Annotated in this window: 51 protein-coding genes (1 of these 51 only partly in view); 21 read left to right on the top strand and 30 right to left on the bottom strand. The window is 70.8% G+C overall.

Annotated features, from left to right (window positions below; translation table 11 throughout):
- Positions 1-193 precede the first annotated feature (193 nt).
- Positions 194-610 carry a helix-turn-helix domain-containing protein gene (locus ACPXB1_RS10670; RefSeq protein ID WP_355589521.1) on the top strand — a complete coding sequence of 139 codons (417 nt, stop codon included), beginning with the start codon at positions 194-196 and terminating at the stop codon, positions 608-610.
- 19 nt (positions 611-629) lie between these two features.
- Here ACPXB1_RS10670 and ACPXB1_RS10665 read toward each other — a convergent pair whose 3' ends face one another.
- From ACPXB1_RS10665 to ACPXB1_RS10655, 3 genes are all read right to left on the bottom strand, one after another.
- Entirely contained in the window at positions 630-1547 is a 918-nt protein-coding gene (locus ACPXB1_RS10665) for a hypothetical protein (protein WP_355589523.1), read from the bottom strand.
- A gap of 217 nt (positions 1548-1764) precedes the next feature.
- On the bottom strand, positions 1765-3909 hold the full coding sequence (locus ACPXB1_RS10660; RefSeq protein ID WP_355589525.1) for a RecQ family ATP-dependent DNA helicase: 2145 nt from the start codon (positions 3907-3909) through the stop codon (positions 1765-1767).
- Positions 3910-3965: 56 nt separating this feature from the next.
- Entirely contained in the window at positions 3966-5654 is a 1689-nt protein-coding gene (locus tag ACPXB1_RS10655; protein ID WP_355589527.1) for a BTAD domain-containing putative transcriptional regulator, read from the bottom strand.
- Between the two features lie 143 nt (positions 5655-5797).
- Here ACPXB1_RS10655 and ACPXB1_RS10650 point away from each other — a divergent pair, with 143 nt between their 5' ends.
- Complete coding sequence (locus ACPXB1_RS10650) at positions 5798-6619, top strand: hypothetical protein (protein WP_355589529.1); 822 nt, start codon at positions 5798-5800, stop codon at positions 6617-6619.
- 70 nt (positions 6620-6689) lie between these two features.
- Here ACPXB1_RS10650 and ACPXB1_RS10645 read toward each other — a convergent pair whose 3' ends face one another.
- The 8 genes from ACPXB1_RS10645 to ACPXB1_RS10610 form a co-directional block, all read right to left on the bottom strand.
- Positions 6690-7436, bottom strand: a complete 747-nt coding sequence (locus ACPXB1_RS10645; protein WP_355589531.1) for an SDR family NAD(P)-dependent oxidoreductase — start codon at positions 7434-7436, stop codon at positions 6690-6692.
- A 112-nt stretch (positions 7437-7548) separates the two neighbouring features.
- Entirely contained in the window at positions 7549-8658 is a 1110-nt protein-coding gene (locus tag ACPXB1_RS10640) for a branched-chain amino acid ABC transporter permease (protein WP_355589532.1), read from the bottom strand.
- A complete protein-coding gene (locus ACPXB1_RS10635) occupies positions 8655-9545 on the bottom strand; it encodes a branched-chain amino acid ABC transporter permease (protein ID WP_053654083.1) in 891 nt (296 codons plus the stop codon). The genes ACPXB1_RS10640 and ACPXB1_RS10635 overlap by 4 nt, the downstream gene beginning before the upstream one ends.
- Entirely contained in the window at positions 9545-10318 is a 774-nt protein-coding gene (locus tag ACPXB1_RS10630) for an ABC transporter ATP-binding protein (RefSeq protein ID WP_355589534.1), read from the bottom strand. The genes ACPXB1_RS10635 and ACPXB1_RS10630 overlap by 1 nt, the downstream gene beginning before the upstream one ends.
- Complete coding sequence (locus tag ACPXB1_RS10625) at positions 10315-11058, bottom strand: ABC transporter ATP-binding protein (RefSeq protein ID WP_387156076.1); 744 nt, start codon at positions 11056-11058, stop codon at positions 10315-10317. The genes ACPXB1_RS10630 and ACPXB1_RS10625 overlap by 4 nt, the downstream gene beginning before the upstream one ends.
- A 3-nt stretch (positions 11059-11061) precedes the next feature.
- Positions 11062-12261 carry a substrate-binding domain-containing protein gene (locus ACPXB1_RS10620; RefSeq protein ID WP_355589538.1) on the bottom strand — a complete coding sequence of 400 codons (1200 nt, stop codon included), beginning with the start codon at positions 12259-12261 and terminating at the stop codon, positions 11062-11064.
- A 342-nt stretch (positions 12262-12603) separates the two neighbouring features.
- A complete protein-coding gene (locus tag ACPXB1_RS10615) occupies positions 12604-12864 on the bottom strand; it encodes a hypothetical protein (protein WP_425735136.1) in 261 nt (86 codons plus the stop codon).
- The gene (locus ACPXB1_RS10610; RefSeq protein WP_425735135.1) at positions 12861-13166 is read right to left on the bottom strand and encodes a DivIVA domain-containing protein; all 306 of its coding nucleotides are present in this window, start codon (positions 13164-13166) and stop codon (positions 12861-12863) included. The genes ACPXB1_RS10615 and ACPXB1_RS10610 overlap by 4 nt, the downstream gene beginning before the upstream one ends.
- Positions 13167-13448: 282 nt before the next feature.
- Between ACPXB1_RS10610 and ACPXB1_RS10605 the strand changes: the two genes are divergently transcribed.
- Both ACPXB1_RS10605 and tcmP read left to right on the top strand, forming a co-directional pair.
- On the top strand, positions 13449-13715 hold the full coding sequence (locus tag ACPXB1_RS10605; RefSeq protein WP_425735134.1) for a GntR family transcriptional regulator: 267 nt from the start codon (positions 13449-13451) through the stop codon (positions 13713-13715).
- A gap of 236 nt (positions 13716-13951) precedes the next feature.
- Positions 13952-15103: a three-Cys-motif partner protein TcmP gene (gene tcmP / locus ACPXB1_RS10600; RefSeq protein ID WP_425735133.1), complete on the top strand. Its 1152-nt coding sequence runs from the start codon at positions 13952-13954 to the stop codon at positions 15101-15103.
- A 48-nt stretch (positions 15104-15151) separates the two neighbouring features.
- Here the strand turns inward: tcmP and ACPXB1_RS10595 are convergent, their stop codons facing one another.
- Both ACPXB1_RS10595 and ACPXB1_RS10590 read right to left on the bottom strand, forming a co-directional pair.
- The gene (locus ACPXB1_RS10595; RefSeq protein ID WP_425735132.1) at positions 15152-15907 is read right to left on the bottom strand and encodes a DUF5131 family protein; all 756 of its coding nucleotides are present in this window, start codon (positions 15905-15907) and stop codon (positions 15152-15154) included.
- A gap of 213 nt (positions 15908-16120) precedes the next feature.
- Entirely contained in the window at positions 16121-16249 is a 129-nt protein-coding gene (locus tag ACPXB1_RS10590; RefSeq protein ID WP_425735131.1) for a hypothetical protein, read from the bottom strand.
- A 140-nt stretch (positions 16250-16389) separates the two neighbouring features.
- On the opposite strand from ACPXB1_RS10590, the gene ACPXB1_RS10585 reads away from it, so the two are divergent.
- Positions 16390-17724 (top strand): TrkH family potassium uptake protein, encoded by a 1335-nt coding sequence (locus ACPXB1_RS10585; RefSeq protein ID WP_425735130.1) that lies wholly within the window; start codon positions 16390-16392, stop codon positions 17722-17724.
- A 17-nt stretch (positions 17725-17741) separates the two neighbouring features.
- Positions 17742-18410, top strand: coding sequence for a potassium channel family protein (locus tag ACPXB1_RS10580; protein ID WP_355589542.1), 669 nt, complete (start codon positions 17742-17744; stop codon positions 18408-18410).
- A gap of 59 nt (positions 18411-18469) precedes the next feature.
- Here ACPXB1_RS10580 and ACPXB1_RS10575 read toward each other — a convergent pair whose 3' ends face one another.
- From ACPXB1_RS10575 to ACPXB1_RS10545, 7 genes are all read right to left on the bottom strand, one after another.
- Positions 18470-20095 carry a serine/threonine-protein kinase gene (locus tag ACPXB1_RS10575; protein WP_425735129.1) on the bottom strand — a complete coding sequence of 542 codons (1626 nt, stop codon included), beginning with the start codon at positions 20093-20095 and terminating at the stop codon, positions 18470-18472.
- A gap of 71 nt (positions 20096-20166) precedes the next feature.
- A complete protein-coding gene (locus tag ACPXB1_RS10570; RefSeq protein ID WP_053654095.1) occupies positions 20167-21729 on the bottom strand; it encodes a fused MFS/spermidine synthase in 1563 nt (520 codons plus the stop codon).
- A 36-nt stretch (positions 21730-21765) separates the two neighbouring features.
- A complete protein-coding gene (locus ACPXB1_RS10565) occupies positions 21766-22740 on the bottom strand; it encodes a coiled-coil domain-containing protein (protein ID WP_369814783.1) in 975 nt (324 codons plus the stop codon).
- A gap of 226 nt (positions 22741-22966) precedes the next feature.
- On the bottom strand, positions 22967-23776 hold the full coding sequence (locus ACPXB1_RS10560) for an inositol monophosphatase family protein (protein WP_306273383.1): 810 nt from the start codon (positions 23774-23776) through the stop codon (positions 22967-22969).
- Entirely contained in the window at positions 23769-24221 is a 453-nt protein-coding gene (locus tag ACPXB1_RS10555) for a response regulator (protein ID WP_053654102.1), read from the bottom strand. The genes ACPXB1_RS10560 and ACPXB1_RS10555 overlap by 8 nt, the downstream gene beginning before the upstream one ends.
- Positions 24218-25960, bottom strand: a complete 1743-nt coding sequence (locus ACPXB1_RS10550) for a sensor histidine kinase (RefSeq protein WP_231640002.1) — start codon at positions 25958-25960, stop codon at positions 24218-24220. The genes ACPXB1_RS10555 and ACPXB1_RS10550 overlap by 4 nt, the downstream gene beginning before the upstream one ends.
- Positions 25961-25965: 5 nt before the next feature.
- Positions 25966-27165, bottom strand: a complete 1200-nt coding sequence (locus tag ACPXB1_RS10545; RefSeq protein ID WP_231640003.1) for a PP2C family protein-serine/threonine phosphatase — start codon at positions 27163-27165, stop codon at positions 25966-25968.
- Between the two features lie 277 nt (positions 27166-27442).
- Here ACPXB1_RS10545 and ACPXB1_RS10540 point away from each other — a divergent pair, with 277 nt between their 5' ends.
- Positions 27443-29863 carry a M28 family peptidase gene (locus ACPXB1_RS10540; RefSeq protein ID WP_425735128.1) on the top strand — a complete coding sequence of 807 codons (2421 nt, stop codon included), beginning with the start codon at positions 27443-27445 and terminating at the stop codon, positions 29861-29863.
- 46 nt (positions 29864-29909) lie between these two features.
- On the opposite strand, the gene ACPXB1_RS10535 is transcribed toward ACPXB1_RS10540, so the two are convergent.
- Positions 29910-30851, bottom strand: coding sequence for a threonine/serine dehydratase (locus ACPXB1_RS10535; protein WP_425735127.1), 942 nt, complete (start codon positions 30849-30851; stop codon positions 29910-29912).
- Between the two features lie 39 nt (positions 30852-30890).
- Complete coding sequence (locus ACPXB1_RS10530; RefSeq protein WP_355590353.1) at positions 30891-31910, bottom strand: hypothetical protein; 1020 nt, start codon at positions 31908-31910, stop codon at positions 30891-30893.
- A 157-nt stretch (positions 31911-32067) separates the two neighbouring features.
- Between ACPXB1_RS10530 and ACPXB1_RS10525 the strand changes: the two genes are divergently transcribed.
- Positions 32068-32427 (top strand): hypothetical protein, encoded by a 360-nt coding sequence (locus ACPXB1_RS10525; RefSeq protein ID WP_355589561.1) that lies wholly within the window; start codon positions 32068-32070, stop codon positions 32425-32427.
- Positions 32428-32510: 83 nt separating this feature from the next.
- Here the strand turns inward: ACPXB1_RS10525 and ACPXB1_RS10520 are convergent, their stop codons facing one another.
- The 3 genes from ACPXB1_RS10520 to ACPXB1_RS10510 form a co-directional block, all read right to left on the bottom strand.
- Positions 32511-32765, bottom strand: coding sequence for a Smr/MutS family protein (locus ACPXB1_RS10520; RefSeq protein WP_007465523.1), 255 nt, complete (start codon positions 32763-32765; stop codon positions 32511-32513).
- Between the two features lie 121 nt (positions 32766-32886).
- Entirely contained in the window at positions 32887-33255 is a 369-nt protein-coding gene (locus ACPXB1_RS10515; protein ID WP_355589563.1) for a tetratricopeptide repeat protein, read from the bottom strand.
- A gap of 101 nt (positions 33256-33356) precedes the next feature.
- Positions 33357-34127 carry an ROK family protein gene (locus ACPXB1_RS10510; protein WP_355589565.1) on the bottom strand — a complete coding sequence of 257 codons (771 nt, stop codon included), beginning with the start codon at positions 34125-34127 and terminating at the stop codon, positions 33357-33359.
- A 62-nt stretch (positions 34128-34189) separates the two neighbouring features.
- Here ACPXB1_RS10510 and ACPXB1_RS10505 point away from each other — a divergent pair, with 62 nt between their 5' ends.
- From ACPXB1_RS10505 to ACPXB1_RS10495, 3 genes are all read left to right on the top strand, one after another.
- Positions 34190-35827 (top strand): ABC-F family ATP-binding cassette domain-containing protein, encoded by a 1638-nt coding sequence (locus ACPXB1_RS10505; RefSeq protein ID WP_355589567.1) that lies wholly within the window; start codon positions 34190-34192, stop codon positions 35825-35827.
- Positions 35828-35865: 38 nt separating this feature from the next.
- On the top strand, positions 35866-36186 hold the full coding sequence (locus ACPXB1_RS10500; RefSeq protein WP_053654123.1) for a hypothetical protein: 321 nt from the start codon (positions 35866-35868) through the stop codon (positions 36184-36186).
- 313 nt (positions 36187-36499) lie between these two features.
- Positions 36500-37225, top strand: a complete 726-nt coding sequence (locus tag ACPXB1_RS10495) for a methyltransferase domain-containing protein (RefSeq protein ID WP_425735126.1) — start codon at positions 36500-36502, stop codon at positions 37223-37225.
- A 42-nt stretch (positions 37226-37267) separates the two neighbouring features.
- Here the strand turns inward: ACPXB1_RS10495 and ACPXB1_RS10490 are convergent, their stop codons facing one another.
- Positions 37268-38293 (bottom strand): LacI family DNA-binding transcriptional regulator, encoded by a 1026-nt coding sequence (locus tag ACPXB1_RS10490; RefSeq protein ID WP_425735125.1) that lies wholly within the window; start codon positions 38291-38293, stop codon positions 37268-37270.
- 143 nt (positions 38294-38436) lie between these two features.
- Here ACPXB1_RS10490 and ACPXB1_RS10485 point away from each other — a divergent pair, with 143 nt between their 5' ends.
- The 5 genes from ACPXB1_RS10485 to ACPXB1_RS10465 are packed head-to-tail and all read left to right on the top strand — an operon-like array spanning position 38437 to position 44204.
- Positions 38437-39951 (top strand): alpha-N-arabinofuranosidase, encoded by a 1515-nt coding sequence (locus ACPXB1_RS10485; protein ID WP_425735124.1) that lies wholly within the window; start codon positions 38437-38439, stop codon positions 39949-39951.
- A 59-nt stretch (positions 39952-40010) separates the two neighbouring features.
- Positions 40011-41345: an ABC transporter substrate-binding protein gene (locus tag ACPXB1_RS10480; protein WP_425735123.1), complete on the top strand. Its 1335-nt coding sequence runs from the start codon at positions 40011-40013 to the stop codon at positions 41343-41345.
- A 6-nt stretch (positions 41346-41351) separates the two neighbouring features.
- Positions 41352-42317 (top strand): carbohydrate ABC transporter permease, encoded by a 966-nt coding sequence (locus ACPXB1_RS10475; RefSeq protein WP_355589578.1) that lies wholly within the window; start codon positions 41352-41354, stop codon positions 42315-42317.
- 10 nt (positions 42318-42327) lie between these two features.
- A complete protein-coding gene (locus ACPXB1_RS10470; protein WP_355589579.1) occupies positions 42328-43182 on the top strand; it encodes a carbohydrate ABC transporter permease in 855 nt (284 codons plus the stop codon).
- Positions 43179-44204 carry a glycoside hydrolase family 43 protein gene (locus tag ACPXB1_RS10465; RefSeq protein ID WP_355589581.1) on the top strand — a complete coding sequence of 342 codons (1026 nt, stop codon included), beginning with the start codon at positions 43179-43181 and terminating at the stop codon, positions 44202-44204. Before ACPXB1_RS10470 ends, ACPXB1_RS10465 begins: the two co-directional genes overlap by 4 nt.
- 48 nt (positions 44205-44252) lie before the next feature.
- On the opposite strand, the gene ACPXB1_RS10460 is transcribed toward ACPXB1_RS10465, so the two are convergent.
- Positions 44253-45749 (bottom strand): amino acid permease, encoded by a 1497-nt coding sequence (locus ACPXB1_RS10460; protein ID WP_355589583.1) that lies wholly within the window; start codon positions 45747-45749, stop codon positions 44253-44255.
- Positions 45750-46052: 303 nt separating this feature from the next.
- Between ACPXB1_RS10460 and ACPXB1_RS10455 the strand changes: the two genes are divergently transcribed.
- Together ACPXB1_RS10455 and ACPXB1_RS10450 are read left to right on the top strand one after the other, a co-directional pair.
- Positions 46053-47726, top strand: a complete 1674-nt coding sequence (locus ACPXB1_RS10455) for a glycoside hydrolase family 10 protein (protein WP_425735121.1) — start codon at positions 46053-46055, stop codon at positions 47724-47726.
- Positions 47727-47902: 176 nt separating this feature from the next.
- Complete coding sequence (locus ACPXB1_RS10450; protein ID WP_355589587.1) at positions 47903-48439, top strand: phospholipase; 537 nt, start codon at positions 47903-47905, stop codon at positions 48437-48439.
- A 97-nt stretch (positions 48440-48536) separates the two neighbouring features.
- Here the strand turns inward: ACPXB1_RS10450 and ACPXB1_RS10445 are convergent, their stop codons facing one another.
- Together ACPXB1_RS10445 and ACPXB1_RS10440 are read right to left on the bottom strand one after the other, a co-directional pair.
- Complete coding sequence (locus tag ACPXB1_RS10445; protein WP_425735120.1) at positions 48537-51380, bottom strand: ATP-binding protein; 2844 nt, start codon at positions 51378-51380, stop codon at positions 48537-48539.
- Positions 51381-51531: 151 nt separating this feature from the next.
- Entirely contained in the window at positions 51532-51753 is a 222-nt protein-coding gene (locus tag ACPXB1_RS10440) for an FmdB family zinc ribbon protein (protein WP_355628863.1), read from the bottom strand.
- Positions 51754-51809: 56 nt separating this feature from the next.
- On the opposite strand from ACPXB1_RS10440, the gene ACPXB1_RS10435 reads away from it, so the two are divergent.
- From ACPXB1_RS10435 to ACPXB1_RS10425, 3 genes are all read left to right on the top strand, one after another.
- Positions 51810-53102 carry a lytic murein transglycosylase gene (locus ACPXB1_RS10435; protein WP_425735153.1) on the top strand — a complete coding sequence of 431 codons (1293 nt, stop codon included), beginning with the start codon at positions 51810-51812 and terminating at the stop codon, positions 53100-53102.
- 72 nt (positions 53103-53174) lie between these two features.
- Positions 53175-54191, top strand: coding sequence for a GNAT family N-acetyltransferase (locus tag ACPXB1_RS10430; RefSeq protein WP_425735152.1), 1017 nt, complete (start codon positions 53175-53177; stop codon positions 54189-54191).
- Positions 54192-54283: 92 nt separating this feature from the next.
- Entirely contained in the window at positions 54284-57562 is a 3279-nt protein-coding gene (locus tag ACPXB1_RS10425; protein ID WP_425735119.1) for a lamin tail domain-containing protein, read from the top strand.
- 75 nt (positions 57563-57637) lie between these two features.
- On the opposite strand, the gene ACPXB1_RS10420 is transcribed toward ACPXB1_RS10425, so the two are convergent.
- Positions 57638-57671 carry the 3' portion of a helix-turn-helix domain-containing protein gene (locus tag ACPXB1_RS10420; RefSeq protein ID WP_355589593.1) on the bottom strand. It continues 470 nt past the right edge of the window, so the window shows 34 of its 504 coding nt (coding positions 471-504); the start codon falls outside the window, past its right edge — the gene reads right to left on this strand; the stop codon is at positions 57638-57640.

Genomic DNA, 57671 nt, shown 5'->3' with positions numbered 1-57671 from the left:
ACGCCCTGCCGGGACGGGCACCGAGCTTAGTAGAAGAACGACGATGATCGCTCGGTGGTGGCACAGGTACAGCGGGAGACGGAGTCTCATCGATGGGACGGTTTGTGTGGTCAGTCAGTGGTTTCCGCCTGCGGGCGTACTACTCTCGTGATGCATCGCCCAGTGCCCAGCCGGGAGGGATCAACACACACGGATGGGTTCCGCAGACGTTACACCGCAGATGGCCTTCGCCCGCTTCGTCCGTCGCGCCATCGACGACGCGCGCGACGAGCGCGGCTGGACCGTGACCGATCTTGCCCAACACACGGGCGTGGGTCGCTCCACGGTGTTCCGTTGGCTGGCTGGCGACTGGCAGGATTACCCCGAGCTGGCAAAGGTTCGCGGTTTCTGCGCCGCACTGGACCTGCCGGTGGCAGCCGCGTTCCGGGCACTCGGGCTGCCCGACGCGGGGCCGGCACCCCGCAAGCGCGGCGACGACGGTCCGGTAGAGGCGGACGTCCGCGTCATCCTGGACCGGCTGGCCGATCCCACCGTCCCGGCCGAGGAGAAACACCACATCCGCGACCTCCTCCGCTACCTGGCCCGCCGCCCCATCCGCCGAGCCGGCTGACCCCACCGCGAGGTGTGGGTCAGGGGATCGTCAGCGTGAACTCGGCGGTGTGCACGATCGTGTCGACCTGGAAGTCGAGGTACAGGCGGTAGCGCCCCGGGTCGGGAATGGTCAGCCAGAACTTCACCTGGCCGTCCACCAGTTCCAGTTCCGGGTGCACGTGCAGGTAGCCGAGGTCGCCCTCCCGCAGCGCCACCAGGTGCCCGTACGCGCCGAGGTAGCGCTCCAACGCCGCGACACCGCCCGCGCCTTCGACCCGGAACGTCAACGGCACAGTCGCCCCGGCCTGCGGGCTGCCCTGGTAGCTGACGGTGAACCCGTCCACAGTCGTCGACGTGGCAGGCTTCGGCAGTGGGCGCGGCTGGTAGCCGCCTGGCGCGACGAGGTCCACGCCGACGGTCACGGCCGTCTGGCCGCCGTCGTCGGCCACCGCTGTGAAATCGGCGTACGCCCGCCAGACGCCCGGCTGGGCGAGGGTCAGCGGCACCGACCAGGTGCCGTCGGACGCCATTGTCGGATGCAGGTGCTGGTAGCCGGTGAGGTCGCGGCGGACCACGATGAGGTGCATCGGCTTGTCGTGCACGACCGCGAAGCGGGTGACCGGCCGGCTCTGCGCGTCCCGCACCTGGAAGCGCAACTGCCCCTGCTGGCCGACCGGGAACTCGGTGGCCAGCGGCGCGAACGTGTAGCCGGACGAGCTGACCGACAGGCCGCCGGCTTCGGCGCCCGCCTGCCCGTCGGTGCCCGTCACGGCACCGTGATCGTGGACTCCGGTGCCCGGCGGGTGGGTGTGCCCGTCGGTCGATGACGACACACCGGCGGTGGCGGTGCCGCCGGTCCCTCCGCTGTTGAGACGGCCGAGGCCGAACCCGAGCAGCACGGCGAGCACCAGGCCGCCGACCACAAGCGCAAGCCGGATCGTGCTCCGGTCCGCCACGGAGGAGACCTGGTCAGACACTGCAGGCGTCCAGCACGTGGCCCGTCGCGGCGGCGCCGGCGTCCAGCGGGCGCGCGCAGGGGACGGGGTGCGGATCGGTCATGTCGCCCACGGTACCGTCGCCGCTGGCCAGCCCTGGTCGACGTCGCGACGGCGTGGCGACCGTCGCAATCCGCCCGCGCCGGGAACTTTTCCGCTCCGGGCGGGGAGCGACCGGTCAGCCGGCCACCGCGAGAGCGAGGGGCAGCACGTCCGGTGCGCCGGCCCGGCGCAGAGCGCGGGTCACGATCGTCATCGTCCAGCCCGAGTCGACAAGATCGTCGACGAGCAGCACCGGGCCGTCCAGGCCGGCCAGCGCGTCGGCCAGGTCGGCTGGCACCGTGAAGGCGTCGTGCAGCGCGCGTACCCGCTGGGCGCTGTTGCCGCGCGGCCCACCAGGGCCGCCCGGACCTGTCGACGCGATCTCGCCAAGCAGCGGCAGCCGGCCCACGGCCGCGATCCGCTCGGCAAGCGAGCCCACCAGCCGGGGCCGTCGCCGGGACCCGACCGCGACCACCGCCACCGGCCGGCGGGGCCACGGGTCGTCGCCGTGCGCCCACGCCTTCAGCACCTCCACGACGGCCCCGGCCACGTCGTCGGGCACCGCCGTGTCGACTGCCTCCGGGCCGACCAGCTCGCGCAGCCGGCCACCCCAACCCAGGTCGGAGAGACGCCCCACGGCGCGCCCCGGCAGCGCCTGGTCCGTCGGGGCGATCCGGCCCTTCAGGGGTACGCCCACAGCCTCCAACCCGGTCGGCCAGAGCTTCTTCGGCGCGATCTCCACGCCGGGGCGGCCCAGGAACGCCTGCGCGGCGGTGAGCGCGGCGGTGGACACGTCGGCGGAGAACAGGGGCTCGGCGCACCTGTCGCACCGGCCGCAGTCGGTCGCCCCGGTGTCGTCCAGGCGCTCCCGCAGATATCGCATCCGGCAGTCGGGGGTCGACGCGTACTCCCGCATTGCCTGTTGCTCGACGGTGCGCGCCTCGGCGACGCGGCGCAACCGGCCCTCGTCGTAGACCCAGGGCTCGCCGGTGGCGAGCCAGCCACCGCGCACCCGGCGGACCGCGCCGTCCACGTCGAGGACCTTGAGCATCAGCTCCAACCGGGCGCGGCGCAGGTCGACGAGGGGTTCGAGGGCCTGGGTGGAGAGCGGGCGGTCGGTGTGCAGGGCTGCCAGCACGGCCCGGACCTGCTGCTCGGGCGGGAACGCCAGCGAGGCGAAGTAGCGCCAGATCGCGGCGTCCTCGGTGCCGGGCAGCAGTAGCACCTCGGCGTGTTCGACGGCACGGCCGGCGCGGCCGACCTGCTGGTAGTACGCGATCGGTGAGGGCGGAGCGCCGAGGTGGACGACGAAGCCCAGGTCGGGCTTGTCGAAGCCCATGCCCAGCGCGCTGGTCGCCACCAACGCCTTGATCTTGTTGTCCAGCAGGTCCTGCTCGGCGGCTCGCCGGTCGGCGTCCTCGGCCTGCCCGGTGTAGGAGGCGACCGGGTAGCCCCGGGAGCGCAGGAACTCGGTCGTCTCCCCCGCTGCCGCAACGGTGAGCGTGTAGACGATGCCCGAGCCGGGCAGCTCGTCCAGGTGGTCGGCGAGCCAGGCCAGCCGGTGCGCCGGTGTGGGCAGGTCGAGCACACCGAGGCGCAGCGACTCGCGGTCCAGGGTGCCGCGCAGGACGAGCGCGTCGCCCAACTGCTCGGCCACGTCCTGGGTGACCCGGGCGTTCGCGGTGGCGGTGGTGGCCAGCACCGGGGTGCGCTCCGGCAGCTCGGCGAGGAACGTGCGCAGCCGTCGGTAGTCCGGCCGGAAGTCGTGCCCCCAGTCGGAGACACAGTGCGCCTCGTCGACGACAAGCAGGCCGGTGGTCGCGGCAAGCTTCGGCAGCACGCCGTCGCGGAAATCGGGGTTGTTGAGCCGCTCCGGGCTGATCAGCAGCACGTCCACAGCACCGGCCTGGATCTCGGCGGTGATGGCGTCCCACTCGTCGAGGTTCGCCGAGTTGATCGTGCGAGCCCGGATGCCGGCCCGCGCTGCCGCCTCGACCTGGTTACGCATCAACGCCAGCAGCGGCGACACGATGACGGTCGGGCCGTGCTGGCCGCCCTGCGCGCCACCCTGGTCGCTGTCGCGCAGCAACGCGGTGGCCACGAAGTAGACAGCCGACTTGCCCCAGCCGGTGCGTTGCACGCAGAGCACCCGCCGCCGGTCGACGACAAGCGCCTCGATGGCCCGCCACTGGTCCTCACGCAGCCGGGCGTGCTCACCGGCCAGCCGGCGCAGCACCGCCTCGGCCCGCTCCCGTACCGCCGCCCGCTCTGCTGTCTCCACCCGACATGTCTACCAGCGCCGTGCGTCAGAACCCCGGCCCGCGCGGGAGGTGGCGGTCACGATCCGGGCGCCCGCGCCTCGTCGGCCAGGACGGCTGGAGGGAGGAACAGCAGCAGGTCGCGCAGGGGCTCGGTGGCCGTCGGCGGCAGCAGGCAGCGCGCGGCGAGTTCTTCCATCGAGGTGTACGGGCCGCGTAGCCACCGGTCCACAGCGATCTGCCGGCACTGCTCGGACGTCAGGCCGGGCAGGCCGGTGAGCACCTGCTCCGGGACCGCGTTGACGTCGATCAGACCGCCGTCGTCGAAGGTCCGGGGAAGGTCGGGCCGCCCCACGCGCAGCTCGTCGCGGGCCGCCGGGTGGTGGTAGAGCAGGTAGCGGGCGTGCTCACGACGGATGCGCCGCTCCTCCTGGGCGCGTTGCTTCGCGCTGCCGCCCAGGTTTCCGGTGATCGCCGCCCAGAGCCCTCGGCTGAGCAGGATCACGTGCACCGCTCCGAGGATCCAGGTGACGACGGCCAGCCCGAGGAACGTAACCGCCTCAAGGCCGGGCACCTCGGCGTCCGGGTTCTCGGTGTCGAGCAGTGCCACCTCGACGACGACTATCGCCAGGTAGCCGATGCCGGCGACGGCGAGACGCCAGCTACGCCGCCAGACCGCGTAGGCCAGGATCACCAGCCAGGTCAGACAACCGAAGGAGAACAGGACGAGCACCGTACCGGCGAGGGTGGCGGCCCTGCTCGCCCAGGGCGGCGACTGGGGTCTCGCAGGCCGGCTGTCGGCCACCGGTGGCGGGAGCAGGATCGGCGGCGGGAGCAGGGCCGGCGGCGGATAGCCGACGTCGCTCGGGAACCGACCCGGCGCGCTCGGCGGCTCCCAGGCGCCGGACCTGAGCCCGGCGGTCGGGGACGGCGCCAACGCGGGCAGCTGCCGATCATCCGACGGCTTCGCCGGTGCCGTAAGCGGCTTCGCCGGTGCCGTGAGCGTCGGGTCGGAGCGCAGGATGCGCCTGTGCAGTTCCTGGAGCGCTTCGCCCGGCTCGATGCCGTACTCCTCCCGGAGCAGGCTGCCGAACTCCCGGTAGGCGGCGAGCGCCTCGGCCTGCCGGCCGCTGCGGTGCAGCGCGAGCATGAGCTGGTGCCGCAGCCGTTCCCGGACGGGGAACTCGGCCACCAACTCCCGCAGCTCGCCGATCAGTTCCCGGTGCCGGCCGAGGTCAAGTGTCAGCTCGGCACGGGTCTCCAGCGCCACCGCCCGCAACTCCACAAGCCGCTGCCGGGCGGCATCGAATATCGGCCCGGTGAAACCGACGAACGGCTCCCCCTGCCACAGCTCCAGCGCTGCGGCCAGCTCGCTCAGCGCCTCGGTGGCGCGGCCCTCCGCGTGGCGTTGCCGGGCGCGGTGCACCGTCCGCTCGAAGCGGACAGCGTCCACCCCATCGGGGTCGACCCGCAACAGGTAACCGGCGTCGGTCAGGCTGAGCACCTGCCCCGGCGTACGCGGTGACCGGTCCGGCTCCAGCACCCGGCGCAACCCGGCGACGTGCTTCTGCACCACGTTGGGGCCGTTCGCGGGTGGATCCTCCGGCCAGACCGCCTCGACGATCTGCCCCGTGGGCACCGAACGGCCGACGGAGAGCAGCAGAACGGCAAGCACGGCACGCTGCTTACCGGGGCCGAGATCGATCTCCCGGTCGGCGTACCAGGCCCGCTGAGGCCCGAGGATCTCGAAACGCAGCGTTCCTGACATGCGAGTTTCCGCTCCTGATACCCCCGTGGGGCACCGGACGGCAGTGCCCGGCAGCCGGACGGCAGCATATCGGCAGTCGGACCGCCGCGGCGGCCGGCAGCATCGTCGTCGGCAAGAGCCACGCATCGAGAAAGAGAAGTGTGATGACACAGGCAACGGGCACCGCCGGCACCATCCGACGGACGTTCGGCACGGTCGCCGCTGTGCTGGCCACGGCCAGCCTGCTCGCGGGTTGCGGGTCGAAGGACGAGCCCGCAGCGGCGCCGCAGGACACCCCGGCCGCCAGCCCGAGCGTCAGCCCCAAGGAGGCGCTGATCGACGCCGTACCCGACGGCACCGAAGGGACGTTCCGGTTCAGCGGCAAGGACGCGTCCAGCACGCTCACCGGTTTGATCGACCACGAGTCGAAGGCGTTCGAGCTCCACACCACGCTGCCGCCGGACTCCGACGGTATCGCCGTGAAGATGTCGTTCCTCGTGATCGGGGACGAGACCTGGATGAAGGCGAAGTTCACCGGCCGTCCGGGCCTGCCGAAGCTCCCGAACAAGTGGTTGAAGTTGGACCCCGCGAAGCTGACCGACGCCGCCTCCATCCCCACCTACGACGGCGCGGACCAGGGCAACGCCGGGCCGCTCCTCCAGGCGGCCACCTCCGTGAAGGAGCAGAGCCCCGGACGGTACGTCGGGTTCATCGACGTGAGCGAGGGAGAGGCGGCGAACTCGCTTGAGGACGGCGAGGCGGCGGCGCTCGGCGAGGCCGCCAAGAAGGTGCCGTTCACCGCCGTGGTCGGCGAGGACAAGCACCTGGCCTCGCTGACCCTGAAGATCCCGGCCGCCGGCAAGGCGAAGGCGTACGACTACGTCGTCAAGTACACCGACTACGGCAGCGCGCCGAAGATCGGCGTGCCTACCGGTGCCGCCGCCACCAAGGCACCGGCCCTGGCGTACGAGTTGCTTAACGGCTGAGCCACGACGTAGGGGGCGGCGGTCGCACGGGGGACCGCCGCCCCTTCGTCGTCGGTGCGTTGGCGCGTGCTCAGCGGCCGAGGACCGAGCCCCCGTTGACTCCGAGGACCTGCCCGGTGACGTATCCGGCGGCCGGACTGGCGAGATAGCGCACGGCCTCGGCGACGTCGTCCGGCACTCCGGCACGCCCGACCAGCGTCGCCGCCACCCGCTTCGCGTGCCCCTCGGCGGTCATCCGGTCGCCGAAGAACTCGGTCTCGGCGACGTAGCCGGGGCTCACCACGTTCACCGTGATCTGCTCCGGGCCGAGCTGCGCGGCCAGGTCGTACGCCCAGCCGTGCAGGGCAGCCTTCGCCGCCGAGTACGGCCCACCGCCGCCGCGCTGGGCGGAGATCGAGCTGATCAGGATCACCCGGCCGCCAGGTCGGCGAAGGGCCGGCCGCAGCGCCTCGGTGAGCAGCACGGCGGTGAGCACGTTGGCGTCCAGGTTGGCCCGCCAGTACGCGGCGGTTCCGGCGAGCGTGCCCGTCTCCCCGCTGAGGTACCCGCCGGCGTTGTTGACCACCACGTCGACCGGCCGGTCGCCGACCGCCGCGAGAACCCGGTCGAGGTGCGCCGGGTCGGTCAGGTCAGCGGTAACGGCGATGACGGCGTCGGGACGCCCACATTCGACAGAGATCCGCTCCGCGGTTTCCGTCAACACGTCCGCCCGCCGGCCGACGATCAGAACGTCGTACCCGTCCCGAGCGAGCGTCCCCGCGACGGCGGCGCCGATCCCGGTCCCGCCCCCACTGACAACCGCAAGCCGCCCGCCCATCTCCCCGACCTCCCCGCACACAGAATCCCGTCGATCATGAAGTTACCTGTCTCGAACGACGGCGTGTCGCCCGACAACCTCATGATCGACGGGATTCTGGGGGGTGGGGCGGTTAGCGGCGGGTGGGGGGGCGTAGGGCTCTGGTTAGGTGGGACAGGCGGGGGGCGAGGCTTGTCAGGCCTCCGGGGAAGAAGTAGACGGCCAGGATGAAGACCGTGCCGAGGACGAACAGCGGCTGGCTCAGCGGGTTGCTGAGGAAGGCCGGCAGGTTGTCCACCGCGTCGCTCGTGCCGAAGGCGGTGAGCCGGTGGTCCAGGTACATGTAGAGGACGCCACCGAGCACCGGCCCCCACCGGGTGCCCGGCCCGCCGAGCACCACCATGACCAGCAGCGACAGGGTCAGCTCGGACGACGTGATGTGCGGTGACGCGCCGCCGACGATCAGGACGTAGACCACCCCACCCGCCGATGCCAGCCCGCCGGCCAGGGTGAACGCCACAAGCTTGTAGCGGTACGGGTCCAGCCCGAGCACACCGATCCGCCGCTCGTCGTCGCGGAGGCCGGCGAGCACCCGACCGGTTGGTGAACCGCTCACCCGGTGCACCACGAAGACCACGAGCGTCAGGTACGCCAGCGCCAGCCAGTACAGGTTCACCGTGTTCGTCACCCCCACCAGGCCGGCGGGCAGCCCGGACACGTCCAGCGGCAGCCCTTCCTCGCCGCCGGTGAGCCCACCGAAGTCGCGCGCCACCAGGATCGCCCCGACCTGTGCGAAGGCCAGCGTGACCATGGCGAACGCGATGCCCACGGTACGCAGCGCCACAGCGCCGAGCAGCGCGGCGAGGATCGTGCCGCCGGTGATGGTCAGCAGCGCCGCCTGCCACAGCGGCAGGCCGGCCCGGGTGATGAGGATGTCGGTGCCGTACACGCCTGCCGCGAAGTAGAGCGCGTGCCCGAAGGAGAGCATGCCGGTCCGGCCGAAGAGCAGGTCGTACCCGGCGGCCAGCCCGCCGAAGATCAGGCAGATGGCGAGCAGTTGCAGGGTGCCCGGTGAGTTGAGCGGCCCCTCGAAGATCCCCGGCAGGGAGATCGTCGAGTACGGCAGGATCACCAGCACCGCCAACGCCACGAGCGGCAGGAACGGGCGGACCCCGTGCCACCGCCCCCGCTGCGGAGTCAGCTCGTCGGGCACCTGCGCGGGAGGAGCGTCGATCACCGTCATGCCGTTGCCACCTTTCCGGCGATGCCCTGCGGGCGCAGCAGCAGCACCACGGCCAGCAGCCCGACCACGCAGATGTCGCCGAGCCCGGACGTGCCGTAGTAGTTGACGAACTGCTGCACCAGCCCGACGACGACCGCCGCGTACGCGGAGCCGACCACCGAGCCCATCCCGCCGATCACCACCACGATGAACGCGAAGATCAGCAGCGAGCCGCCCTGACCGGGCGAGACGGTGCCGAAGTAGACGCCGCCCAGCGCTCCGGCGAGCGCGGCTGCCGCCCCACCGATCGCGAAGACCAGCGTGAACGCCTTGCGGACGTCGATGCCGAGCGCTGTCACCATCTCCCGGTTCTCCACGCCGGCCCGGATCACCAGGCCGTACCGGGTCCAGCGCAGGAAGGCAAGGATCGCGCCGAGCACCAGCACCGCCGCGATGATCAGCAGCAGGCCGCCGTTCGGCACCTGCGCGCCGAGGATCCCGGTGACCTGTCGGGTCCAGTCAGGACGCGGGAACGGGCGTGCGTCCGCACCCCAGGTGGCCTGCAACAGCGCCACCCCGGCCAGCGACAGGCCGACCGTGACGAGCACCTGCTCGATGGTGCGGGAGTAGAGCGGACGGATCAGCACCAGCTCGACAAGGATCGCCACGAGCGTGCCGGCGGCCACCCCGAAGGCGACAGCGAGCACGAAGCCCCAGCCGTCGCCGCTGGCGCCCGGCAGGTTGCCCGCCGCCCACCAGGTGCCGTACGCGCCGACCCCGAGGAACAGCCCGTGCGCGAAGTTGAGCACGTCGGCCAGGCCGAAGACCAGGGACAGGCCGGAGGCGACAAGGAAGTACAGCGCCGCCAGGCCGAGCCCGGTCAACGCCAACAGGATCACGGTCCCCATCAGCCTGCGTCCTTCCCGGCCACGGCAGCCCGGTCCGCGCCGGTCGGGCGGTGCGCCTCACCGGTGCCCACGCCGAGCAGCGACTTGGTCAGCGCCGTCTCCAGCAGCAGCTCGCGGGCGTCGCCGGTCCAGGCCACCTTTCCGGCGGCGAGCACCACGGCGTCGCGGGCCAACCGTCGTACCACCGCCAGGTTCTGCTCCACGAGCAGCACCGGCACCGACTCCGCGACCCGTTCCAGGACCTCGGCCACCTCGGTCACCACCTTTGGCGCCAACCCCTTGGTCGGCTCGTCGATCAGCAGCAGCCGGTTGTCGTTGAGCAGCACCCGCCCGATCGAGAGCATCTGCTGCTGCCCGCCCGAGAGCGAACCCGCCCGTTGCCGTCCGCGCCGGTCCAGCTCCGGAAAGAGCGCGAAAACCTTGTCGTACGCGGGAGTAGTGCCGCGCCGCTCGGCGAGCCGCAGGTTCTCGGCGACGGTGAGGCCGGCGAACACGTCCCGGTCCTCGGGCACGTAGCCCAGCCCACCGCGGACCAGCCGGTGGGTGGGGCGGGCCAGCAGGCTCTGCGCGCCCATCCGGATGGCGCCGCGCACCTCGCCCGCGGGCGGGGTGAGGCCGAGGATGGCGCGCAACGTGGTGGTCTTGCCGACGCCGTTGCGGCCGAGCAGGACCGTCACGCCGCTCGGGGCGACAGTGAAGGACACCCCCTGGAGGATGTGCAGCCCGGAGATCCGGACCGACAGGTCCTCCACACTGAGGATCGGTTCGGTCACAGGGACTCCCCCAGGTAGGCCTCTTGCACCGTCGGGTTGGCCATCACCGTCTCCGGGGTGTCGCAGGCCAGCAGCGCGCCGTGGTGCATGACGGCGATCCGGTCGGCCAGTTCCAGGATGACGTCCATGTGGTGCTCGACCATCAGCACCGCCCGATTGCTGTCCCCGGTCAACGACTTGATCACCGCGACCAGTTCGGGTACGTCCTCGGCGCTCACCCCTGCCATCGGCTCGTCCAGCAGCATCACCCGTGGTTCACCGGCGAGCAGCAGGGCGATCTCCAACTTGCGTTTCTCGCCGTGGGCCAGGGTGCCGGCCAGCGCCGTACCCCGGTGGGCGAGGCCGACCCGGTCGAGCGCCGCGTCGGCGGCGGCGGCCACCTCCCGGTCGGCCGCCGCCCGCCGCCACAGTGCCATCGAGCCCCCGCGGTGCGCCTGCACGGCGAGCCGGACGTTCTCCCGCACGCTCAGCGAACCGAAGACCGAGGATGCCTGGAAGGTACGGCCCAGACCGAGGCGGGCCCGCCGGTGCGGCGGGAGCGCCCCGATGTCCTGCCCGTCCAGGGTGATCCGGCCCTCCGTGGCCCGGCGCAGGCCGGTGATCAGGTTGAACAGTGAGGTCTTGCCTGCGCCGTTCGGCCCGATCACGCCCAGGAACTCTCCGGGCGCGAGGTCGAGGTAGACGCTGTCGACGATGGCGACCTCACCGATCCGCCAGGTCAGACCGCGGGTGGCGAGCATTTCTCAGCCCTTCATGGCCACGGCCGGCGGCGCCGACTCGTCACCGGTGAGGCTCTTCTGCGCGGTGGCCGTGAAGGCGGTGCCGCTGCCGGTGAGCTTGGCCTGGTACATCGGCTGGAGCAGCGCGTGGTCCTCGGCTCGGATGGTCATCTTGCCCTTGACCCCGTCGAAGCTCCATCCCTCCAGGGCGGTGACCATCTTGTCGACGTCCTCCCCGCCCTCCTGCACGGCACGGACCACCATCTGGGCTGCGGCGAAGCCGTCCGGGTGGAACAGGTCGACGGTGCCGACCTTGGCCTTCAGCGCCTTGCTGGCCTCGGTGTCGGACGCGCCGTCGAAGTAGTGCGACAGGAAGGAGATCTTCGTGCCGGCCGCGCCGAACGTCGGCCAGGAGGCGCGGATGTCGAGGCCGGTCACGACGGTCGTGGACGACAGCACGCCCTGCTGGTCGAGGGTCTGCCACATGGCCGGGGCGGTGGTGCCGGCCCAGGCGACGAAGAGCAGATCCGGCTTCGCGGTCTTGATCTGGCTGGCGAACGGCGTGAACTCGGTGGCGCTGGCCGGTGCCCGTACGCTGCTGACGGTGGCGCCCGCGCCGCCGATGACGGCCTTGACGGCTGCCTCGTTGGCGTCGCCGAACGCGCCGTCCTGGGCGAAGACCACTACCTTCTTGCCGGCCGGGTCGCCGATGAACGACCTGGCGGTGACCACGTCCTGGTAGGACTGCCGGCCGGAACGGAACGTGTACTTGTTGGCGCCGGTCACCGCGTCGGTGGCGGCCGGCCCGGAGATGAACAGGACCTTGTTCTGCGCCGCGATCGGGGCGACCTGGAGCGCCACGCCGGAGGCGGTGGAACCGGCGATGATCTTCGTACCCTTGCCGATCAGGTCCTTGGCGGCGGACACCGCCTTGGCGGGGTCTCCCGCGTCGTCGACCTCGCTCACCTCGATCGTGCGGTCACCGACCTTGCCGGTGCCCTTGGTGGCGAAGTCGAGCCCCGCCTTGAACCCCTCTATGTACTGCTTTCCGTAACTGGCCAGCGCACCCGACTGGGAGTACACCAGGCCAACCTTTACCGGCGCGGCGCTGTCGCCGCCGCCGGTGGCGGTGTCCTGCGGGCTGCCACAGGCCGTGGCGGCCAACGCCGCGGCCATCATCGTGGCGGCGGAGAGGAACACCCGCCGCGTCGTCCGGACCGTCATTGCGACTCCACATGAGGACTCGGAGGGAGAGAACTTCTTTGTGACGGCCCACGCTAGAAGTGACGTCACCCACGAGCTATGTGGCAGAAACACACAAGTAACAGGAATGAGGTGGCCGGAGGTTACAACGGAGGGCACTATCACCGGATAGCACTCGCTCCCGATGGCCCAAACCTCCACGACCAGCTCAGCGGTGTGTCGTCCCTCGCCATTCGCGCCGTCGGGTCGGCCGCAGGACCTGTTCATGTGGCCGCCGCCCGCAGGCAGCGCCAGCAACCGCCGAGTCCTCCACAAGAACACCGGGTCCTGGGCGCCACTACATCCTGCATCGAGCGACGGCGGTCATCCGCCCGGGCTAGCGCAGGGATCGTCGTGGTCGGCCGGGCGCGGGCACCGCCAGGGGCCGTCGAGCAGGTTGTCGCAGTAGACCCGATGGCGGACGAACTGTGCGGCCTCCTCGCTGACCGTCGTCTCGGCCCGATCCACGTCCGCCAGGAAGCTCAGCGCCCGGGTGATTACCCGAGCGAACCGCAGCGCCCCCGCCAGGTCGACGGCGAAAACCGGCAGGTGGACTACGAACCGCCCCCGCTCACCCTCACTCATCGGCGGACGCCGGGGGCGAACCGGGACTGCCAACTCCGCAGCGCCCGCTTGATCCGTACGTTCTCCTCGGTTGTGACAGCGAGGTCCCGCCGCGTGACGGCCAGTTCGGCGGCGACGCGGTGCAGGAAGGCGTACACCTCCGCGGGGTCGAGGCCACGTCGCACGACACCGAAGCGCCGCTCTCGGATCTGGCCAGCGGTCAGCGGCCGGCAGGACTCCGACCGGTACCAGCCGGCGTTCGGCGGGCCCGCGCGGCGCGCGCGCCGGTTCAGCCGGCGGAACTTATTCAGCACGTTACGCATGGCCACCGTCCTCGTTTCCCGATACCTTGGCGCAGCCTCGACACACCGCCGCTTATGGAGGGCGGCCCGGTGCACGGGTAGGGGACGCCACCGGACCGCCCGGCACCACGCCCGCAGCCCTCATCGGCGGTACGGACCCGGAGCCCTTTCACGCCGGCCCTCCGAGGGTTTGCCGAACCAACCGGAGCCGGACACTCAGCAACCTACCCCAAATACTTGTGTAGGTCGGCCCCTGCGCGGTCAGGACACGACAGCTTGTTGCAGTTACTGGTGTAGGCCGGCATGATCGAAGATGCCGAACCGACCGGAGCCCTCACCATGCCCACAGCAGAAGCCCCATATCGTCGCATCGCCAACGACATCGCCGGGAAGATCAAGAGCGGCGAGCTGAAGCCGGGTGACAAACTACCGTCCACCCGCGAACTCGCCGAGACCTACTCGGTCCACATGAACACCGCCTCGCGGGCCCTCTCGCTGCTGCACGACCGCGAGCTGATCACCGGCCAGCCCGGACGCGGCACCTATGTGGCCGAGCCGCCCGGCCAATAGACGCCGCCTCCTGGCCTACGGTGGCTCGCCTGCGCCGAGTTTCCACCCCTGCGCTGCGCCGGTGTCAGATCATGGACTGAGGGCCGGACACCTATCACCCACCAGAGGGCCATCGGCGCTGCCAACTGGGCGTTCCGCCGATCGAACCCGTTCCGAGTGGCACTCTTGCGGCCAGCGCGCCCCCCAACGCAGCGCTACCTTCTCATGACCAGAAGTGAGCGACGCGGGGAGGGCCGTTGTCCAGCAACGACGAATTTTTCCGGTCGAAGAAGGCAGCCGCAGTGCTGAAGCACGGCATCCTCAAGCGTTATCCCGTGGTGTTCGCCTCCAAGACGGGGCAGGGGAACCCGATCGTCTTCCTGGATGGCTATGCCGGCAAGGGCGAGTACGACGGCGGAGAGCCCGGCTCGCCACTGCTGCTGTCCCGGTGCGCTGAGTTCGTCCAAGGCTTCCGTGACGTGCTCGCGTTCTTCGTCGAGCAGGATCCGAATAGCTACGCGAACCTGGAGCAGGTGCTCCGCGCCAAAGGCGGAGCGGTTCGACGTGAACTTCGCCAGGGCACCCTGGACCAGCACCTGCCCGAGGTGCTGGCCCGAGCCAAGGGCGCCTCGCTCTTCGCCTTCCTTGATCCCTTCGGCCCGGCCCTCGACTTCGATCTGATCCGGACACGGCTACTGGGGCGCCCGAACTGGCCGCCGACCGAGGTTTTGCTGCATTTCAGCGTCTCCGCCGTTGCCCGGATGGGACGTGCCGTCCACGTCGCCGAGAATCGAGCAGGCGGGCTCTCGGAGAGCGACCGGAGGACCGCCGCCCGATTGGATCGGTTCCTCGGTGGCAACTGGTGGCGCAGCTATTTCGCCGAGGTGTCGGATGCGGGCGATGACGAGCGCGCCACGGACGTCGCGCTACGGGTTGCAGACAGGTACGCCCAAGACCTCACCCACGGTTCCGACTACCAGGCCGTGCAGATGCCGGTGCGGCCACGACCCGGCCTCGCCCCGAAGTACGTCCTCGCCCTGTTCACCACCCATGGTGAGGGTGCCTGGCATTTCGCCGACACCCTCGGTAAGGCTGGCGTCGAATGGGAGGAGGCGTGGGTCCGGGAACAAATCCGCCGAGGCGACCACGTGGCGGACACGCTGTTCGCCGACGGTCCCGTCTTCGACGCCGAGCAGTACAAGGCCGAGAACGCCCCTCGCTGGTCACGTGCGATCGAGCGGAACATCGTAAAGGTGCTCGAACAGAACGGGACGATCAAGATCGTCGATCGGGTGCCGGAGATCTACGGTGACGTGCTTGGGCATGCCTGGGCACCCCATGTACGACAGGCCGTCAAGTCGCTGCACCGGCAAGGCCGGATCAGCAACCCCGGCACGGGTGACTTCTAAAAGGAAGTCCTATGGCGGCCTTGATCCGGCACAGGTCTGCGGCAGCCCCTATGCCTGCACGAGTACGCGCGGGACCGGCATCTCGTCCCAGGTCCGACCGTCGAGGTGCCGGCCGCCAACCTTCGGCGTACGTCCGCCCCACTGCTTAAAGAAGAAGGCGGTACCGGCAGCCGCGCACTGATCACGGAGATCGCGCACCCATGCCGGATCCATCGGGCGGCAGCCCTGCCCCGACTCGCCCCCTGCAATCAGCCAGTCGATGCCGTCCAGATCCAGGTCGACCAGTGGCCCCAGCAGCGGTTCGGCCGAGATGAAACGTACCGCGGCCGGCACCTCACGGAGTTGGTCGATCCGTTCCCGCTGGGTGCGGTCCTCGACGCTCACGCCCATCCAGACGTTCGCCGGCCACTCGATCTGATGGGCGACCTTCACGAGCCTCGAGGCACGCTTGGTGAGCACCTGGAAGGTGTGCCTCGGGGTCTCGCGCATGACAGCGAACACCTGTTGGACGTAGGTGAGAGGAACCCGGGCGTGGAACAGGTCCGACATCGAGTTAACGAAGACGGTCCGGGGGTCGCGCCAACGACGAGGAACGTCGAGGGCATCAGGGTGCAGGGCCACGCCGAATCCTGGGCCGGACGTGCGCGGGTCTCCGTCCGTCTGGTACTTGGGCGAGCCCATGGCCTTGAGTCTCTTCGCCAGTGTCAGTGCATAGCAGTTGTCGCATCCGGCGGAGATGCGGTCGCAACCGGTGGTGGGGTTCCAGGTCGCTTCCGTCCACTCGATGGCGCTCTTATCGGCCATGCGCCCTCCTTCCGATCACGAAATGCCATACTGTCGAACATCCGTACGCATGGGAAGAGCGCCGCAGGTTCCCGACCACCTTTCGTCAGCCTTCAATAGCTGAACGACACCGCCGGGTGGGGGTGGCGGTCCGGCGACCCGACGGAACACGGGGTGCCCGGACGTGCCGGACACCTCCCTCCCCCGTGGACGGGTCAGGCGATCAGCGACCGCTTACGCCGCCAGGCGACCAGCAGCACCCCACCGGTGGTCAGCCGCCAGCAAGCCACCACCGATGATCCCGGTGAGCTTCACAGCGGTGTAGAGCGCCGGCGAGGCGAGGGGCGAGAGGGTACGTCGCAACGCCGTCTCCTGTCGTCGGCGAATCCGCCGCAGCAGACCGTCCGCGCCTAGCCGGAAGTTTGTCGATGACTGACCGGCTGGTGAATCTCCGGAATGCCTGTTCCCACTCGGAACGATGACTGGAACAGGAAGATTGTCTGGTGCGCCGGTTCTTCCGCAACCCCGTGCGGCTGGTGCCGTTCGCCTTCCTGGTGCCGATCCTGCTCGGCACCGGACTGCTGATGGCGCACTGGGCGACAGTGCAGCACCAGCGCCCACCCCTGACCACCGCGTTGTTCACCGCCACGTCGGCGGTGTCGGTCACCGGCATGGCTGTCACCGACACCCCCAACTACTGGTCCGGCTGGGGACTGCTGGTGATCACACTGCTCACCCAGCTCGGCGGTCTCGGCATCCTCACCGCGGCGGCGCTGGTGATCCTTGTGGTCTCGCGCCAGTTGGGGCTGCGCAATCGGCTGCTCGTGCAGGCCGAAACGGCGGAGTTCGGGCTCGGTGACGTGGGTCGGTTGCTGCGCCGGATCGCGGTGACCGTCTTCGCCTGCGAGGCCGTGATGACCGCGGTGGTCGCCGGCCGGCTCTGGCTGACCTACGACTACCCGCCGGGGCGAGCGCTCTGGTCGGGCGTCTTCCACTCCGTGCAGGCGTTCAACAACTGTGGCTTCGCGCTCTACTCCGACGGTCTGCTCGCCTTCAATCGCGACCCGTGGGTGTCGCTGCCGTTGGCGCTCGGCGCGATCGTCGGCGGGCTCGGGTTTCCGGCCCTGTTCGAGGCGGCCCGAGAATGGCGTCAGCCGGCCCGCTGGGCGGTGGCGACCAAGCTGACCATCTGGGGCAGTGCCGTGCTGCTGCTGCTCGGCTTCGCCGGTCTGCTCGCCGCCGAGTGGACAAACGCCGAGACGATCGGCCCGTACGACTCCCGGGGCAAGGCACTCGCCTCGTTCACCCAGATCGCGCTGAGCCGCACCGGCGGCTACAGCGTGCTGGACATCAGCGCCCTGCAGGAGGAGAGCTATCCACTGCTGATCGTGTTGATGTTCATCGGGGGCGGCAGCGCCAGCACGGCCGGCGGAATCAAGGTCTCCACGTTCTTCCTGCTCGGGTTCACCATCTGGGCGGAGCTGCGCGGCGAGCCAGACGTGACGGTCGGGCACCGGCGGGTGGCCACCGCCAGCCAGCGGCAGGCGGTCACAGTGGCCCTGCTCAGCGTCGCGCTGGTCACGGCCGGGACGATGGCGGTGCTGCTGCTCACCGAGGGCGTTCCCTTCGTCTCGGCCCTGTTCGAGGTCACGTCCGCGTTCAGCACCACCGGTCTGACCGTCGGCCTGGCCGGCACGCTGCCGGCCAGCGGCCAACTGGCTCTGACAGTGCTCATGTTCATCGGTCGGGTCGGGCCGCTCACCCTCGGCTCGGCGATCGCCCTGAACACCCGGCATCGGCTCTACCGCTACCCCCAGGAGCAACCCGTTGTCGGCTAGCAGCGAGGAGGGTCGAGGTGTCGGCTAGGCGTGCGGACAGCGGCGGCATCGTGGTGATCGGGCTGGGTCGGTTCGGATGCCACCTGGCCGGGTCGCTGACCCGGATGGACCACGAGGTGCTGGCCATCGACCGGAGCCCGGAGCGGGTGCAGCGCTGGTCCGCGCAGCTCGACCGGGTGGTCCAGGCCGACGCGACCGAGGAGGGGGCGCTGAGGCAACTCGGCGTCGCAGGCTTCGGACGGGCCGTGGTGGCCATCGGTGCCTCGATGGAGGCCAGCGTGCTCACCGTGCTGGCGCTTGTCGAGCTGGGGGTGCCGCAGGTCTGGGCGCGGGCCACCTCACAGAAGCACGCGAAGATCCTGTCGTCGGTGGGCGCGCACCATGTGATCTTTCCGGAGGCGGAGACCGGCGAACGGGTGGCACACCTGATCGTCAGTCAGCTGCTCGACTTCGTCGAACTCGACGACGACTTCGCGATCGCCGCCGTCCGGGTGCCGGAGTCCCTGGCCGGGCGGACCCTGCTCGACCTACGCCCGAACGATCGCCTCGGAGTCCGGGTCGTAGGCGTCAAGGTGCCGGGGGAACACTTCCGGTCCGCATCGGACGACACGCCACTGCCCCGGGACGGGGTCCTGGTCGTGGAGGGTGGGATCGAGCAGGTGCACCGGTTCGCGAGGCTCCGCTGAGGCTGTTCACTTCTTCCCGCCGCCCGGCCCCTTCCGTTCCCCCTTCGTCTCACCCTTCGTCACTTTTCCGCTTTTCCCGGGCCACCACCCGGCCCCTTCCCCTTGCCGGGCTTCTCGGGCTTCGGCGCGGCCTTCTTAGGTGCCTTGGGCGCGGTCTTCGTCGTCTTGGCGGGGGTCTTCGTCGTCGCCTTGGGCGCCGGTGCCTTGCTCGGCGGGACGATGGCCGGGGCCGTGCCTGCCACACCGGAGACGCGTACCCCGCAGGGCGCGTCGCCGAGGCGGAACTCCACAGGCAGCGGGTTCGACCCGGTGTACGAACCGGTCAGGGTGACCTTCTCGGCCGCGCCCGGCGCCAGGCTCGTGCGCTGCGCTGCCGGCCGGACCTGCACCTCGCCGCCGTCCTGCCGCACCGGGGCCGGCTCCGCCTTCGTCACCTTCTGCTGACCGGGGAAGGTGAACCTCATCGTCCAGTCGCGCAGCTCGCGGTCGCCGGTGTTGGTAACTGTCAATTCGGCTGTGAAGTCCTTGCCGGAATCCGTGCGCAGGGCGTACGACACCTCGCACGGCGCGACCTGCGGCAGACCCATCCGCGCCTCGGTGGGGCGCTCCTCGCCGCTGGCCGGGCTGCGGGAGGTGAACCCCCACATCGCCCCGGTGACAGCGATCAGCCCGACCGCGGCTACCCCGGCCTCCACCTGCCGACGCCGGCTCACCCGCCGGGCCCGGTTACGGGTACGTGACAGCGGCAGCGCGTCGGTCGCCGCCGACCAGGGCAGGATCGTGGTGCCCGCACTTGCCAACGCGGCCGGGTCCAGGGGGCCGGCCGGTGAGACCGGCACGGCCGCCGGCATTCCGGCCGCCTCGGCGAGGGTACGGGCCAACTCGGCGGTGGCCGGCCGGTCACCGGGTCGCTTGGCGAGGCAGCGGCGCACCAGGTCGGTCACCTCGTCGGGGAGCCCCGGCACCGACGGCATCGGATCCGGGTCGCTGTACATGTGCGCCCGCAGCATCTGCGTGGTGGTGGTCGCCTCCCACGGCAGCCGGCCGGTGAGCATCCGGTAGAGCAGCAGCCCGACTGCGTACACGTCGGTGGCCGGGGAGACCTGGCCGTTGTCCAGCCGCTCCGGTGCGAGGTACGCGGGTGTGCCGAGCAGCGCGCCGTCCGGGCCCTTCTCGCTCTCCCCCACCAGCGCGGAGATGCCGAAGTCGACGACCTTCACCCCGGTCGGGGTGAGCATCACGTTGCCCGGGGTGACGTCGCGGTGCACGACGCCACGGCTGTGCGCGGTGGCCAGCGCCGAGCTGACCTCGGCACCGATGGCCACCGCCTCCCGCCACGGCAACCGCCCCTCGCGGCTGAGCCGGCCGGCAAGTGAACCGCCGTCGACAAGCTCCATCACCACGTACGGCACTGTCAGGCCGACCTGCTGGGACTCGCCGTAGTCGTACACGTTGGTGATGTTGGGGTGACACAGCCGCGCGGCGGCCTGCGCCTCGATCCGGATCCGGTGCCGGAAGGCCCGGTCGCTGGCCAGCCGGGAGGCCAGCACCTTTACCGCGACCTGGCGGCCGAGCACCTCGTCGTAGCCACGCCAGACCACCGACATGCCGCCCGCACCGAGCTGCTCGACCAGCCGGTACCGCTCATCGAGGAGTTGTGCACCGTTCCGATCCTCACCACCCATGGTGGCCGTTGTTGCCCGTACGCCACCGGACTACACCTGACCGATCGGAATCGGTCACGAGTTTCACCCGATCAGGCGGTCGCCAACAGTTGGTCCACCGGGGCGTAGTCGTCAGTCAACACCAGCGCCCCGCCGACGAATTCCGTCAGCTCCGCGCCGGAGATCAGGCTGACGGTGCGGTCGACCTGCTCCAACCGGGCGCTGATGGCGGCTAGCGGCAGCGGCGCTTCCGAGGCGACGATGAGGAAGTTGCTGCCGCGCTCCTCGGCGAGCGCCTCCGGCGGGGCCACCAACGCGACGTGCGGAAACTCGGCGGCGACAGTGGCCAGTTCGGCACGGATGAACCGCAGCGGCGGATAGTCGATGACGTTCTGCACGTACACGCCGCCGGGGCGGGTCACCCGGCGGACCTCGGCGGCCATCTCCCGGGTGGCCAGGTGCCAGGGCACCACGAGATGCCCGAACGCGTCACCGACGACCAGGTCCCGGCTGTCCGCCGGCTCGCCGACGACAAGCATCCGGGCGTCGCCCACCTCGGCCCGCAGGCCCGGCCCCGGGCGTACGCCCAACTCCCGCTTGCCCAGCTCGACGAGCCCGCCGTCGATCTCGAACACGACATTGTCGGTGCCCGGTCGGGTGGCGGCCAGGTACATCGGCACCGTGAATCCGCCGCCGCCCAGGTGCAGCGCGTCCAACCGCTGCCCGGCCGGCGCGGCCACGTCGGCGACCGCGCCGATCCACTTGGTGTACGCGTACTGAAGGTGCTTCGGGTCGGCCAGGTCCACGTACGAGTGCTGGGCCGAGTTGAGCAGCAGGACCCGACCGCTGGGCCGGTCCGGGTCCGCTGTCACCTCGGCACAGTGGTAGGCCGTCTCGATGTCGCACGGGTTCGGCGCGACGGTGCTCAGTCCCGCCCCGATCAGGCCGAGCACGGCCAGCGCGGCCCGGGTGCGGGCCGGACCGGGCAGTTCGGTGGGCGCCTGGCGGCGCAGGTACCAGCCGAGGCCGACGCCGACAAGCCCGAGCGACACCGCCAGTGCGAGCAGGATGACAGTGCTGCGCAGTGCGGCGACCAGCACGAAGCCGGTGAGCAGGGTCGCGGTGATGCCGCCGAGCGTGCCGATGCCGGACAGCCGGCCGACCACCTGGCCGGTGCGGCGCAGGTCGGCGAGTTGGAGTTTCACCACAAGCGGGGTGACAGCGGCCAGGAGTGCCGCCGGCACGAACACGGCGAGCGCCACAAGCAGCAGGATGGCGCTGGCCGCGCCGCCACGCAGCACCTCACCTGCGTACCGGACCACCGGCAGGGTGATCGCGGTGGCGATGCCGGCCAGCACCAGCGCCGGCGCCAGCAGGCCCCGCGGGTCGCGTCGGTCGGCCAACCAGCCGCCGGACCACGCCCCGTACGCGATCGCGGCCAGGGCGATGCCGATGACCGAGCTGGTCACCTGGAGGGTCACCCCGACGTAGGGGCCGACAAGGCGCAACGCGACGGTCTCCAGCACCAGCACGGCGCCGCTGGAGAAGAAGACCAGGAACGCGGCCAAGCCGTTGGGCAACGCCCGGCCGGTGACCGGCACGGGCGGGGCCGCGGGGGCCGGCGGGGTCGCGATTTCGGACGGTGGGGAGCTCATCGTCGCGATGGTACGCAGCGAAGCTGGCGTTCCGGGTCAGTACATCGAGAGATGAACATGGTTCGTGTGGCTCGCGGCGGGGCTGCCGCTGCCGCTGTACGACCGCCACCCCGTCCCGGGATGCCAGATCTGCCGATACCAGATCACGTAGAGCACGCCCAGCCGGTCGGCGTTGCGCACGTGCCAGGCGGCCAGGCTGTCCCCGTACGCCTTGTCGCCGCCTGTCGCGTTGCGGTCCTCGAAGCCGTTCGTGGCGGCCGAGAAGTCGCAGGCCCGACCCTTCGGGTGCTCGCCGCTGCCGCCCTCGCGCTTGCAGGAGACGTGCCGCTTGTAGCCGGCCGCCTGGGTCTGCTTGAGCGCGTTGAGGGTGCGCGGGGTGATGCAGCCGGAGGTCGTCGGGTCCTTCACCGAGCAGGATTCCGACGGCCAGGACCCGTCGGAGTTGCGCGGCGCAGGCTTCGCCGAGGCGGAACTGCCGCCGCTGAAGCCACCGCTGCCACCCGAGCTGACCTCGGCGAGGGCCGCCTCGGCCTCCTTCTTCTTCTTCGCCATCACGGCGAGCTGCTTCTGCTGCTCGCGGACCTCGGCGTCCACAGCGAGTTTGGCCTGCTGTGCCTGCTGCTGAGCCTCGGCGAGATCACGCAACCGCTTGCTGTCGCGCTGGGCCATCAGGTCCAGGTCGGCGGCGCGTTGCAGGAACGCCTGCGGGGTGGCGGTGTTGAGCAGCATTGCCGTCGGAGTGATCCGACCGACGCGGTACGACTGCGCGGCCACCTCGCCGACCTGCTCGGTGAGCCCGACGAGCCGCCCCTCGACGGCCTTCAGCTCGCCGGCCAGCGCGGTCTGCCGACGCTTGGAGGTGTCCAACTTGGCCTTGGCCTCAATGTGGCCCTTGGCCGTCGACTCCAGCGCGTCCTGGAGCTTCTTGCTGCCACCCTCGTTGGGCTCGGCGTACGCGGGTACGGCCGTACCGGTGAGCACCAGCAGCACGGCGAGCAGCGGGAGCAGCACGCGGCGACCGCGCTGGGCGAGCCTGTTCCTGGGCACGAAAGCGTCCTTCCGTCGACCGCCGGCCCCCGGTGAACCTCGCGCGGCGGCGTCCCCGCCGGCGCCGGTCGGCGGCCTGCTGGCGGAGACCGCCGGTCACGATACCGGAACACGCCCGGGTGGCCAGCCCTGTGACCGCCCGGCCGCTTCGATGTCGACGCAGCGTGTCGCAGTCGTCGCCGTACGCCGGTCAGGCGCTGAGCAGGGCGTCGTGCACGTCGGCCCAGACCTGCTCGTTGGCGGCGACGAGCAGCCCGCGGCCCTCGTCGGCGGGGTGGTAGTCGACGCCGTCGAACCGGCGGGCGACACCACCGGCCGCGCGGACCAGCAGGGTGCCCGGGGCGTGGTCCCAGGGCAGGGTGCGCCAGAAGAGGGTGAACTGCTGCTCGCCGGTGAGGATGTCCAGGTATTCCCGGCCGGCGCAGTGCTGGCCCGGCAGCAGTTCGCCGAGCCGCCGGCCACCGGCACGGACCCGCTCCCGGGCCTCCGGCGGCAGGAACCGGGTCATCGCCGCGCCCCGCAGGTCGCCCACCGGCGGCACCGTCGCGGCGGCGCCCACCGGCCGACCGTTGAGCAGGGTGCCGTCCTCGGACCGCCCGACGGCAATCGTCTCGGCCAGCGGGTCGAGGATCCAGCCTGCGGTCGGGCGGCCGTCGGTAAGCAGCGCCACCATCAGCGCGAACGGGCGGCGGCCTGCGGCGAAGTTGGCGGTGCCGTCGACCGGGTCGACCAGCCAGACGTCCCCGCTGTCGCGCAGGTGCCGCAACAGCCCCGGGTCGTCGGCGACGCCCTCCTCACCGACGACCACCGAGCCGGGCCGGAGCCGGCGCAGCCCTGCCGAGATCAGCTCTTCGGCGCGACGGTCGGCGACGGTCACCACCTCGCCTGGTGCCTTCTCCGACACGTCAGCCTCGTCGAGCTTGCGGAACAACGGCAGCACGACCTGGTCGGCGGCCTCCAGGAGCAGGTCGCCGACGTCGTCGAGCAGGGTGTCAGCCACGAGGCGGCAACTTGACCACGCTGACGAAGAACTCGTCGATCTGGCGGACCACCGAGATGAAGCGCTCGAAGTCGACAGGCTTCGTCACGTAGGCGTTGGCGTGCAGCTGGTAGCTGCGCAGGATGTCCTCGTCGGCCTGCGAGGTGGTGAGCACGACCACCGGGATGCGGCGAAGCTCATCGTCCTTCTTGATCTCTTCGAGCACCTCCCGACCATCCCGGCGGGGCAGGTTGAGGTCGAGCAGGATCAGATCGGGCATCACCACGTCCGCGTACTGACCCTCCCGCCGCAGGTAGGCGAGCGCCTCAGCGCCGTCGGAGACGACTGTCAGCCGATTGCGCAGCTTGTGCTCCTCGAACGCCTCCTGGGTCATCAACACGTCACCCGGATCGTCCTCCACGAGCAGGACCTCGATCGGGCTCTTGCCGTCGGCCGGCGCGGTCATCCCACCGTCTCCCTCATGTCACCCGTTCTACCGCCTTCCGGCGACCCGTCGGCCCCGTCCTTCCGGTCCGACCCGGCGGACTGTTCCGGCAGGGCATCCGGCGACTCGTCTGCGGCTTTTGTCTCGTCAGTAGCGATCGACTCCGGCTGGTCCGACCGCTCCGGCTGCTCCGCCGGGTCGGCGGCGACGGTCGCCTCCAGGTCCTCGGGCCGTACCGGCAGGGTGAACCGGATCGCCGTACCCTCCGGCACGTCGGTGTCCACCCAGACCCGGCCGCCGTGATATTCCACGATCTTCTTGACGATCGCCAACCCGATGCCGGTGCCCGGGTACGCGTCCTTCGAGTGCAGCCGCTGGAAGATGACGAAGATCTTGTCGGCGAATTCGGGCTCGATACCGATGCCGTTGTCCTGACAGGTGATCTCCCACTCGCCGTCGACCAGGCGGGACGAGATGTGCACCTTCGGCGGCACGTCCGGACGACGGAACTTGATCGAGTTGCTGACCAGGTTCGCCAGCAGGTTGGTGAGCAAGGGCTCCTCGCCCCGGATCACCGGCATCTCGGTCCAGGTCAACTCCGCGTCGGCGTACTGCCGGGCGGCCTCGGTCTGCCCGGCCACGTCCCCCATCACCTTGTTCAGGTCGACGTCGACGAAACCGGTGGTGAGCCGACCGATCCGGGAGAACGCGAGCAGGTCGTTGATCAGGCGCTGCATCCGCTGCGCGCCGTCCACCGCGAAGGCGATGTACTGGTCGGCCCGCTCGTCGAGCTGCCCCGAGTAGCGGCGTTGGAGCAACTGGCAGAAGCTGGCCACCTTGCGCAGCGGCTCCTGGAGATCGTGCGAGGCGACGTACGCGAACTGCTCCAGGTCCCGGTTGGACCGGGTCAGCTCCTCGGCCTGCTTCTGGAGCTGGGTGTTGACCCACTCGATGCGCTCGCGGGCCTCCCGCACCTCGGCCAGGTCGGCGGCGATCTTCTGGCGCATCGCGTCCACGTCCTCGCCGAGCCGGACGAACTCCGGTGGGCCGGTGGTGGCGATGCGGTGCTGGTAGTCACCGTCGGCGACCTCACGGACCTGGGCGGCCAGCCCGATCAGTGGCCGGATCACCATCCGGTCCAGGGACAGCAGCAGGGCCGAGCCGGCCACGACCACCACCAACGCGGCGACGATCAACAGCACGACCAGCAGGTTGCTGCTGCGACGTACGTCGCCGGCGGACTGCTCCCGGGCGCTCAGGATCTCCTCCTGGAGATCGCCGACCGCAGCCCGCAACTCGTCGAACTGCTGCCGAGCGCCGTCGGTGACCAGTTCCTGGCCGGCCCTGGTGCCCCTCTCCTTGGTTGCCGTGATCACCGGCTCGGCGACCGACCGCCGCCACTGCTCGGTACGCTCCTCGACTATCCGCAGCTCCTGGCCGATCTGCGGGTAGTCGTGGAGCAGCATCTGCATCGAGGCGATGGTGTCCCGCTCCTGGTCGAGCCCGACCTGATACGGGCCGAGGTCGGCCGGGTCACCGCTGACCGCGTACCCGCGGACCGCCGTCTCCTGGTCGAGCAGCGCGTTGAGCAACTCCTGCGACTGCACCCGCAGCGGGGCGGTCTTGTTGAGGATCGCGTCGATCTGCGTGCGGTTGCGGGCGGCCACCGCCGCCTCCGCGCCGGCCAGTCCGATCAGCAGCAGACCCACGACGACGAGCATGGTCATGACCCGGCGGCGCAGATTCCAGCCGCCAACCATCGACTTCACCTGCCACCGCCCCGGCTGACCAGCAGCATGGCCACGTCGTCAGCGAGCGGGCCGCCGTTGATCTGCTCGGCCCGACCCACCAACCAGGCCGGCAGCTCGGGCAGCGGCACCTGACGGTTGGCCGGCTCGTCGAGCAGCCCGCTCAGGCCCGGCACGTCGAGCCGATCGTCGCTCGCGCCCACCCGCCCCTCGATCAGGCCGTCGGTGTACATCAACAGGGACCAGTCATCGGTGTCGAACTCCAGGTCGTAGGCGATCGGCCGGCGGGGTCGTACGCCCAGCAGCAGGCCGCCGGGCGCGGGCACCGGAGTGACCCGCCCGCCGGAAAGCAGCAGCGGTGGCGGATGCCCGGCGAGCCGAACGGTCGCCCGGTTGGCATCCAGGTCCAGGCGGACGGCGGCCACCGTCGCGAAGATCTCCTGAAGGCGGCGCTCGCTCATCAGCACCTGCTCCAGCGCGGGCAGCACCTCGTCGTCCGGCACCCTGGCGAGCACCAGTGCCCGCCAGGCCACCCGCAGCTCCACGCCGAGCGCGGCCTCGTCGACCCCGTGCCCGCAGACGTCGCCGACGATCAGGTCGAGACGGTCCGGGTGGGTCTGCACCACGTCGAAGAAATCTCCACCGATCAGCGCGGCGTGCCGGCCTGGTCGGTAGAAGGTGTGCACCGCCACCTGGTCGGTCGTCATCAAGGGCTGGGGCAGCAGGCCACGTTCGAGCCGGGCCGACTCGGCCTGGCGCAACTCGACCTCGCGCAGCCGGCGGGCGTTCACGTCGGCGCGCTTGCGCTCCACCGCGTAGCGCAGCGCCCGGGTCAGCAGGACACCGTCCACCTGGCCCTTGACCAGGTAGTCCTGTGCACCCTCGGCGACCGCCACGATGCCCAGGTGTTCGTCTGAACGGCCGGTCAGGACGCACACCGCGGCGCCGCTGGACATCTCCAGCACCTGGCGCAGCCCGTCCAGGCCCTGCGCGTCGGGCAGGCCGAGGTCGAGCAGGACGCAGTCGACGTTCGTGATCCGCTGACGCGCCTCGCTGAGGCTGGTGGCGACCAACAGGTCGATCATCGAGTTCGTCTCGGCGAGCAACTCACCGACGAGGAAGGCGTCGCCCTCGTCGTCCTCCACCAGCAGCACCCGCAACCGTTCACCGGGCGGCAGGCTGGCGTGTCGCCCCAGGCCACCGTGGGGGTACGGCACCACTGGGGAACCGGCAATGCCGGCTCCCCGCTGCGGCCGGGTCACCGCCGCGAGACGCGGGAGTTCGCTGGTGATGTCGCTCTCCTTCCGAGTGCCCCGCTGATCCTGTATTAGACAACGGTCGCACACAACACGATGGGCGCGGCACGGGTGGGCATGGGCCGGGTCACTGCTCGCCGCCGGGCCGAAGATAGATGGACGTTCGGCCGTGCCATCCGGGGAGTCGGAAGGCAGGATGATGCCACCCCTCAGGTCCCACCATCCCCAAGGAGTTCCCGTGGGCGCACCTTCCACAGCCGCCACGGCCGACACACCGACCCGCCCGAAACGCGGCGTACCCGCTGCCGACCGTGCGTTGGCGCGACCGCGCCGGCGGCTCCTGGCTGCCGCCGCGGCGCTCGTCGCGCTGGTCGCCGTCGGCGCCAGCAGCCTGCTCGACCTGCGCACGCCGACGCCACGGCCTGCGGACGCTCCGACGGGCGAGTTCAGCGCCGCCCGCGCGTTCGAGGACGTGCAGGTGATCGCTGCCCGGCCGCACGCCGCCGGCAGCCCGGCCAACGACCAGGTCCGCGCGCACCTTGAGCAGCGGCTACGCGGGCTGGGCCTGGAGACCGAGGTGCAGGACACCGTGGCACCGGAGGCAGGTGAACTCAGCGGGGCGGCGGGCGGGACGGCCCTGGCCCGGGTCCGCAACGTGGTGGCCCGGCTGCCCGGCACCGACCCGACGGGCCGGGTGTTCCTGGTGTCCCACTACGACTCGGTGCAGACCGGGCCGGGTGGCAACGACGCCGCCGCCGGCACCGCTGCCGTCCTGGAGGTGGCCCGCGCCCTCAGCGTCGGCCCGCGGCCGCGCAACGACATCGTCTTCGTGCTCACCGACGCCGAGGAGGCGTGCCTCTGCGGCGCTGTGGCGTTCTCCGCCAGCCATCCGCTGGCCGCCGACGGCGGGGTGGTGCTCAACCTGGAGGCGCGCGGGTCCACCGGCCCGGTGATCATGTTCGAGACGTCGCAGGACAACGCGAAGCTCGTGGACGTCTTCAGCCGGGCCGCCCCGCACCCGGTCGGCACCTCGTTCGCAGTGGAGATCTATCGAGCGCTGCCCAACGACACCGACTTCACCGCCTTCCTCGACCAGAAGTTCGTCGGGTTGAACTCGGCGTACATCGACGGCGGCGCGGTCTACCACACGCCGCTGGACACGCCTGCGGCGGTGAACCAGGGCAGCCTCCAGCAGCACGGGGACAACGCGCTGGGCCTCGCCCGGGAATTCGGCAGCACCGACCTGACCGCCCTGCGTGCGGGCGACGACGCGACCTACTTCCCGGTCCCCGGCGGGCTGGTCCGCTATCCCGGCTGGCTCACCCTGCCGCTGGCCCTGCTCGCGGTGCTCGCGGTGGCCGCGCTGGGCTGGCTGACCCGCCGCCAGGGCCGGGCCAGCACCGGCCGCCTGGCCGCCGGCTTCGGGCTCGCCCTCGTGCCGATCGTGGCCGCGCCGGCCGCCGCGCAGCTGCTCTGGCTGGCGATCAGGGCCATCCGACCGGGGTACGCCCAACTGCTCGACCCGTACCGGCCGATCTGGTACCGAATGGCAGTGCTGGCGCTCGCCGCCGCGATCCTGTTCACCTGGTACGCGCTGACCCGCCGCCGGGTCGGCCCGGCCGCGCTCGCCTTCGGCGGGCTGGCCTGGCTGGCAGTGTTCGGGGTGCTGCTCGCCGTCGCGGTGCCCGGTGGGGCGTACCTCACCACACTGCCGGCCCTGGCCGGTGGCATCGCCGGGCTCGTCGCGCTGCGGACCCGGCAGACCGGGCTGTGGCCGGTGGTCGCGACGACCGTCGCCGCAGCGGTCGGCGTGATCATCCTGCTGCCCACGGTGACGCTGCTCTTTCCCGCGCTGGGCATGGCGAAGGGCGGAGTTGCCGCGCTTGTCGCGGTACTGCTCGGTCTGACCGCCCTACCGGTGGTCGACCTGCTGCACCCGCAGGCCGGCGGCCAGCGGGGGCTGGTGGCCCTGCGCGCCCGACGGCTCGCCGTCCTGCCGGCCATGGCCGCCGCCCTGGCGGCGGTGGTGCTCGCCGGGGTCGGGCTCGTCGTGGACCGGTTGGACGCCGACCACCCCGCGCCAACCCACCTGATGTACGCCCTGGACGCCGGCACCGGCCAAGCCCGCTGGCTCAGCCGCGAGCCCGATCCGCAGCCGTGGACCGACGGCTACGTGGGCGGGTTCACAAGCGTCGAGGACGACTTCCCCGGGCTGGGCAAGGCCAAGCTGCGAACCGGGCCGGCACCAGTGACGAACCTGCCGGCGCCGAAGGTGGACGTGCTTGCCGACAGCACCTCCGGCACCGAGCGCACCATGCGGCTGCGGCTCACCCCGCAGCGGCCGGCCCGGCTGGCCACCCTGCACGTCGACACGTCGACCGCCACGGTGCTGCGCGCCGAGGTCGCCGGCCGACCGGTGCCGATGGAGCCCCGGAAGGGGAAGTGGGGCTTCGGGCTGGTCTTCCACGCCCTGCCGCCGGAGGGCTTCGAGGTCACCCTGACAGTGAGCCCGAAGGACGGGCCGGTAGTGGTGCGGGCCATGGACGCCAGCGACGGCCTGGACGCGCTGCCCGGCTTCCGCCCCCGACCGCCGGACGTCGGCATCGTCGGGTCGCACAGGTCCGACATGCTTGCGGTCGCCCGCACCTATCCCCTCTGACCCACCCGCCGCTGGTCCGGCGGGGGTTGCTCCCCGCCGGGCCAGCTCAGTGCGGCGCGGCCGGTCCCAGGTCACTCGGATCGGTGTTGCCGCCGCAGACGATCACCGCCACCCGCTCCCCCGCCTGCGGCACGTACGCCCCGCCGACCAGCGCGGCCAACGCGGCAGCACCACCGAACTCGGTGGCGACCCGCAGCTCCGACCAGAGCAGCCGACGCGCCCGCACCAGATCCTCGTCGCGGACCAGCACCGAAACCACTCCGGTACGGCGGGCGGTGTCGAAGGCGATCTCACCGATCCGTCGGGCACCCAAAGAGTCGGTGGCGACGCCGCCCACAGCGATGTCGACCGGCCCGCCCGCCTTGAGAGCGGAGTGCAGCGTGGGGATCTGCTCGGGCTCGACGGCGACGACACGTACCGACCCGTCGAACCAACTGGCGATGCCGGACACCAACCCACCACCGCCGACCGCCACCAACACGGTGTCGACGCCGTCCACCTGCCGTTCCAGCTCCCGCCCGACGGTGCCCTGACCGGCCACCACCTCCGGCTGGTCGTACGCGTGCACGACGAGCGCGCCGGTTTCCTCCGCCCGTTGGGTGCTCGCCGCCAACGCCTCCGCGTAGTGCTGACCCACCTGCCGCACCTGGGCACCCAGCCCGGCGAGCCGCTGCACCTTCACCGGCGAGGACGTCACCGGCACGAAAACCTCAGCCGGTACGCCAAGCGACCGGGCCGCGTACGCGACAGCGAGACCGTGGTTTCCGCCCGAGGCGGCGATCACCCCGGCCGGCGGCAGCGGCCCCTGGAGCATCCGGTTGAACGCGCCACGCGGCTTGAACGACCCGGTGTGCTGGTGCAGTTCCAGCTTGAGGCTGAGCTGACCGGCCACACCCAGGTCTGCCCCGTCGACAGCGATGACCGGGGTTTCCCGGACCCGCCCGGCGACCAGCGCGGCGGCCGCCTCGATGTCGTTCCTGTCCACCATGGAAAAGCCCCCTCATTAGGACCGTGGTCGGTGATCATCCTAGGGAGCGTCGGGAAGGGCACCCTGGTCGGCGGCGCGCCGCAACCGGCGGTGCTCGGCGGTCACCACCCCCAGCAGGGCCAGGTCGATCGCGACCACGGCGACAGCACTGAACTGGTTGACAGTGAAGTTGAAGATCTGCCCGAACAGCAGGTCGACGAGCAGGGCGAGCTTGAACAGCCGGAACGCATCGAGCCGGTTCGGGCGCAGCAGCCACGCCGCCCGCAGGCTGAGCACCGCCGTGACCAGCGCGGTGGCGGTGACACCGAGCACCGCGCCCCACTCGCGTTCCTGGTCCAGCTCTCCGGTCACACCGTCCAGCAGCACCGCCACCACGACCAGCACCGGCTCCACCACCAGGTAGATCACCACCAGCCAGACCAGCCAGCGCTGCCGGGTCGCCCAGACGGCGAGACGCCGGGCCCCCTCCGCCGCCCGCTGCCAGAACCGGACCGGAGGCGGCTCGCGCCGGGGCATCGTGTCCAGCAACTGCTCCATGGCAGCCTCGGCAGCAGGCCCGGTGCCCCGCACGAGACGCCGCACCTCCGCCCGGCGCCGGTCGGTCAGCCCGGCAGGCTGACCGCTGAGCACCACGTCCAGCGCGTTGGCCGTACGCTCGGCCGGGGTCAACTGGGATCGGCCGGTACGCCCACGTACCGCCTGGGTGAGCAGGACGAGCAGGGCGAACGCGACGTAGATGATGGCGGCGGCCGGGGCATAGAAGTAGTCGGTGCCGGTGGTGACGAACTTGCCCACCTCGTCGATGAACAGACCGAACCCGACGCCGCCGACGATCGCCCCGGCTGTGCGTGCCCCTTCGCCCAGGAAGACGAGCGGGATCCCCAGGCCGACCGCGAGCAGCAGGCCGCCCCAGAGCACATGGGCGATGTGCAGCCCGCCGCCGCCGATCTGCGGATAGCCGGTCGCCTCCAGGTACGCCCGCACGGCAAGCACCGTGACCACACCGGAGAGCACGAAGGCCTGGAGGTGCGACGCCGCCTCGACCGCCCGGGTCGGCAGCCGGCGCACCAGCCAACCAACTCCGGGGCGGTGGCGCGAAGGTCCAGATGACATGTTCCGAAACCTAGTAGCCGCCCACGGCGCGGGGACGTGGTCCCGGTCGATCCGGCGACGCCAGCGGGCTGACGCCGCTCGCGCGATGTCGGATACTTCGGCGATGACGCTGTCGGCGACACGCCCCGCCCTCGCCGAGACGGGCAGGGCCGACCCCCGCACCTCGCTCCTGGTGCTGGCCGGCTGGTACGCGGCAGTCGTCGTGGCGTTCGGCCTGTTCCTCGGCACGCGCTCCGAAACTGTTCCCGCCGGCTGCGGCCAAGGGTGCGACTCCGAGCGGTCCAGGATGCTGATCTTCGGGCTCTACGTGGCCACGCCGGCGCTCTTCCTCGCGCTGCTGGTCAGCCTCACACTGCTCGCGGCGCTCGTGTCTCGTACCCGGATCCGTTCGTCGGCCCTGGTGGGCACGCTGAGCGCGGTGCTACCGCTGGCCGTGTGCGGCGTCCTCGCCGCGAGCCCCTGACCCCGACCGGCGGATGCCGGCCCTCCGAAGCTAGATCCGATCTAGCTTCGATCCGATCTAGCTTCGGAGCGGATCGCTCTGTGCTACTTCCAGCGGAAGTGGACGAAGAGGCGGCCGAAGTTCTTCGAATCCTTCTCCACCCGGTGGTAGAGCTGCTTGACGTCCTTCTGGTCGAGGAACCGCAGCACCCGCTTCTTGAGCTGGCCGGACCCCTTGCCCGGAATGATCTCGACGAGGGTGGCCTTCTTCGCCACCGCCTCGTCCATGATCCCGCGCAGCGCACGGTCGATGTCCTGGCCCTTGTTGAAGATCTCGTGCAGGTCCAGCTTGAGCTTCATGCCGCAGCCCCCGGCCGGTCAGGTCCCATGCCCGCCATCCTAGGCATGCTCGGCGGGCACCCCGCCGTACGACGAAGGGGCGGCCCCGCAGGACCGCCCCTTGCTCGTCACCGGTTCACGTTCAGCGGGTGCCGCCGACACGGGCCTCGACCCGATCCAGCGCCACCCGGTAGTCGTCGTTGGCCGCGTACATGGCGGCGGCGATCCGCAGGTGCCGCAGCGCGTCCGAGTGCCGGTTCAGCCGCTCCAGCGTCCGGCCCAGCACGTGGTGCGCGTAGTGGTCACTCGGGTCCCGGTCGACCAGCTCCCGGAGGTGCTCCTCGGCCCGGTTGAGCTGGGCCGACTGGAAGTACGCCCGGGCCAGCAACTGCCGAACCGCCGCGTTGCCGGGCTCGGCGTCCACGATCGGCTCCAACAGTCGGGCCGCTCCGCTCGGGTCACCGGTCTCGAAGAACATGGTCGCCCGCCGGTAGTCCGCCAGAAGATCCATCTGCCCACCTCCTCGGGTCGTACCCGTCACCTGCTCCGACGCTGGCACAACGCTGTGAGTTTGGCGACTGTTCCCGGTGTCGAAATCGGGCCACTTCCGGGTCAGGTTCGGGCGTTCCGGCGGCCGGTGGACAGCTCCCAGGCGCGAACACCGCCGACGATGCCTGCGGTGTTCGGCACCACCACCACGTCGTCGCCCATCCGGGTGAGCTGTTCGGGCCGGATCAGCCGCGAGTTGCCTCCTCCCAGATAGAGGCGGTCCCAGCGGAACACGGGGCGGAGCCCGTCCACCACCTGTCGGATCCGACGGGACCAGAACGCGTCGCCGAGCCGCCGACGCTCCGGCTCGCCGACGTACGTGTCGTAGGTGGTTCCCCACCGCACCGGCGCGTGGGACAGCTCGAGGTGCGGCGCGAGCCGACCACCGTCGAAGAGGGCACTGCCCAGCCCTGTCCCCAGGGTCAGCACCAGTTCGCAGCCGGTGCCGGCGACCACCCCGGCGCCGTGCACCTCGGCGTCGTTGAGCACCAGCGCCGGCACCCCGAACGCGTCGGCCAGCGCCCCTCGCGCGTCCCAGCCGGACCACTCGGCCAACAGGTCGGGGTCGACGCGGGTGCGAGGCCCGTTTCTGGTGACGTAGTGCGGGGTGGCCACCACCACTCCGTGCCGGATCATGCCGGGCATGCCGACGGTCAGGCGGTCCGCCGTCGGTAGCTGCCCGCCCAGGTCCAGCAGCGTCTGGACGAACAGCGCGGGCGGCAGCGGGTACGGGGTCGGCACCCGCAGCGGCCGTGCGCGCATCGTGCCGGCCTCGTCGAGTACGGACGCCTTGATGCCGCCGCCACCGCAGTCGATCGCCAGAGTGGTCACCACGCCGTTGAGTGTGCCCGCTGCCGTCGGTCCTCATGCGGGCAGCCGGATAGGCTGCCGTCCTGATGAGCGCCACGATGATCGTCAAGGACCTGGCCGCCGGGCACGGCGACCGCCCACTCTTCGCCGGACTGGACCTGGTGGTCGCCCCCGGCGACGTGGTCGGCCTGGTCGGGCCGAACGGCGCTGGCAAGTCGACGCTGCTGCGTACCCTCGCCGGATTGTTGCCGGTGGAGGCCGGCAGCGTCCGACTCAGCCCGCCCACCGCGAGCGTCGGGCACCTGCCGCAGGAGCCGGAACGGCGACCGGGCGAGACGGTACGCGACTTCCTGGCCCGGCGGACCGGGGTGACCGCCGCGCAGGCCGCGTTGGACGCGGCGACCGAGGCGCTGACCGCCGGAACAGCCGGGGCCGACGACGCGTACGCCGACGCCCTGGAGCGCTGGCTCGCCCTCGGCGGCGCGGACCTGGAGGAGCGCGCCGAGCAGGTGAGCGCCGACCTGGGCCTCGCGGTGGATCTGGACCATCCGACGACCGGGCTCTCCGGCGGTCAGGCCGCCCGCGCCGGGCTCGCGTCGCTGCTGCTCAGCCGGTACGACGTGTTCCTGCTCGACGAGCCGACGAACGACCTGGATCTGGCCGGGCTGGAGCGGCTGGAGGAGTTCGTCACCGGGCTGCGGGCCGGGACGGTGCTGGTCAGCCACGACCGGGAGTTCCTGACCCGCACTGTGACCCGCGTGTTGGAGCTGGACCTGCCCCAGCAGCAGATCAACCAGTACGGCGGCGGTTACGCGGCCTACCTGGAGGAGCGCGAGGTGGCGCGCCGGCACGCCCGCGCCGACTTCGAGGAGTACGCCGACACAAAGGCCGGGTTGGAGGCACGGGCCCGCACCCAGCGTGGCTGGATGGAGAAGGGCGTGAAGAACGCCCGCCGTAAGGCCACCGACAACGACAAGATCGGCCGCAAGTTCCGGAGCGAGGCGAGCGAGAAGCAGGCCGCCAAGGCCAAGCAGACCGAACGGCTCATCGAACGGCTCGACGTGGTCGAGGAGCCCCGCAAGGAGTGGGAGCTGCGCATGGAGATCGCCGCCGCACCCCGCGCCGGCGCCGTCGTGGCCACGCTTCGAGGTGCCGTGGTACGCCGGGGCGGGTTCACTCTCGGACCGATCGACCTTCAGATCGACTGGGCGGACCGGGTCGCGGTCACCGGGGCGAACGGCTCCGGCAAGTCCACCCTGCTGGCCGCGCTGCTGGGCCGGCTGCCGTTGGACGAGGGCACCGCCTCGCTGGGGCCGGGCGTGGTGGTCGGCGAGGTCGACCAGGCCCGTGGGCTGTTCCTCGGCGACGCCTCGCTGATCGACGCGTTCCACGCGGCCGTACCCCACATGTCGCCGGCGGACGCGCGGACCCTGCTGGCCAAGTTCGGATTGCGGGCGGCGCACGTCCCACGGCCTGCGGCCACCCTCTCCCCCGGAGAGCGGACCCGGGCGGCGCTGGCCCTGCTCCAGGGCCGTGGGGTCAACCTGCTGGTGCTCGACGAGCCCACAAACCATCTGGACCTGCCCGCCATCGAGCAGCTCGAATCGGCGCTGGCCAGCTACCCGGGCACGCTGCTCCTGGTCACCCACGACCGGCGGATGCTTGCCGCCATCGAGACGAACCGCCGACTGCGGGTGGACGCCGGGCGGATCGCCGAGGATTGATCCGTGCCGGCGGACCGTCACGGGGTGAGAATGTCGCCATGCTCAAGTGGGAGTACGCCCTGCTGGTCCGCCGCCGTCAGGCCGCGACCACCGACCTCGGCTGGGAAGTCGTCTTCGTCTGGTACGGCCCGGACGGCTCGATGGTCGACGTGACACCGTACGGCGACACCTCGCTGGCCCACCTCAACCGGGCCGGGGACCAGGGCTGGGAACTGGTCTCCATGAGCGAGGACCCGTCACTGCCCGGCAACAACGAGCTGCACCGCTACCACCTCAAGCGGCCGAAGGCCACCGATCCCCCGCCCCGGCAGCGGATGCGCGGCGCGGGCCGACCGGGCCGCCGTACCCTCTCGGGCTGACCTGGGGCCGTACCTCTGCTCTGGCCGACCCCGGCGCACCCTGCCACCTCGGCCCGATCCGCCGCACCCGGACGCGGCTCACGGCTCGTGGTCGACGGCTCGTGGGCGCGGCCCGGCCCGAGGGCGCGGGCGCGGGCCTAGGGCTCGTCGGGGCGTGATACCTCTGAGGCATCTTGATGACTCTCAGGTATCAGGCTCGCCGCAGTGTCCCCGTCGGCCCTGCGACACGCCGACTGGACGGCACGCCGAGACTGTGGACGAGTGGGGCATACCGGGCGCGGATGCGGGTAACGCGCGGCGGGAGGTGGCCCCAATGGTTGCTTTGGCACAGACTCCACCCTCGGCCGACAGGCTGCGGGCGATCGACGAGTTCCTCGCGCAGGCCTGGGCGGACCAGGTCCGTCACGACGACCGGCTGCGTGACCTGGAGGTCGAGGTGCGGTTCGACCGAGGGGTGGCGCACCTCAGCGGTGAGGTGCCCGAGCAGGACGACCTACGGCTGGTACGCGACATGGTGGGCCGGCTGGCCGGGGTCTACGGCGTCTGGTGCCGGGTCGGCGTCGGAGGGCGGAAGCCTGTGGTGGTGGATCTCGGCTGCGGGCCGACGAAGCAGTGGCAGGGCAACCTGGGCCTGGACATCTATCCGGCGCCGGGCGTGGACGCGGTGGCGGACCTCTCCGGCTCGCTGCCTTTGGCCGACAAGTCGGTGGACGTCCTCTTCGCCGTACACATCCTGGAGCACCTGATCGATTTCCTGCCGCTTGTCGACGAGTGCCACCGGGTGCTCCGGCCGGGAGGCGTCCTCCATGTGATGAGCCCCTGGTGGGGGCACGTGAACGCGGTGGCGGACCCGACACACGTGCGGCTGATGGACGTGCAGACGTTCAAGGGGATCTGTCAGCTACGGCCGCCGGGCACCCCGCGTTGGTATCCCCTGCACGCCGGCTGCGACGGCGCTTCCATCTTCGCCGACCTGACGCCACTCCCCCCCGACGAGGACCCGGCACCCCAGTCCCACCTGGCCCGCTTCTTCGACTGATCCGCTTACCCCGGCCGGCCCGGTCAGGAAGTCACTGCGGCGTCACGCCGGCAGCGAGGGCACTACCTCTTGGGTGGATTCTCGTAGTTCCAGGCGGTAGGGGGCGGAGAGTTCGCGGGCGGGAGCGGCCCGGTCGCCGTCGAGGCGGTTGGCGAGCAGTTCGACGGCGAGGCGGGCGATCCGCTCCTTGTCCGGCGCGACTGTGGTGAGCGTCGGGATCGAGAACCGGCCGTCCTCGATGTCGTCGAAGCCGACCACCGCCACGTCGCCGGGCACCCGCAGGCCGGCCTCGTGCAGGGCGCGCAGGGCACCAAGTGCGAGCGTGTCGTTGAAGCAGAAGACGGCGTCGGGGCGTACCCCCGAGGTGAGCAGGCCCCGCATTGCGGCGGCACCGTCGGCGCGGTGCCAGGCCGCCGCGGGCGCCACAAAGGTCTCGTCGAAGTCGAGGTCGGCGGCGCGGAGCGCGTCGGCGTAGCCGGCGAGGCGCAGCCGGGCGCTGGCGCCCTCGTCGGTGCGCTGCGAGCCGATGGCCGCGATCCGGCGGTGGCCGAGTTGGATCAGGTGGGTGGTGATCTCGCGGGCGGCTGCCACGTTGTCGATGACGACGCGATCGGCCGGGCCGTGGTCGACCCGCTCGCCGAGCAGCACCATCGGGGCGCCGTCCAGACCCGTCAGGTCCTCCGCGGTGAGCGCCAGCGGGCTGAAGATGAGCCCGTCGATGAGGTGGTCGGTGATGCCGGACGCGACCACCCGTTCCTGCTCGCGCCGGCCGCCGGTCTGGTCGATGAGCACCGTCCAGCCGTAGTCGGCGGCGGCGGTGACGACGTGGCGGGCCAGTTCGGCGAAGTACGGGATGTCCAGCTCAGGCACGGCCAGGGCGATCACACCCGTGCGGCCCTTGCGCAGGTGGCGCGCGGAGAGGTTCGGCCGGTAGTTGAGTTCGGCGATGGCCTGCTCGACCCTGGCCCGGGTGTCGGGCCGGACGTGGACATAACCGTTGACCACGTTCGAAACGGTCTTCACCGACACGCCGGCCCGCTCGGCCACGTCCTTGAGCCTGTGTCGCACTGCGGAACCTCCCCTGTAACCCAGCGCACCATACCTCGTCATCAGCTCTTTACAACGTTGCCTACAACGTTGTAGAAACGAGGGACACCGGGTGGGTCGTGACTGCGATCACCTGGCCCGGCACCGAGGAAAGGTGGCATCCCTTGCGGACGGCACAGCTGACGATCGACCCGGCCTTCGCGATCGGCCCGGCCGACCGACGTCTCTTCGGCTCGTTCGTCGAGCACATGGGGCGGTGCGTCTACGGCGGCATCTACGAGCCCGGCCACCCCAACGCCGACTCGCGCGGCCTGCGCCGAGACGTGCTGGAGCTGACCCGCGAGCTGGGCGTCTCGGTGGTCCGCTACCCCGGCGGCAACTTCGTCTCCGGCTACCGCTGGGAGGACGGGGTGGGTCCGGTCGGTGACCGGCCGCGCCGCCTCGACCTGGCCTGGAAGACGATCGAGACGAACGCGTTCGGGCTGGACGAGTTCATGACCTGGGCAGCCGAGGCCGGAGTCGAGCCGATGATGGCTGTCAACCTGGGCACTCGCGGCGTCCAGGAGGCTCTGGACCTGCTGGAATACTCCAACCACCCGGGCGGCACCGCGCTCTCCGACCTGCGTCGCAAGCACGGCGCGGAGGACCCGTACGGGGTGCGGCTGTGGTGCCTGGGCAACGAGATGGACGGCCCGTGGCAGGTCGGCCACAAGACCGCCGACGAGTACGGGCGGCTGGCCGCCGAGGCGGCCCGGGCCATGAAGATGATCGACCCGTCGATCAGCCTGGTCGCCTGCGGCAGCTCCAACCGGCGGATGCCGACGTTCGCCGCGTGGGAGGCGACAGTGCTGGAGCACACCTACGAGCACGTCGACTACATCTCGGCGCACACCTACTACGACCCGTCCGACGGCGACCAGGCCAGCATCCTGGCCTCAGCCGTCGACATGGACAACTTCATCACCGAGGTGGTGGCCACCGCCGACCACGTGGCGGCCAAGCAGCGGCACAAGCGCAAGCTGAAGATCTCGTTCGACGAGTGGAACGTCTGGTACGAGTCCCGGCTCCAGGCCGACCTGGACCGGCGTGGCTGGGTCGAGGCGCCGGCGCTGATCGAGGACGACTTCACCGCCGTCGACGCGGTGGTCGTCGGTGACCTGCTGATCACCCTGCTCCGCCACGCCGACCGGGTCGGGGTGGCCGCCCAGGCCCAGCTCGCAAACGTCATCGCGCCGATCCGCACCCGCAACGGCGGTCCCGCCTGGCGGCAGAGCATCTTCCACCCGTTCGCGCTCACCGCCCGGTACGCCCGGGGCACCGTGCTGCGTACCGAGCCGGTGTCGCCGCGCTACGACACGAAGAGGTTCGGGGACGTGCCGGTGCTCGACACGGTCGCCGTACACGACGAGGAGACCGGCGAGCTGACCGTCTTCGCGGTCAACCGTGACCAGACGGACCTCCCGCTGGAGATCGACCTGCGCGGTCTGCCAGGACTATCCGGTTATTCCTTCCAGAGCATCGCTGCCGGGTCTGACCCGTCGGCGATCAACACCGAGGCCGAGCCCGACCGGGTGACGCCCCGGGACCTCCCCACCCCCACCCCGGACGGCGGCCGGTGCACTGTACGCCTCCCCGCCGTTTCCTGGAGCGTGCTGCGCTTCGGCCCGGCCGGCGTCTGAAGTCGTACCGGGCTTGACCAGGCACAATTCATTCCGTCCCCCCAAGGAGAGATACCAGCATGATCCAGAACGACATGAGCCGGCGCCGCCTGCTCGGCCTTGGTCTCGGACTCGGTGCCGCGGCTTCGTTGACGCTCGCCGGTTGTGGCGGCGGCGACGATGACAGCGCTTCCGGGCCGGCCGCGGGCAACGGCGGCAAGGAGTACACCGGGCCCAAGGTCGACCTGAAGCTGTGGAACGGCTTCACCGGCGGCGACGGCGAGATCTTCAAGACTCTGGTGAACCAGTTCAACACCGAGCACCAGAACATCGCCGTATCGGTGGCCACGTACCAGTGGGAGGACTACTACAACAAGCTCCCCGGTGCGGCCTCCAGCGGCAATGGCCCGGACATCGCGGTCATGCACATGGACCAGCTCGCCACCTTCGCCGCCCGTGGCGTGATCAGCGAGCTGGACGACGTGGCCAAGAACCTGGAGCTCTCCGAGGGCGACTTCGCCCCGACTGTCTGGAAGGGCGGGCTCTACAACAACAAGCGGTACGGCATTCCGCTGGACATGCACCCGCTGGGCTTCTACTACAACAAGTCGGTAATGCAGAAGGCCGGCCTCGACCCGAACAAGCCGCCGACCACCAGGGACGACTTCACGGCGGCCCTTGTCGAGCTGAAGAAGTCGGGCGTACAGGGCTTCTGGGTCAGCCCGTTCCAGTTCACCGGCGGTATGACCTTCTACTCCCTGCTCAACCAGTGGGGCGGCACCCTCTTCGACGCCGACGTGGCAAAGGCCACGTTCAACTCGGACCCGGCGGTCGAGGCGTGCACCTGGTTCGTCGACATGATCAAGCAGGGCCACTCACCTGCGAACGTCGGCCAGGACGCCGAGTACCTGGCGTTCAAGAGCGGCAAGAACGCCTTCACCTGGAACGGCATCTGGCAGATCAACGATCTGAAGAAGAGCCCCGAGGTGCAGTGGGGCGTCGCCCCGCTCCCTCAGATCGGCAGCAAGCCGGCGGCCTGGGCGAACTCGCACAACTTCACGATCGTGAAGCAGCGGGCCAACAACGCCAACAAGGTGTCGGGCGCGAAGGTCTTCATCAACTGGCTGAGCCAGCACTCGCTGGACTGGGCCAAGGGCGGCCAGATCCCGGCCCGTAAGGACGTCCGCGAGGGTGCCGAGTTCAAGGCGCTTCCGGAGATCTCGGCGCTCGCCCCCGAGCTGGACTACGCGGCGTTCCCGCCGGCGGCACCGGGGCTGGGCGAGGTCATCACGACCTTCTACAACTCGTTCAACGAGGCGGCGCTGGGCAAGAAGACGCCGAAGCAGGCGCTTGACGACGGTGTTGCCAAGGCCAACAAGCAGCTCGAGGACAACCGCAAGAAGTACGGGAGCTGATAACCCGTGGCGGACGTGATCGAGGTCGGGGCGGCGCGCGATGACGCGCCGCCCTCGGCGGCCAAGGCTCCCCGCCGGGGCGCCACGGCGGGCCGGACCGGACGGGCGACGCCGTATCTGTTCCTCGCCCCCTACCTGATCCTGTTCGGGGTGTTCGGCCTCCTGCCGATCATCCTGGGCGTGTGGCTCAGCGTGCACCAGTGGGACTTCCAGCTGCCCAACCGCCCGTTCGTCGGGTTGGACAACTACAAGCAGCTCTTCTCCAGCGAGTCCGCCGTCTTCGGCGACTGGTGGCAGAGCGTCCGGGCGACCGCGATCTTCACGCTGCTGTCGGTGCCGCTGCTCGTTGTCGTACCGCTCGGGTTGGCGTTGCTGTTGAACCGCTCCTTCCCGGGTCGGACCTTCTTCCGGGCGGTCTACTTCGCGCCGTACGTGCTGGGTGTGGCAGTGATCGGCCTGCTCTGGCGGTTCCTGCTCGACGCCAACCTGGGCCTTGTCAACCGGGTCCTCGGCGTTGTCGGGCTGCCGTCGGACACGCCGTGGGTGACGAACATGCCGTGGGCGTGGATCTCGCTGGTCGGAGTGACGGTCTGGTGGACCTCGGGCTTCAACGCGGTGATCTACCTGGCCGGCCTCCAGGACATCTCGCCTGAGCTGTACGAGGCGGCCCGGATGGACGGCGCCAGCGCGTGGCAGCGGTTCCGCAACGTCACACTGCCCGGCCTGCGGCCGGTGCTGCTCTTCGTGATCACCACGACCGTCCTCGCCTCGGCGAACATGTTCGGTCAGTCGTTCCTGATCACCCAGGGCACGCCCGGGACGGAGACCCGCACTGTTGTGTGGTTCATCGTCGAGGAGGGCCTGCGGAACAACAACGCCGGTCGCGCCGCCGCCATGAGCATCGTGTTCGCCCTGATGCTGGTGGTCGTGAGCATCGCCAACTTCCGTCTCTTCCGCTACAAGGAAGACTGAGGGGTACGCCATGACGACGCCCACTCCGACCGCTCGCCGTTCCGCTCTCGCGAGCCGGGTCGTGCTCTACGCAACCCTCGTGGCGCTGGCCCTGATCTTCCTGGTCCCGCTGGCCTGGATGGTCATCACCTCGCTGAAGACCTACACGGCCGCGCAGCAGATCCCGCCGAGCTGGCTGCCCAACCCGGTCGCGGGCTACGGGTACGAGCAGATCCTCAACAACTCGGCCAACCCGGTGCTGCGCTGGTTCCTCAACAGCATGGTGGCCGCCACCCTGCACTCGCTGCTGGTGCTGGTGACCGCCTCGATGGCGGCGTACTCCCTGGCCCGTCTGCGGTTCCGCGGGCGCGGGGTGACCTTCGCCCTGATCGTCGGGACGCTGTTCATCCCGCCGACCTCGCTTATCGTGCCGAACTTCTTGATCGTCGACCAGCTCAACTGGATCGACACCCTCGCCGTCGTGGTGGTGCCCGGCGCGGCCAGCGCGTTCGGGGTGTTCTTCCTGCGGCAGTTCTTCCTGTCTCTGCCGAACGAGTTGGAGGAGGCCGCGACGCTTGACGGCGCCAACCAGTGGCAGATCTTCTTCCGGGTGGTGCTGCCGCTGTCCAAGCCGGCGCTTGCCACCCTGGCAGTGCTGTCGTTCCTGACCAACTGGAACGACTTCCTCTGGCCGATCTTCGTGCTGTTCAGCCCGGAGAAGCTCACCCTGCCGCCGGGCCTGGGCCTGCTCCAGGGCTCGTACGTCACCGACTACCCGGTGATCATGGCGGGTGCGGTGCTGGCAAGCGTGCCGGTGCTGATCCTCTTCGTGCTCGCCCAGCGGCACATCATCCAGGGCGTCTCCCGCAGTGGTCTGAAGGGATGACGCGGGCAACCACCCGGCGACGCGGTGCGGCGGCGATCGTTCTCGCCGCCGCGCTGCTCGTTTCGGGCTGCACCGGAGACAGCGAATCCACCCCCACGAGCAGCGGGAGCGACTCCAGCATGTTCACCAACCCGGTCGTACGCACCGACGCCCCCGACCCGCAGGCCATCCAGGTGGGCGACACCTGGTATCTGTTCCACACCAACTCGGGCGGTCGCAACGTACCGGTGCTGACGTCGGCGAACCTGGTCGACTGGGCCGAGGCCGGCGATGCCCTGCCGGCGCTGCCGGACTGGGCGGATCCCGGCAAGACCTGGGCGCCCGAGGCGATCCCGTTGGCACCGGACCGGTTCCTGCTCTACTACACGGTCGCCGGCCGGGAGTCCGGGCGGCAGTGCGTCGGGCGGGCGGTGGCAAGCGCGCCGCAGGGCCCGTACTCCGACGACTCGACAGGTCCGCTGATCTGCCAGGCGGACCTGGGCGGGGCGATCGACGCGAGCCCGTTCCGGGACACCGACGGCAGCCTCTGGCTGCTCTGGAAGAACGACGGCAACGCCATCGGGGTCGACACCTGGCTCTGGTCGCAGCGCCTCTCCGACGACGGCCTGACCCTCGTGGGAGAGCCGACGAAGCTGCTCAAGCAGACCGAGCCGTGGGAGGGGACCTTGATCGAGGGGCCGTTCTTCCACCGTCAGGACGACCGGCTGCTGCTGTTCTTCGCTGCAAACGCCTACGACCGGGCCGAGTACGCAGAGGGCTACGCGGTCTGCGAGAGCCCGACCGGCCCGTGTGTGAAGGCAGCCGAGAATCCGATCCTGAAGAGCACCGACGCCGCCTCCGGCCCCGGTCACGCCTCGATGGTGGTCAAGGACGGCCGGACGTGGCTGCTGTACCACGCGTGGCCGCCCGGCCAGGAGGGCAGTACGGACCCAGGCCGGCAGGTCTGGCTCGACGAGGTGACCTGGGTCGACGGCAAGCCTGTCGTCAAGGGGCCGACCGCCACACCGCAGCCTCGACCCTGAACATGGAAGGGCCCTCGCCGAAGCGAGGGCCCTTCGACACGCGTCGGGTCAGGCGGACGGCTCGCGGGGCGACGGGGCGACGGCGGGCTCGTGCTGGGCGAGCCGGTTGCGGCGGTAGCCGTAGCCGAAGTAGATCACCGCGCCGAGCAGCATCCAGGCCAGGAACCGCAGCCAGGTCTCCACCGACAGGTTGAGCATCAGGTAGAAGCAGGCAAGCGCCGACACGATCGGCAGCACCGGCGAGAACGGCACCCGGAACGGACGCTCCAGGTCCGGCCGCTTGCGGCGCAGGATCGGCACCGCGATCGAGACGAGCACGAACGCGCAGAGCGCGCCGATGCTGACCAGGTCGGCCAGGGCGGACAGCGGCAGGAAGCCGGCCAGCAGCGCGACGACAACCGTCATGATCGCCGAGATCCGGTACGGCGTGCCCCAGCGCGGGTGCACAGTGGCGATCGAGGGCGGGATCAGCCCGTCGCGGGCGATGGCGAAGCCGATCCGGCCCATTGCCACCAGGTCGACAAGGATGACGCTGGTCAGGCCGGCGACAGCGGCGATGGAGACCAGCACGGCCGCCCAGCCGGCGCCGACCGACTCGAAGGCCGCCGCGATGGGGGCACCCCGGTCGATCTCCGTGTAGGGCACCATGCCGACAACCACAAGCGAGACACCGATGTAGAGCACGGTGGAGATCAGCAACGTGCCGAGCAGACCCAGGGTGAGATCCCGCTTGGGCTTGCGCGTCTCCTCACCGAGGTTGGCCACGGCCTCGAAGCCGGTGTACGCGAAGAAGACAACGGCGGCGGCGCTGAGCACCCCGACGAAGCCGAAGACCGACGGTTCCAGCCCGAACAGCGCCTGGGTTACCGGCTGCTTGATGCCGTCGTCGCCGCTGCCGGCGGGCTCGGCCGGCGGGATGAACGGGGTGAGGTTGGTGGCCTTCACGAAGAACAGGCCGGCGACCACCACGAAGACGCAGATGGACACCTTGACCAGCACCAGCAGGTTGGTGATCCGGGCGGACTCCCGGATGCCGACGATCGCCACGACGCCGAGGATCAGCACGATGGCGATCGCGCCGATGTTGACAGTGCTGCCCTCCTCGCCGAACCACCGGGTCGGCAGGTCGAGCAACTGGGCCAGGTATCCGGACCAGCCGCGGGCCACCACCGCCGCGCCGAGCGCGAACTCCAGCAGCAGGTCCCAGCCGATGATCCAGGCGACGATCTCGCCCATCGTGGCGTACGCGTAGGTGTAGGCGCTGCCGGCGGTCGGCACGCTGGAGGCCAGCTCGGCGTAGCAGAGGGCGGCGAGCAGGGCGACCAAGCCGGCGATGCCGAAGGAGATCACCACGCCCGGCCCGGCGCTGTCGCGTGCCTCGATGCCGGTGAGCGTGAAGATGCCGGTGCCGATCACGATGCCGATGCCGAAGCCGGTGAGGTCGACAGCACCGAGACGCCGCTTGAGCCCCAGCTTGCCTTCGCTGCCGTCGGCTTCGCCCTGGGCTATGACGTCCTTTATTGGTTTGGTTCGCAGCATCGACATGCGCTCACCCCTCCCACCGCGCGACCACCCCCGTGGCGGCCGGTGACCGGCGTTGCTACCCACCGTCGGGTACCGTCAACCGCCTCGGAAATATGACGTTCGGTATGCGGAAGATCACGCGCGGCAGCCCCGGCAATCGACGCCAGACGGGCCGGACTCCGACTGTCGGCCAGATGTGGTGTGAACCCCTTGCGGCGACAGGCCGGAGTGTGAAAATTTCCTTCCAGAGACAAATAGGCAGCGGCGAATCTTGCCGGGCCTGTCGCTCGGAACACCGGTAGCCCCAACGAAGGGACACACCGCATGAAAGCACGTCGAATAGGAGCTGCCGGGCTGGTCACGGCCCTGCTCGGCACGCTCGTCGCCGCCACCCCCGCAAGCGCCGCCCCGGCGAGCGCCGCCCCGGCGAGCGCCGAGACTTCCTCGACCACCAATTGCGTCACCGACCCGGCCACGCCGAAACGGCAGTTCCGGGCAATGTGGATCTCGTCGGTGGTCAACATCGACTGGCCCAGCAAGGCATCCCAGAGCAGCCCGGACCGGGTCGCCGCCCAGCAGGCCGAATACCGCGAACTGCTCGACCTCGCCGAGCGACTCAACCACAACGCCGTCGTGGTCCAGGTCCGGCCGACCGCGGACGCTCTCTGGCCCTCGCCGCACGAGCCCTGGTCGGAGTACCTGACCGGCGTACGCGGCCAGGACCCCGGCTGGGATCCGCTGGCGTTCCTCGTCAGCGAGGCGCACCGACGCAACCTTGAGTTCCACGCCTGGTTCAACCCGTACCGCGTCTCCATGCCGGCCCCCGGCGGCGCCGGCGCGGACCTCACGCAACTCGCGCCCGGCCACCCGGCGCAGCAGCACCCGGACTGGACCTTCGCGTACCCGCCGGCCGGCGTCGCCGGCAGCCGGCTCTACTACAACCCCGGCATTCCCGAGGTACGCGAGTTCGTCCAGACCGCGATGATGGATGCGGTCAAGAGGTACGACGTCGACGGGGTGCACTTCGACGACTACTTCTACCCCTACCCCAGCGGCACCTACCAGGTGCCTGACGACGCCACCTTCGCCGAGTACAACAGGGGTTTCACCGACCGGGCGGACTGGCGGCGGGACAACATCAACCTGCTCATCCAGGAGATGAACAGCAAGATCAAGGCGGCGAAGCCGTGGGTGAAGTTCGGGGTCAGCCCGTTCGGCATCTGGCGCAACAAGACCGCTGACCCGCTCGGCTCGGACACGACCGGCAGCCAGTCGTACGACATCATCTCCGCGGACACCCGCAAGTGGATCAAGCAGGAGTGGATCGACTACGTGGTGCCCCAGCTCTACTGGTACATCGGCCAGTACCCGGCCGCCGACTACGGACGGCTGGTCCCGTGGTGGGCCGAGACGGTGCGCGGCACCCGCGTGCAGCTCTACATCGGCCAGGCCGACTACAAGAGCGGCGACCCGGCGTACGGTTCGTTCTGGCAGAACCCGCGCGAGCTGTCCGACCACCTGACGCTCAACCGGTCGTACCCCGAGGTGCAGGGCAACGTGCACTTCTCGGCCGTGCAGGTACGCGCCAACCGGCTCGGCGCCACCGACATCTACGCCGCCGAGCACTACTCCCGGCCGGCGCTGGTGCCGGCAATGCCGCACCTGCCGGCCAAGCCGCTGCTCTTCCCGGTGGTCACCAAGACCGTCCGAGAGGCCGACGGGGTGCGGTTGACCTGGCGTCAGCCCGCCGACGGCGTCGGCCCTCTGGGCACTGCCACCTCGTACGCCATCTACCGTTTCGACGGCACCACGCTGCCGGGCCGGTGCGGCATCGCGGACGCCGCCCACCTGATCGACACCGTCCGGGCCACGCCCGGGACGCAGTCCTGGGTGGACACGTCGGCGGAACCGGGCCAGCGCTACACCTACCAGGTGACCGCGTTGGACCGGACCGCCAACGAGAGCCCGGCCAGCCCGCCGGCCTTCGTTCTCCGCTGACCGTACGACACTGCTGAACTGCCCCGGGTGCCACGGCACCCGGGGCATTCGTCTGTTTCGACGCATGTCACCAATAGTTGGTGGGACGCATACCGACAAGTTGATCAGTTGATCGAGACTTGTCGACACCCGGTAACCCGCCGGTAACATCCCCGCTCACCCCCGCGGAGGTCACCGTGCCCCGACGTCTCACCACAATGCTCGCCTCGGGCGCGCTCGCACTCATCGCCACCCTCGCTGTCGCCTCCCCCGCCGCAGCCGTCACGCCCCAACAGAAGCTGTCGGTGCTCTCCAGTTGGACGCAGACAAGCGCATCCAGCTACAACTCGTGGAACAGCGCCCGGGTCAACCGGGCACCCTGGGCCGAGTACAACTTCAACTGGTCCACCGACTACTGCTCGTCAAGCCCGGACAACCCGCTCGGGTTCACGTTCAACCTGAGCTGCTACCGGCACGACTTCGGCTACCGCAACTACAAGGCGGTCGGGCAGTTCTCCGGCAACAAGGCCCGCCTGGACAACGCCTTCTACGCGGACCTGAAGCGGGTCTGCGCCACGTACAACGCGGTCGTCCGCCCGGCCTGCAACAGCCTGGCCTGGACCTACTACCAGGCGGTGAACATCTTCGGGTCGGTCGCCGCCGTCCAGCAGGCAGACATCGACCGGGCTGCCCGGATGAAGGCCGACGCCGAAGCCCGCGCCGCCGCCCGCTGAGCATCGCCCCACTCTTCGGTGCGGCCATTCAGCGATACCGGATGGCCGCACCGAAGATCGCCCCCGACACCATCTCCTGCGGGATCCGGCGTGGCGATCAGGCCCGTTCGGTGCGACCTGCGGGACGCCGATCCGGCTCCGCACCGGCCTGATGGGGAGCGGAGGCCGCCGGCATGGTGCTGAAGCGTGTCGAATCCGCCGCCAGGTCCGGGTGTTCCACGTCGAGCGCCAGCGCGACCGCCTCGTCCAACCCCAACTCGGCGCCCTCGCCGTACGCGTCGTCGAACGCCGCGTCACCCAACACCCCACGCAACTCCGCCTGCTGGTCGGCCCAGTAGCCGCCGTAGATTCCCGGCGTACCCCGCATGCTCGCCCGCGTCACCTGCGCCGCCCCGAACAACCGGGCGGCGGTCGTCCGCTCCCCACTCAGCGCGCAGCGCACCGCTATCGCGTTCAACGTGTCGCACGCTCGGCCGTGGTAGCCGTGGTACATCCGGGAACGCAACGCCACAAGCAGGTGCTCGTGCGCGGCGATCACGTCGCCCCGGGCCAACGCGACCATCCCGAGCAGCATGTCCACCGAACGCCGGCCCCGCTCCACAGGCCGCGCCGCCTCCACCGGCCGCGCCGCCCCGAGCAGCTCGGCCGCCTCCTCCAGCTCGCCCCGCCGCCACAGCAACTGAGCGAGGCTGAACACCGCGAACAACGCCTCGCCGACCACGTCCTGCCCGTGTGCCCAGTCGATGACCTCCCGGCACACACGCTCGGCCTCGACGAACTGACCCATGTCGACAAGCGGCGCCGCCCGGCCGGCGAGCACCCGGGCCAGCAGCCCGGCGTCACCTGCCTGCCGTGCCGCGGCCTCCGCCCGCTGCGAGTAGCGCAGCTCCTCGGCGAACTCCCCGTCGGCACCGGCGTGCAGCGAATGCATGTGGTACGCCGCAGCCAGCTCCGCCTCCGGAATCCACTCGCCCGTCTCGGCGATCCGCCCGTACAGCCGGAACAGCCAGAGCCGCCCCTCCCGGGCCAGCCCACGCTCGCGCCACCACTGGTCCAGACCCCCGGCCAGCCGCAGACCGGCACGGGCGCTGCCGCCGGTCGCGCACCACCGCAGCGCGGCCCGCAGCTCGTCCGCGAGCGGGTCCAGCGTGTACAGCGACAACGTCACCGGCCGCCCGTCCGGACCAAGGTGCGCCCGCTCAAGCGCGTGCACCGACCAGGCCACGTGCCGGTCCCGGGCCGCCTGTTCCTCACCGGCCTCGACCAGCCGCCGCGCCGCGTACGCACGGATCGGGTCGAGCATCCGGTACGAACTGCCCGTGGCACGTGGCTCGGCAAGCACCATCGACTTGTCCACGAGCACCGACAGCGGATCCAGCGGGTCGTCACCCAGCAGCCACTCCACGGTCGGGAGGTCCACCGGCCCGGCGAACACGGCAAGCCACCGCAGCAGCCGCGCGGCCCGAGGGCCCAGCGTCCGGTACGACCAGGTGACTGTCGCCTGCATGGTGAGGTGCCGTTCGGTGGCGGAACGCTGCACCGCCCTGCTCGCCGGGGTGGGTGGTGGCGTACCGATGGCCGCCGCCACCAGGTCCACGGTGTCCTGCTGGTTGCCCGACCAGCCCCGCTCCACCGGCGGCGGCTCCGGGTCCTCCCGACCTGCGTCCAACGTGCCGAGCACGTCCTCCAGCCGCTCGGCGAGCTGACCGACCGATAGCACCCGCAGCCGGGCCGCCGCCAACTCGATGGCGAGCGGCAGCCCGTCCAACCGCTGCACCACCCGGCGCAGGTCGGCCGACTCGGCGGGTTCCGGTTGCCGACCGCCGCGCGCCGCCGCCGTACGGTCGAGCAGCAACGCCACCGCGTCGCTCTCCGCGCCGTCCGGACGTGGGTCGACCGAGAGCGGCGGAATCCGCCACACGACCTCGCCGGGCAGGCTGAACGATTCGCGGCTGGTCGCCAGCACGCGCACGCCGCCCCCGCCGGCCAGCAACCGCGAGATCACCTCGGCGCAGGCGGACGGCTGCGCGTCGCAGGTGTCCAGCACGACGAGCATCCGGCGGCCGGCCGCGTACTCCACGAGGGTGTCCATCATGGGCCGGCCCGGCTCCGGTCGCAGCCCGAGCACGGCGGCGACCGCGAACGCCACAAGCCCAGGGTCGGTCACGGCCGCGATGTCGACGAACCACACCCCGTCCGGGTACGCCTCGACGACCCCACCGGCCAGCTCGACGGCCAGCCGGGTCTTGCCCGCGCCACCCGCGCCAAGCACTGTGACCAGTCGATGCTGCTCCACCAGGCGACCCAGTTCGGCGCGTTCGACCTGCCGGCCGACGAACGACGTCACCTGGGTCGGCAGGTTGTGCGCCACAGCGTCGGCGGTGCGGGGGCGGGGGAACTGCCGCTCCAGCCCCGGCGCCACGAGCTGAAACAGCCGCTCCCGGTCGTCGAAGCCGCGCAGCCGGTGCAGGCCCAGGTCGAGCAGTGTGGCACCGGGCGGCAACGGTTCGGCCCGGCGGGCGGTCGACGCCGAGCAGAGCACCTGCCCGCCGTGCGCCGCTGCGGCAACCCGCGCGGCACGGTGCACCTCGGGGCTTGCGTACTCCCCGTCGCCCGGCTCGGCGTAACCGGTGTGCAGGCCCATCCGCACCCGCGGGGCGGCCTCCGCAGTGGGCCAGTCGTGACTCGCCAGCGCCCGCTGGGCCGTCAGGCACGCGGTCAGTGCCGCCGCCGCGTCGTCGAAGGCCAGGAAGAACGAGTCGCCTTCGGTCAACAGCTCCGCGCCACCGGTGGCCGCGAGCGTACGACGCAACAGCCGGCGGTGCTCGGCGAGCACCGGACGGTAGTCCGCGCCAAGCAGCTGGGCCAGTCGGGTCGAGCCCTCGATGTCGGTGAACACGAAGGTCACCCAACCGCTCGGGAGCTGGATCCGTGGCGACATGCGTGGAACCTCCGCCCGTAACGTCGGGTTCATGCTGCCTGAGTCCGAGCAGTCACGCATCGTGAGAACGGCCGGGCACGTGCCGCCTCAAGGTGCCACTCGGGCCCGCTCCCGGCAAGGCCAGCCCACCGGTCGGACGCGAACGACCGGCTCAGCAGCCGCAGGCGCCACCGCAGCAGCCGCCTCCGGCGGACGCCGGTGCGCCACCGGCGGAACCGCCGGCACCACGGCCGGTGACCGCCACAGCGGACAGCAGCTTGACAGTGTCGGCGTGACCCTGCGGGCAGGTGGCCGGCGCGCCGGCCTCGACCATCGGGCGGTTGACCTCGAAAGTGTCGCCGCAGGCGCGGCAACGGAACTCGTACCGGGGCATGACAACCAGGGTACGTGGACCTGACGCCCACCGGGGACATGAGTGATACTCGACGGGTGGTGGACGGCGAGGACGAGACGCGTGTGCGACCGCTGCGACCCGCCGCGCCGCTGGACGGCCCGCTCGAAGGCTCGGGAGCGGCACCGGATCCGGCGGCCCGGGTCGTGCCCCGCCCTCGCCGGCCCTGGTTGAGCGGCCGAAGGCCGGACGCGAAGACCAGCACGACCGAGGCCACCGTCACCGACTCCCCGCCGACGGATGCCACCGTCGCGGACCCGAAAGCGGCCACCGTCGCGGACCCGGAAGCGGCCACCGTCGCGGGCCCGGCCGCAACCATCGTGGACGGTGTGGCGGTCCCGCCAGCGTCGCAGGGCGGCCGGCGGCGACGTGTGCCGTTCGCGCACGCTGTTCGTCTGCCCCCGCGCCAGGCAGCGGCGACAGCCGTACGCGCGACCCGCGACTGGTCGCGCCGGCCCAGCGGCCGACTCGCTCTTCCCGGGCTCTTCCTGCTGGCTCTCGTGGCGGCGACGGCCGCGGCGGGTGCGCTGCTCGTTCCCGCGACCATCCGCGCGCCCCGGCCCGTGGCCGTCGACGCCTCGGTCACGCCGACCGGGGCCGTGCCGGGGTTGACACCGCCCGGCCCGGCGCCAACCGGTCCCCTACCGACGGGGGCGCTGCCGACCGCTCCGCTGCCCACCGGCCCGCTTCCCACCGCCCCGTTGCCCGGCGGCGGGTTGCCGGGTGGGCCGGGTGGCGGGCTGCCGGGTGGCGGTGGCCGCCCGTCGGACGCCCTGGCCGGCTGGGCTCAGCAGGTCGGCGCCAAGGTCGGCATTCCCCCGGTCGCCATGCAGGCGTACGGGTACGCCGAGTGGGTGCTCTCCCAGACCAACCGCAGCTGCGCGTTGAGCTGGACCACGCTCGCCGCGATCGGTCAGGTCGAGTCCGGCCACGGCTCGGCCAACGGCGCGCGGCTCGGGCCGGACGGCAAGGCACTGCCGGAGATCATCGGTCTGCGGCTGGACGGCAACGGCGGCCGGATGCGGATCATCGACACCGACCGCGGGGTGCTCGACAAGGACACCACCTACGACCGCGCGATCGGGCCGATGCAGTTCATCCCGACCACCTGGCAGGAGATCGGCGCGGACGCCGACGGCGACGGCGTCAAGGACCCGCACGACCTGGACGACGCCGCGCTGGCGGCCGGCAACTACCTGTGCAAGGGCGGCCGGAATCTCAGCATCCCGGGCGACTGGTGGAACGCGATCCTGTCGTACAACGACGTGCGCCGGTACGCCCAGGCCGTCTACGACACGGCGAACCGATACGGACAAGCGAGCCGCACGTGAAGTGATCGTCCGCATACATTGGAGAACTGGACACTTCCCCCGGGCTGCTGTTAGCGGCAAGCTAGACGGGTGATGGTGCGCGAGTGGGACCCCAGGACCGCGTCGTCCGCCGAGATCGCGTCGTTGCTGTCCACGCTGAACGCGGTTCTGGCGGCCGATCTTCCGCAGGACCCGCCCTGGCGGGAGACCTCCCTGCGGGAGTACCTCGCCGAGGTGATGCCCGGTGAACGTCGGCTCTCCTGGATCGCCGAGGCCGAGCCGCCCAGCCCCGACGAGCCGGGCGCGGTCCTCGGGCAGGTGCATGTGCTGCTCCTCGGTGACATCGGCGTGATCGAGGTGCTGGTGCACCCGTCCGTGCGGCGTACCGGTCTCGGCCGTGACCTGGTGCTGCGGGCCGCCCGCCGGGTCTACCAGGAGGGCTTCCAGTCGATCGGCGTCGAGGTGGTCGGCGACACGCCGGCGGTGGGCTTCTACGAGTCCCTCGGCTTCACCAGGGAGTACGTGGAGACGCGCAGCGTGCTCGACCTCGCGACCGTCGACTGGGCCGAGTTGACCGAGATGGCCAACGGGCTCGGTTCGGGCTATCACCTGGAGTTCTGCCCTGGCGGCCCACCGGACGACCTGATCGAGTCGTACGCGCGGGCCAAGGCCGAGGTGCGTGACGTGGACGACGGCGAGCTGCGCCCCAGTTCGTACGACCCGGAGCGGCTACGGGACAGCGTGAACACCCTGCACCGCCGGGGCATGAAGCCGTACATCGTGCTCGCTCAGCATGAGCAGAGCGGCGAGGTGGCGGGGCTGACCGAGGTGGTGGTGCCGGCGCAGCACCCGACCCGCGCCGACCAGTACGACACGATCGTCGTGCAGAGTCACCGGGGCTACGGCATCGACCGGGCGATCAAGGCCCGGATGCTGCTTGAGTTGCGTTCCGCCGAGCCGGACCTGGCCGAGGTGCAGACCTGGAACGCGCAGGCGAACGAGGCCATGCTCAAGGTCAACGCGGAGTTGGGCTACCGGCCCGACCGGGACTGGTGCGAATACAGCGTCGATGTCGCCGAGCTGGTGCACCGGCTCGATCCGCCACGCTGAGGAATTCACGAAACTGTCCAATGAGGGATGGACGGTGGACAGCCGCGCACCTTAACGTGCGTTGACTCCTGTCCACCCATCGTGGAGGCCCTATGCGCCCGCGCCGCACCATGGCTGTGCTCGCGACCGCCACCGCCGCTGTGACCGTCACGGCTCTCGGCGTCGCACCCACCGCGGCCAGCGCCGCGCCCACCGACCTTTTCATCTCCGAGTACGTCGAGGGCTCGTCGAACAACAAGGCGATCGAGCTGTTCAACGGCACCGGCGCGGCCGTCGACCTGGCCGCTGGCGGCTACCAGCTCCAGCTCTACTTCAACGGGTCCACAACGGCGACAACCATCGCGTTGACCGGGAGTGTGGCAGCCGGAGACGTGTTCGTGTTCGCCAGTGCCTCGGCAGGGGCCGCGATCCTCGCCCAGGCCGACCAGACCACCGGTGCGGGCCTGTTCAACGGCGACGACGCGATCGTGCTGCGCCGGGGTGCCACAGTGCTCGACTCGATCGGTCAGGTGGGCGTCGACCCGGGCACCGAATGGGGTGCCGGCGTCACCAGCACGGCCGACAACACGCTGCGCCGGCTGCCGTCGGTGACCACTGGTGACACCGATCCGTCAGACGCGTTCGACCCGGCCGCGCAGTGGGCAGGCTTCCCGGTCGACACGTTCGACGGGCTCGGAGCGCACACCGTGGACGACGGCGGCCCGGTCGACGTACCGGCCACGCTGACCTGTGGCGGACCGCTGGTGACGGCCTCGGGAACGGCAGCGACCCGCGAGGTCACCGCCACCGACCCGGACGACACGATCGTCGACCTGGCGGTGACCGGGGTCAGCCCCACGCCGGCCACCGGGTCGATCACCCGTACCTCTGTCACCCCCGCCGACGGCGTTGGCGGCACCGCCCGCGCCACGGTCGGGACGAGCGCCGACCTGGCCGCCGGGGCGTACACCGTCACCGTCACCGCGACCGACGCGGACGGCCGCAGCGCGACCTGCGCGCTGGCGGTGCAGGTCACCCGGGAGCTGACCGTCGGCGAGGTGCAGGGTCCGACCGCCGACGCCGAGTCCGGGCAGACCGACCGGTCGCCGCTCGCGCCGGCGAGCGGCAACGGCACTAGCAGCACCATGTACGACGTACGCGGCGTGATCACCCAGTTGACCCGGGCTCGTACGTCGGCCGGGGCGGAGCAGCACGGTTTCTTCCTGCAGAGTCGCACCGGTGACACCGACGGCGACCCGACCAGCTCCGACGGCATCTTCGTGTTCATGGGCACGTTCACCTCGTTGATCGGCGGCTACGTGCCGACGGTCGGCGACGAGGTGGTGCTCCGGGCACGGGTGTCGGAGTACTTCAACTTCACCCAACTCTCCGGCGCCTCGCTGGTCCGCCGGATCGCCACCGGTCTGGACGTGAACGCGGCGGTCGCGGTGACCGACGCGGTGCCGCCTGTCGAGTTGACCGACGCGCAGCGCTTCTGGGAGCGGCACGAGGGTTCCCGGATGCGAGTGCGCGCGGGCAGCGGCGCGGTGAGCGGCCGGGACGTCTTCTCGTCCACCGCCGACGCCGAACTCTGGGTGGTCGACCGGGACGACCCGTTGTTGGACCGCGCCGACCCGTACGCCCGGCGGGTCTTCCGGGACTCGCACCCGCTGGACAACGACCCGACCCGGCGTTTCGACGACGGCAACGGGCAGCGGGTGCTGCTGGGCAGCATGGGCGTGAAGGCGACCGCCGGGGACAGCTCCGCGCTGCTCCCCCCGGCGCGCACGTTCGACACGCTGCGCGCGGACGCGGTGGGCGGCGTCTACTACTCGTTCGAGAAGTACGGCGTGCAGGTCGAGCAGGCGGACTTCGCCGCCGGGGCCGACCCGTCGCGGAACAACCCGCCGAAGCCTGCCGACCGCTCGCAGGAGGTGGCTGTCGCCACCTACAACGTGGAGAACCTGTACGACTTCCGCGACGACCCGTTCGACGGCTGCGACTTCGCCGGTAACGCCGGCTGCACTGGCGTCACTCCGCCGTTCGACTACGTGCCGAGCAGCGAGGCGGACTACCGGGAGCACCTGACCGCGCTCGCCGACCAGATCGTCAAGGATCTGCACGCACCGGATCTGATCCTGGTGCAGGAGGCCGAGGACCAGGACATCTGCACGGTGTCCGGGGCGGTGCTGGCCTGCGGTGACACCGACAACGCCGACGGCGCTCCGGACACCATCCAGGAGTTGGCGCTCGCTGTGGCGGCGGCCGGCGGCCCGGCGTACGCCGCTGCCTATGACCGCACCGGCGCGGACGCCCGCGGCATCACTGCGGCGTTCCTGTACCGCACCGACAGGCTTTCACTTGCTGCGGCGACGGCGGGCGACCCGCTGTTGGGGTCGGCGCCGACGGTCCAGTACCGGGCTCCGGGGCTGCCGGGCAACGCCGACGTGCAGAATCCGAAGGCCCTCAACGCGGTGCTGCCGGCGGACGTGGACACCTCCACCGGGCGGGACGGCAACAACGTCTTCACCAGGGCTCCCCAGCTGGGCAAGTTCAGCGTGGCCGCGGCGCCCGGCTCGACCGAGCGGTTCATCCTGTACGCGCTGAGCAACCACTACTCCTCCGGCCCGGACAGCCGGGTGGGGCAGCGTCGGGAGCAGGCGGCGTACGGCGCGGCGATCGTCACCGCCATCGAGGCGTCCGACGCGCACGCGCGTGTGGTGTACGGCGGGGACCTGAACGTCTTCCCACGTCCGGACGACCCGATCGCGACGGGCAGCCAGCCCACCCCGTCGGACCAGCTCGCCCCACTGTACGAAGCGGGCCTGCACAATTTGTGGGACAACCTGGTCGCGGACGTGCCGTCGTCGGCCTACTCGTACAGCTTCGAGGGGCAGGCGCAGACGCTCGACCACCTGTTCGTCAACGAGGCGCTGTACGGCGATCTGGTGCAGGTACGGGCGGCGCACATCAACGCCGACTGGCCTGCGGAGTTCACCGGCGACGGGTCGCGCGGTTCCAGTGACCACGACCCGCAGGTGGCCCGGTTCCGCTCCCGGGCGTCGTTGACAGTGGCCGACGCGACGGTGGTGGAGGGCAACCAGGGAACCCGGCAGCTCACCTTCACCGCCACCGTGTCCCGGCCGCTGTCCCAGCCGGTGCTGCTCTGCGCCGCCACCGTCGGTGTGACGGCGCAGGTCGGCTCGGACTTCGATCCGTACGTCGGTTGCCGAACCCTGGCCGCCGGCCAGACGTCGGTCGCCTTCCCGGTGACCGTGCGCGGTGACCGCAAGCGGGAGTCGGACGAGAAGCTGACGCTACTGGTGGCGGGTGTGCCCGGCCTGCGGTTGGCCGATCCGCTGGCGGTAGGCACCATCACCAACGACGACTGAGCTCTCAGTCGTCCTCGCAGCGGCCCGTCGTCCATCTCCTCGGACGACGGGCCGCTCGCATCTGCCGTGGCGGGGTCAGTAGTAGTCGTGGACGATCGGCGGTGGTGGT

This window comes from Micromonospora sp. DT68, from assembly GCF_049847245.1.
Lineage (GTDB): Bacteria > Actinomycetota > Actinomycetes > Mycobacteriales > Micromonosporaceae > Micromonospora > Micromonospora profundi.
This window is presented reverse-complemented; position numbering and strand designations above follow the sequence as displayed.

What these genes read in the sequence shown, in the direction of transcription:
- ACPXB1_RS10575 (WP_425735129.1), bottom strand. Translation starts at nt 20,095, where the DNA reads ATGGGTGGTGAGGATCGGAACGGTGCACAACTCCTCGATGAGCGGTAC.
- ACPXB1_RS10495 (WP_425735126.1), top strand. Translation starts at nt 36,500, where the DNA reads ATGGTTGCTTTGGCACAGACTCCACCCTCGGCCGACAGGCTGCGGGCG.
- ACPXB1_RS10595 (WP_425735132.1), bottom strand. Translation starts at nt 15,907, where the DNA reads ATGGCCGATAAGAGCGCCATCGAGTGGACGGAAGCGACCTGGAACCCC.
- ACPXB1_RS10640 (WP_355589532.1), bottom strand. Translation starts at nt 8,658, where the DNA reads ATGACGGTGATCGACGCTCCTCCCGCGCAGGTGCCCGACGAGCTGACT.
- ACPXB1_RS10470 (WP_355589579.1), top strand. Translation starts at nt 42,328, where the DNA reads ATGACGACGCCCACTCCGACCGCTCGCCGTTCCGCTCTCGCGAGCCGG.
- ACPXB1_RS10425 (WP_425735119.1), top strand. Translation starts at nt 54,284, where the DNA reads ATGCGCCCGCGCCGCACCATGGCTGTGCTCGCGACCGCCACCGCCGCT.
- ACPXB1_RS10525 (WP_355589561.1), top strand. Translation starts at nt 32,068, where the DNA reads ATGACGCTGTCGGCGACACGCCCCGCCCTCGCCGAGACGGGCAGGGCC.
- ACPXB1_RS10625 (WP_387156076.1), bottom strand. Translation starts at nt 11,058, where the DNA reads ATGCTCGCCACCCGCGGTCTGACCTGGCGGATCGGTGAGGTCGCCATC.
- ACPXB1_RS10505 (WP_355589567.1), top strand. Translation starts at nt 34,190, where the DNA reads ATGAGCGCCACGATGATCGTCAAGGACCTGGCCGCCGGGCACGGCGAC.
- ACPXB1_RS10570 (WP_053654095.1), bottom strand. Translation starts at nt 21,729, where the DNA reads ATGAGCTCCCCACCGTCCGAAATCGCGACCCCGCCGGCCCCCGCGGCC.
- ACPXB1_RS10440 (WP_355628863.1), bottom strand. Translation starts at nt 51,753, where the DNA reads ATGCCCCGGTACGAGTTCCGTTGCCGCGCCTGCGGCGACACTTTCGAG.
- ACPXB1_RS10620 (WP_355589538.1), bottom strand. Translation starts at nt 12,261, where the DNA reads ATGACGGTCCGGACGACGCGGCGGGTGTTCCTCTCCGCCGCCACGATG.
- ACPXB1_RS10480 (WP_425735123.1), top strand. Translation starts at nt 40,011, where the DNA reads ATGATCCAGAACGACATGAGCCGGCGCCGCCTGCTCGGCCTTGGTCTC.
- ACPXB1_RS10535 (WP_425735127.1), bottom strand. Translation starts at nt 30,851, where the DNA reads ATGGTGGACAGGAACGACATCGAGGCGGCCGCCGCGCTGGTCGCCGGG.
- ACPXB1_RS10645 (WP_355589531.1), bottom strand. Translation starts at nt 7,436, where the DNA reads ATGGGCGGGCGGCTTGCGGTTGTCAGTGGGGGCGGGACCGGGATCGGC.
- ACPXB1_RS10520 (WP_007465523.1), bottom strand. Translation starts at nt 32,765, where the DNA reads ATGAAGCTCAAGCTGGACCTGCACGAGATCTTCAACAAGGGCCAGGAC.
- ACPXB1_RS10670 (WP_355589521.1), top strand. Translation starts at nt 194, where the DNA reads ATGGGTTCCGCAGACGTTACACCGCAGATGGCCTTCGCCCGCTTCGTC.
- ACPXB1_RS10635 (WP_053654083.1), bottom strand. Translation starts at nt 9,545, where the DNA reads ATGGGGACCGTGATCCTGTTGGCGTTGACCGGGCTCGGCCTGGCGGCG.
- ACPXB1_RS10460 (WP_355589583.1), bottom strand. Translation starts at nt 45,749, where the DNA reads ATGTCGATGCTGCGAACCAAACCAATAAAGGACGTCATAGCCCAGGGC.
- ACPXB1_RS10465 (WP_355589581.1), top strand. Translation starts at nt 43,179, where the DNA reads ATGACGCGGGCAACCACCCGGCGACGCGGTGCGGCGGCGATCGTTCTC.
- ACPXB1_RS10445 (WP_425735120.1), bottom strand. Translation starts at nt 51,380, where the DNA reads ATGTCGCCACGGATCCAGCTCCCGAGCGGTTGGGTGACCTTCGTGTTC.
- ACPXB1_RS10515 (WP_355589563.1), bottom strand. Translation starts at nt 33,255, where the DNA reads ATGGATCTTCTGGCGGACTACCGGCGGGCGACCATGTTCTTCGAGACC.
- ACPXB1_RS10455 (WP_425735121.1), top strand. Translation starts at nt 46,053, where the DNA reads ATGAAAGCACGTCGAATAGGAGCTGCCGGGCTGGTCACGGCCCTGCTC.
- ACPXB1_RS10430 (WP_425735152.1), top strand. Translation starts at nt 53,175, where the DNA reads ATGGTGCGCGAGTGGGACCCCAGGACCGCGTCGTCCGCCGAGATCGCG.
- ACPXB1_RS10650 (WP_355589529.1), top strand. Translation starts at nt 5,798, where the DNA reads ATGACACAGGCAACGGGCACCGCCGGCACCATCCGACGGACGTTCGGC.
- ACPXB1_RS10500 (WP_053654123.1), top strand. Translation starts at nt 35,866, where the DNA reads ATGCTCAAGTGGGAGTACGCCCTGCTGGTCCGCCGCCGTCAGGCCGCG.
- ACPXB1_RS10555 (WP_053654102.1), bottom strand. Translation starts at nt 24,221, where the DNA reads ATGACCGCGCCGGCCGACGGCAAGAGCCCGATCGAGGTCCTGCTCGTG.
- ACPXB1_RS10605 (WP_425735134.1), top strand. Translation starts at nt 13,449, where the DNA reads ATGATCGAAGATGCCGAACCGACCGGAGCCCTCACCATGCCCACAGCA.
- ACPXB1_RS10610 (WP_425735135.1), bottom strand. Translation starts at nt 13,166, where the DNA reads ATGCGTAACGTGCTGAATAAGTTCCGCCGGCTGAACCGGCGCGCGCGC.
- ACPXB1_RS10655 (WP_355589527.1), bottom strand. Translation starts at nt 5,654, where the DNA reads ATGTCAGGAACGCTGCGTTTCGAGATCCTCGGGCCTCAGCGGGCCTGG.
- ACPXB1_RS10550 (WP_231640002.1), bottom strand. Translation starts at nt 25,960, where the DNA reads ATGGTTGGCGGCTGGAATCTGCGCCGCCGGGTCATGACCATGCTCGTC.
- ACPXB1_RS10615 (WP_425735136.1), bottom strand. Translation starts at nt 12,864, where the DNA reads ATGAGTGAGGGTGAGCGGGGGCGGTTCGTAGTCCACCTGCCGGTTTTC.